The 42961-nt window shown below is 70.5% G+C and carries 36 protein-coding genes and 1 pseudogene; 10 read left to right on the top strand and 27 right to left on the bottom strand.

The window, feature by feature from the left end; all coding sequences use genetic code 11:
• Positions 1-118: 118 nt before the first annotated feature.
• The 3 genes from ispG to dxr form a co-directional block, all read right to left on the bottom strand.
• Positions 119-1276, bottom strand: a complete 1158-nt coding sequence (gene ispG, locus AC07DS_RS33670) for a flavodoxin-dependent (E)-4-hydroxy-3-methylbut-2-enyl-diphosphate synthase (RefSeq protein ID WP_479151475.1) — start codon at positions 1274-1276, stop codon at positions 119-121.
• A gap of 169 nt (positions 1277-1445) precedes the next feature.
• On the bottom strand, positions 1446-2750 hold the full coding sequence (locus tag AC07DS_RS33665) for a M50 family metallopeptidase (protein WP_336115988.1): 1305 nt from the start codon (positions 2748-2750) through the stop codon (positions 1446-1448).
• On the bottom strand, positions 2747-4012 hold the full coding sequence (gene dxr, locus AC07DS_RS33660; protein WP_479151474.1) for a 1-deoxy-D-xylulose-5-phosphate reductoisomerase: 1266 nt from the start codon (positions 4010-4012) through the stop codon (positions 2747-2749). The genes AC07DS_RS33665 and dxr overlap by 4 nt, the downstream gene beginning before the upstream one ends.
• A 199-nt stretch (positions 4013-4211) precedes the next feature.
• On the opposite strand from dxr, the gene AC07DS_RS33655 reads away from it, so the two are divergent.
• The gene (locus tag AC07DS_RS33655; RefSeq protein WP_479151472.1) at positions 4212-4670 is read left to right on the top strand and encodes a lamin tail domain-containing protein; all 459 of its coding nucleotides are present in this window, start codon (positions 4212-4214) and stop codon (positions 4668-4670) included.
• Between the two features lie 14 nt (positions 4671-4684).
• On the opposite strand, the gene AC07DS_RS33650 is transcribed toward AC07DS_RS33655, so the two are convergent.
• The 9 genes from AC07DS_RS33650 to AC07DS_RS33610 form a co-directional block, all read right to left on the bottom strand.
• Positions 4685-6622, bottom strand: a complete 1938-nt coding sequence (locus tag AC07DS_RS33650) for an acyl-CoA dehydrogenase family protein (RefSeq protein WP_479151470.1) — start codon at positions 6620-6622, stop codon at positions 4685-4687.
• Between the two features lie 132 nt (positions 6623-6754).
• The gene (locus AC07DS_RS33645) at positions 6755-7564 is read right to left on the bottom strand and encodes a GH12 family glycosyl hydrolase domain-containing protein (protein ID WP_479151468.1); all 810 of its coding nucleotides are present in this window, start codon (positions 7562-7564) and stop codon (positions 6755-6757) included.
• 192 nt (positions 7565-7756) lie between these two features.
• Entirely contained in the window at positions 7757-8263 is a 507-nt protein-coding gene (locus AC07DS_RS33640) for a hypothetical protein (protein ID WP_479151467.1), read from the bottom strand.
• A gap of 31 nt (positions 8264-8294) precedes the next feature.
• A complete protein-coding gene (locus tag AC07DS_RS33635; RefSeq protein ID WP_479151465.1) occupies positions 8295-9083 on the bottom strand; it encodes an ArsR/SmtB family transcription factor in 789 nt (262 codons plus the stop codon).
• Positions 9084-9244: 161 nt separating this feature from the next.
• Positions 9245-9853, bottom strand: coding sequence for a type 1 glutamine amidotransferase family protein (locus AC07DS_RS33630; RefSeq protein WP_479151464.1), 609 nt, complete (start codon positions 9851-9853; stop codon positions 9245-9247).
• Positions 9854-10031: 178 nt separating this feature from the next.
• Complete coding sequence (locus tag AC07DS_RS33625; RefSeq protein ID WP_479151463.1) at positions 10032-11405, bottom strand: S53 family peptidase; 1374 nt, start codon at positions 11403-11405, stop codon at positions 10032-10034.
• A gap of 191 nt (positions 11406-11596) precedes the next feature.
• Positions 11597-13042: an aldehyde dehydrogenase family protein gene (locus tag AC07DS_RS33620; RefSeq protein ID WP_479151461.1), complete on the bottom strand. Its 1446-nt coding sequence runs from the start codon at positions 13040-13042 to the stop codon at positions 11597-11599.
• A gap of 186 nt (positions 13043-13228) precedes the next feature.
• The gene (locus AC07DS_RS33615) at positions 13229-14830 is read right to left on the bottom strand and encodes a PucR family transcriptional regulator (RefSeq protein WP_479151459.1); all 1602 of its coding nucleotides are present in this window, start codon (positions 14828-14830) and stop codon (positions 13229-13231) included.
• A 136-nt stretch (positions 14831-14966) separates the two neighbouring features.
• Positions 14967-17093 carry an ATP-binding protein gene (locus tag AC07DS_RS33610; protein ID WP_479151457.1) on the bottom strand — a complete coding sequence of 709 codons (2127 nt, stop codon included), beginning with the start codon at positions 17091-17093 and terminating at the stop codon, positions 14967-14969.
• A gap of 289 nt (positions 17094-17382) precedes the next feature.
• Between AC07DS_RS33610 and gabT the strand changes: the two genes are divergently transcribed.
• Complete coding sequence (gene gabT, locus AC07DS_RS33605) at positions 17383-18717, top strand: 4-aminobutyrate--2-oxoglutarate transaminase (protein WP_468816068.1); 1335 nt, start codon at positions 17383-17385, stop codon at positions 18715-18717.
• 389 nt (positions 18718-19106) lie between these two features.
• On the opposite strand, the gene AC07DS_RS33600 is transcribed toward gabT, so the two are convergent.
• Positions 19107-19319, bottom strand: a complete 213-nt coding sequence (locus AC07DS_RS33600) for a hypothetical protein (RefSeq protein ID WP_479151480.1) — start codon at positions 19317-19319, stop codon at positions 19107-19109.
• 69 nt (positions 19320-19388) lie between these two features.
• On the opposite strand from AC07DS_RS33600, the pseudogene AC07DS_RS33595 reads away from it, so the two are divergent.
• Positions 19389-19652, top strand: a pseudogene (locus tag AC07DS_RS33595) (phosphatase PAP2 family protein); the annotation flags it as partial.
• 52 nt (positions 19653-19704) lie between these two features.
• Here AC07DS_RS33595 and AC07DS_RS33590 read toward each other — a convergent pair.
• From AC07DS_RS33590 to AC07DS_RS33550, 9 genes are all read right to left on the bottom strand, one after another.
• Positions 19705-21528, bottom strand: a complete 1824-nt coding sequence (locus AC07DS_RS33590) for a chitinase (RefSeq protein WP_479151455.1) — start codon at positions 21526-21528, stop codon at positions 19705-19707.
• Positions 21529-21615: 87 nt separating this feature from the next.
• Positions 21616-22068 (bottom strand): bifunctional DNA primase/polymerase, encoded by a 453-nt coding sequence (locus AC07DS_RS33585; RefSeq protein ID WP_479151453.1) that lies wholly within the window; start codon positions 22066-22068, stop codon positions 21616-21618.
• 124 nt (positions 22069-22192) lie between these two features.
• Positions 22193-23110 carry a hypothetical protein gene (locus AC07DS_RS33580; RefSeq protein WP_479151451.1) on the bottom strand — a complete coding sequence of 306 codons (918 nt, stop codon included), beginning with the start codon at positions 23108-23110 and terminating at the stop codon, positions 22193-22195.
• A gap of 198 nt (positions 23111-23308) precedes the next feature.
• Positions 23309-24739, bottom strand: coding sequence for an NAD(P)/FAD-dependent oxidoreductase (locus AC07DS_RS33575; RefSeq protein WP_479151450.1), 1431 nt, complete (start codon positions 24737-24739; stop codon positions 23309-23311).
• 22 nt (positions 24740-24761) lie between these two features.
• The gene (locus AC07DS_RS33570) at positions 24762-25559 is read right to left on the bottom strand and encodes an ABC transporter permease (RefSeq protein ID WP_145885504.1); all 798 of its coding nucleotides are present in this window, start codon (positions 25557-25559) and stop codon (positions 24762-24764) included.
• Complete coding sequence (locus AC07DS_RS33565) at positions 25560-26489, bottom strand: ABC transporter permease (RefSeq protein WP_479151448.1); 930 nt, start codon at positions 26487-26489, stop codon at positions 25560-25562.
• A 2-nt stretch (positions 26490-26491) separates the two neighbouring features.
• Positions 26492-27646, bottom strand: coding sequence for an ABC transporter ATP-binding protein (locus AC07DS_RS33560; RefSeq protein ID WP_479151446.1), 1155 nt, complete (start codon positions 27644-27646; stop codon positions 26492-26494).
• A gap of 7 nt (positions 27647-27653) precedes the next feature.
• Positions 27654-28889 carry an ABC transporter substrate-binding protein gene (locus AC07DS_RS33555; RefSeq protein WP_479151444.1) on the bottom strand — a complete coding sequence of 412 codons (1236 nt, stop codon included), beginning with the start codon at positions 28887-28889 and terminating at the stop codon, positions 27654-27656.
• Positions 28890-28941: 52 nt separating this feature from the next.
• The gene (locus tag AC07DS_RS33550; RefSeq protein WP_479151442.1) at positions 28942-30477 is read right to left on the bottom strand and encodes a gamma-aminobutyraldehyde dehydrogenase; all 1536 of its coding nucleotides are present in this window, start codon (positions 30475-30477) and stop codon (positions 28942-28944) included.
• A gap of 209 nt (positions 30478-30686) precedes the next feature.
• On the opposite strand from AC07DS_RS33550, the gene AC07DS_RS33545 reads away from it, so the two are divergent.
• A complete protein-coding gene (locus AC07DS_RS33545) occupies positions 30687-31244 on the top strand; it encodes an NADAR family protein (protein ID WP_479151441.1) in 558 nt (185 codons plus the stop codon).
• Between the two features lie 58 nt (positions 31245-31302).
• Here AC07DS_RS33545 and AC07DS_RS33540 read toward each other — a convergent pair whose 3' ends face one another.
• On the bottom strand, positions 31303-31734 hold the full coding sequence (locus AC07DS_RS33540; RefSeq protein WP_479151439.1) for a DUF4190 domain-containing protein: 432 nt from the start codon (positions 31732-31734) through the stop codon (positions 31303-31305).
• Between the two features lie 644 nt (positions 31735-32378).
• Here AC07DS_RS33540 and AC07DS_RS33535 point away from each other — a divergent pair.
• Together AC07DS_RS33535 and AC07DS_RS33530 are read left to right on the top strand one after the other, a co-directional pair.
• Entirely contained in the window at positions 32379-33500 is a 1122-nt protein-coding gene (locus AC07DS_RS33535) for an adenosine deaminase (RefSeq protein WP_479151437.1), read from the top strand.
• 42 nt (positions 33501-33542) lie between these two features.
• Positions 33543-34244, top strand: coding sequence for a glycerophosphodiester phosphodiesterase (locus AC07DS_RS33530; protein WP_479151435.1), 702 nt, complete (start codon positions 33543-33545; stop codon positions 34242-34244).
• A gap of 9 nt (positions 34245-34253) precedes the next feature.
• On the opposite strand, the gene AC07DS_RS33525 is transcribed toward AC07DS_RS33530, so the two are convergent.
• The gene (locus AC07DS_RS33525; RefSeq protein ID WP_479151434.1) at positions 34254-35837 is read right to left on the bottom strand and encodes a fibronectin type III domain-containing protein; all 1584 of its coding nucleotides are present in this window, start codon (positions 35835-35837) and stop codon (positions 34254-34256) included.
• Between the two features lie 387 nt (positions 35838-36224).
• Here AC07DS_RS33525 and AC07DS_RS33520 point away from each other — a divergent pair, with 387 nt between their 5' ends.
• Positions 36225-36743, top strand: a complete 519-nt coding sequence (locus AC07DS_RS33520; protein WP_479151432.1) for a hypothetical protein — start codon at positions 36225-36227, stop codon at positions 36741-36743.
• Positions 36744-37033: 290 nt separating this feature from the next.
• Positions 37034-38248 carry a serine hydrolase domain-containing protein gene (locus AC07DS_RS33515; RefSeq protein WP_479151431.1) on the top strand — a complete coding sequence of 405 codons (1215 nt, stop codon included), beginning with the start codon at positions 37034-37036 and terminating at the stop codon, positions 38246-38248.
• Here the strand turns inward: AC07DS_RS33515 and AC07DS_RS33510 are convergent.
• Positions 38208-38717: a hypothetical protein gene (locus tag AC07DS_RS33510; protein WP_479151429.1), complete on the bottom strand. Its 510-nt coding sequence runs from the start codon at positions 38715-38717 to the stop codon at positions 38208-38210. The genes AC07DS_RS33515 and AC07DS_RS33510 overlap by 41 nt on opposite strands.
• A gap of 343 nt (positions 38718-39060) precedes the next feature.
• On the opposite strand from AC07DS_RS33510, the gene AC07DS_RS33505 reads away from it, so the two are divergent.
• Entirely contained in the window at positions 39061-39522 is a 462-nt protein-coding gene (locus tag AC07DS_RS33505; RefSeq protein ID WP_479151427.1) for a Crp/Fnr family transcriptional regulator, read from the top strand.
• Positions 39523-39552: 30 nt separating this feature from the next.
• Here the strand turns inward: AC07DS_RS33505 and AC07DS_RS33500 are convergent, their stop codons facing one another.
• Positions 39553-40227: a CBS domain-containing protein gene (locus tag AC07DS_RS33500; RefSeq protein WP_479151425.1), complete on the bottom strand. Its 675-nt coding sequence runs from the start codon at positions 40225-40227 to the stop codon at positions 39553-39555.
• A 125-nt stretch (positions 40228-40352) separates the two neighbouring features.
• On the bottom strand, positions 40353-42071 hold the full coding sequence (locus AC07DS_RS33495) for a sensor histidine kinase (RefSeq protein WP_479151423.1): 1719 nt from the start codon (positions 42069-42071) through the stop codon (positions 40353-40355).
• A 288-nt stretch (positions 42072-42359) separates the two neighbouring features.
• Here AC07DS_RS33495 and AC07DS_RS33490 point away from each other — a divergent pair, with 288 nt between their 5' ends.
• Complete coding sequence (locus tag AC07DS_RS33490; protein WP_479151421.1) at positions 42360-42818, top strand: pyridoxamine 5'-phosphate oxidase family protein; 459 nt, start codon at positions 42360-42362, stop codon at positions 42816-42818.
• Positions 42819-42961 lie beyond the last annotated feature (143 nt).

Here is a 42961-nt window from a genome sequence, read left to right as displayed (position 1 = left end):
CCACCCCCCCCCCCCTCTCCCCCTCCCCCCCCCCCCCCCCCCCCCCCCCCCCCCCCCCCCCCCCCGCCCGCCCCCCCCCCCCCCCGGCCCCCCCCCCCCCCCCCGAAGCGGTGTCGCGTCAGCCCGCGACCGAGACGGACGGCTCGCCGGAGGCGATGCCCTCGGCCTCCATCTTCTCGGCGAGCTTCATGGCCTCCTCGATGAGGGTCTCCACGATCTTGGACTCGGGGACGGTCTTGATGACCTCGCCCTTGACGAAGATCTGGCCCTTGCCGTTGCCGGAGGCGACGCCGAGGTCTGCCTCGCGGGCCTCGCCGGGGCCGTTGACGACACAGCCCATGACGGCGACGCGCAGCGGGACCTCCATGCCGGTCAGGCCGGCGGTGACCTCTTCGGCGAGCTTGTAGACGTCGACCTGGGCGCGGCCGCAGGACGGGCAGGAGACGATCTCCAGACCGCGCTGCTTGAGGTTCAGGGACTCCAGGATCTGGAGGCCGACCTTGACCTCCTCGGCCGGAGGCGCGGAGAGGGACACCCGGATGGTGTCGCCGATGCCCTGGCTGAGCAGCGCGCCGAAGGCGACCGCGGACTTGATCGTGCCCTGGAAGGCGGGGCCGGCCTCGGTGACGCCCAGGTGGAGCGGGTAGTCGCACTGCTCGGCGAGCTGACGGTAGGCCTCGATCATCACGACGGGGTCGTTGTGCTTGACCGAGATCTTGATGTCGCGGAAGTCGTGCTCCTCGAAGAGGGAGGCCTCCCACAGGGCGCTCTCGACCAGGGCCTCGGGGGTCGCCCTGCCGTACTTCTGGAGCAGGCGGCGGTCCAGGGAACCGGCGTTGACGCCGATCCGGATCGGGGTGCCGTGCTCCTTGGCGGCCTTCGCGATCTCCCTGACCTTGTCGTCGAACTGCTTGATGTTGCCGGGGTTGACGCGGACGGCGGCGCAGCCGGCCTCGATGGCCGCGAAGACGTACTTCGGCTGGAAGTGGATGTCGGCGATGACCGGGATCTGCGACTTGCGGGCGATGGTCGCGAGGGCGTCGGCGTCGTCCTGCGTCGGGCAGGCGACGCGCACGATCTGGCAGCCGGACGCGGTCAGCTCGGCGATCTGCTGGAGCGTCGCGCCGATGTCGGACGTACGGGTCGTGGTCATCGACTGGACCGAGACGGGCGCGTCCCCGCCGACCGCCACGGATCCGACCTGGATCTGCCGGCTCTTCCGGCGCTCTGCGAGCTTGGTCGGAACGGACGGCATGCCGAGAGAAATCGCAGTCATCTGCTGTGCAACCCCAAGTCGTGGATCAAGATCCGGTCCCGTGAACGGCGGGCTCCAGGCTTCGAGATTACGGCACCGCCCCCGGGCCGGGCACATCCCACCCGGCAAACCCACTCAATGGAAGGCGGCCCGGAGCACCAGGCCCCGGGCCGCCTCGAACGTCGGATGGCTACGAGATTTTCACGGGGTTAACCACGTCCGCGATCAGCACCAGGATGGTGAAGCAGACGAAGATCCCGGCCACCACGTACGCCACCGGCATCAGCGTGGCCACGTCGAACGGACCGGGGTCCGGCCGGCGCAGCACCCGGGCCACGTTCCTCCTGAGCGACTCCCACAGGGCGCCCGCGATGTGCCCGCCGTCGAGCGGGAGCAGCGGGAGCATGTTGAACAGGAACAGGGAGAGGTTGAACCCGGCGACCACGAAGAGGGCCATGGCCAGCTGCTGCGAGGCCGGGATGTCCAGGGTGGCGATCTCACCGGTGACCCGGGCCGCGCCGACGATGCCCATCGGGGAGTCCGGCTCGCGCGGGCCGTTGCCGAAGGCGGCGTCCCACAGGGCCGGGATCTTGCCGGGCAGGGCGACGAGGGAGTCGACGGCGTCGCCGACCCGGTCGGTCATCCAGGTCACGGACTGGCCGAAGTCCTGCTTGACGACACCGTGGGCCGCACTGAAGCCGAGGAAGCCCGCCTTCACGTACTTGCCCTGCACATACGTGCCGCTGGAGTCCTTCTTGGCGACCTGGTTGGTGGCGATCTTCGCGTGCAGGGTCAGCTCCTGGCCCTTGCGGTCGACGACGATCGCGACGTTCTTGCCCGCGCTCTCCCGGATCAGGTCCGAGAGGGTGTTCCAGTCCTTGGTCGGCACGCCGCCGAACGAGACGATCTTGTCGCCCGCCTTCATGCCGGCGTCCGCGGCCGGGGAGGCCGGGTCGGACTTCTTGCAGGTGTCGCGGTGCTGGCTCTGCGCGATGACGCAGGGCGAGACGGACTCGACGCTGGTGGTCTCCTGCTGGATGCCGAAGCCCATCAGCACGGTCAGGAACAGGGCGACCGCGAGGATCAGGTTCATGAACGGGCCCGCGAACATGACGATGACGCGCTTCCACGGCTTGCGCGTGTAGAACATGCGCGTCTCGTCACCCGGCTTGAGCTCCTCGAAGGCCGCCGAACGGGCGTCCTCGATCATGCCGCGCCACGGGGAGGTGGAGCGGGCGGAGACCCGGCCGGCCTCGTCGGGCGGGAACATGCCGATCATGCGGATGTAGCCGCCGAGCGGGATGGCCTTGATGCCGTACTCGGTGTCGCCCTTCGTGCGCGACCAGATGGTCGGGCCGAAGCCGACCATGTACTGCGGGACGCGGATGCCGAAGAGCTTGGCCGTGGACAGGTGCCCCAGCTCGTGCCAGGCGATCGAGACGAGCAGGCCGACCGCGAAGACCACTATGCCGAGGATGAACATCAAGGTCGTCATGCACGCGCCTCCGCGGTCCGGTCTGTCAGTTCGCGCGCCCGGGCCCGTGCCCAGGTCTCCGCTTCGAGGACGTCCGACACGGTGAGTGAGGTTCCCGTGACCGGGGTGCCGTGCTCCTCGACCACCCGGGTGACGGTCTCCATGATGCCGTTGAAGGGCAGTGCGCCGGTGCGGAACGCCTCGACGCACTCCTCGTTGGCCGCATTGAACACCGCCGGGGCCGTCCCCGCGAGCTGCCCCACGTGCCGGGCGAGGTTCACCGAGGGGAAGGCCTCGTTGTCCAGCGGGAAGAACTCCCAGGTGGAGGCCTTGCTCCAGTCGAAGGCGGGCGCCGCGTCGGGAACGCGTTCGGGCCAGCCCAGACCGATGGCGATCGGCCCTCGCATGTCGGGGGGCGTCGCCTGGGCGATCGTGGATCCGTCGGTGAACTCGACCATCGAGTGAACATACGACTGGGGATGCACGACGACCTCAATGCGGTCGAAGGGAATGTCGTAGAGCAGGTGCGCCTCGATGACCTCCAGGCCCTTGTTGACGAGGGTCGCGGAGTTGATCGTGATCACCGGGCCCATGGCCCAGGTGGGGTGTGCGAGGGCGTCCTCGACGGTGACGTCCGCCAGCTCGGCCCTGGTGCGGCCGCGGAAGGGACCGCCGGAGGCGGTGACGACCAGCTTGCGCACGTCGGCGCGGGTGCCGGAGGCGAGCGACTGGAAGAGCGCGGCGTGCTCGGAGTCGACCGGGATGATCTGTCCGGGCTTGGCGAGCGCCTTGACCAGCGGGCCGCCGACGATCAGCGACTCCTTGTTGGCGAGCGCGAGGGTGCGGCCCGCCTCCAGGGCGGCCAGGGTGGGCGCGAGGCCGATGGACCCGGTGATGCCGTTGAGCACCGTGTGGCAGTCGGAGGCGGCGACCTGGGTGGCCGCGTCCGGTCCGGCGAGGATCTCGGGGAGCGGCTCCCCGGCGCCGTACCGCTCGGTCAGCGCCTCACGCAGAGCAGGTACGGCGCCCTCGCGGGCGACCGCCACGATCCGCACCCGCAGCCGGTGCGCCTGCTCGGCGAGCAGGGCCGTGCGGGCGCCGTTCGCGGAGAGGGCGGTGACCCGGAAGCGGTCGGGGTGGCGCAGCACGAGGTCGATGGCCTGGGTTCCGATGGACCCGGTGGAGCCGAGGATCACCACGTCCTTCGGGCCGTCTCCCGCGAGGGGGTCGTACACGAGGTGCGGGTCGGCGAGGGGTGCGGGACTGGCGGGACTGTCGGTCATCCCCCCATTGTGGCCGCTCGCCGCGGGCGGTCGGACAGGGCATCCCCCGGGCGGGTGCATCAACAGCTTTCATTGCCGGATGAGGCGATTTTCCGTTTGTGAAGTCGGAGTGAAGATCATGTGATAACACTTCAGTCGGGCCGGTCGTCAGCCGGTCCGGGTACGACTTCGCGGACGACATCCTTGGGGGGATCTCTTCATGCGTACTGTGCGCATACGCGCCGCCCTGCCCGCCCTCGCGGGCGCGGCCCTGCTCACCGGAACCCTGCTCAGCACCCCGGCCCAGGCGGCCGGCGGCGTGCACATCCACCATGTCTGGTTCGACAGCCCGGGCCGGGACGACCGCTCCAACACGAGCCTGAACGCCGAGTGGGTGCAGATCAAGAACAGCGGCGGCTCGGCGGTCTCGCTCAAGGGCTGGGTCCTGAAGGACGCCTCCAACCACAGGTACGTCTTGCCGGACGTCAGGATCGGCGCCGGGAAGTACATGAAGATCCACACCGGCAGCGGCTCGGACACCGCGTCGAACAAGTACCAGGGCCGCCGTGCCTACGTCTGGAACAACGACAAGGACACGGCCACGCTGACCAAGGCGAGCGGCACCAAGGTCGACTCCTGCTCCTGGACGACGCGGGATCCGAGCGACAAGTACTGCTGAGCTCCTACGGGCGGCTACCCGCCGTACGGGCGGCGCTCGTTCTCACGGGTGGACGGTCCGGGGGTCGCGTCGGCGATCCACGGGCCCTCGCCCGAGGGGTCGACGATCCCTTCCTCCAGCCACTCGTAGGCCCCGCCGAGCACGCCCTTGACCACCTTGCGGTCGAGGTCGTCGGTGTTGGCCCACAGCCGGTTGAAGAGTTCCTCGACACGGAGGCGGGACTGGCGGCAGAAGGCGTCGGCGAGCTGGTAGGCCTCGCGGCCGTGCTCGCCCTCGCCGCGCAGCCGCTCGGCGCGCACACAGGCCGCGCTCATCGCGAACAGCTCCGCGCCGATGTCCACGATCCTGCCGAGGAAGCCCTGCTTGGTCTCCATCCGGCCCTGCCAGCGGGACATGGCGTAGAAGGTGGACCGGGCCAGCTTGCGGGCGTGCCGCTCGACGTAGCGCAGATGGCCGGAGAGGTCCGTCTCGCGCTTGAACTCGTGGTACGAAGAGGGAAGTTGGCCGGGACCGGCGACCAGCTTCGGCAGCCACTTGGCATAGAAGACGCCCGCGTTGGCGCCCGCCCTCGCCTTGTCCGACAGGGACTTGTCGGGGTCGATGAGGTCGCCGGCCACCGAGAGGTGGGCGTCCACGGCCTCGCGGGCGATGAGCAGGTGCATGATCTCCGTCGAGCCCTCGAAGATCCGGTTGATGCGCAGGTCGCGCAGGATCTGCTCGGCCGGGACGGAGCGTTCGCCGCGCTCCTTGAGGGACTCGGCCGTCTCGTAGCCCCGGCCGCCGCGGATCTGGACCAGTTCGTCGGCCATCAGCCAGGCCATCTCGGAGCCGTAGAGCTTGGCGAGGGCGGCCTCGATGCGGATGTCGTTGCGGTCCTCGTCGGCCATCTGCGACGACAGGTCGAGGACGGCCTCCAGGGCGAAGGTCGTGGCCGCGATGAAGCTGATCTTGGAGCCGACGGCCTCGTGCAGCGCGACCGGCTTGCCCCACTGCTCGCGCTCGGCGGCCCATTCCCGGGCGATCTTCAGGCACCACTTGCCGGCGCCGGCGCACATCGCGGGCAGCGACAGCCGGCCGGTGTTGAGGGTGGTGAGCGCGATCTTCAGGCCCGCGCCCTCGGGGCCGATGCGGCTGGCGGCCGGGACCCGGACCTGGTGGAAGCGGGTGACGCCGTTCTCGATGCCGCGCAGCCCCATGAAGGCGTTGCGGTTCTCCACGGTGATGCCCTCGGCGGTGGCCTCCACCACGAAGGCGGTGATGCCGCCCTTGTGCCCCTCGGACTTCGGCACCCTCGCCATGACGACCAGCAGGTCGGCGACCACCCCGTTGGTGGTCCACAGTTTCACCCCGTCGAGGACGTAGTCGTCCCCGTCCGGCACGGCCGTCGTCGCGAGGCGGGCCGGGTCGGAGCCGACGTCCGGCTCGGTGAGCAGGAAGGCGGAGATGTCGGTGCGGGCGCAGCGGGGCAGGAAGGCGTCCTTCTGCTCCTGGGTGCCGAAGAGCTTCAGCGGCTGGGGTACGCCGATCGACTGGTGGGCGGAGAGCAGGGCGCCGACCGCGGGGCTCGCGGAGCCGACCAGGGCGAGGGCCTTGTTGTAGTACAGCTGGGTGAGACCGAGACCGCCGTACTTGGGGTCGATCTTCATGCCGAGCGCGCCGAGTTCCTTGAGGCCCGCGACGACCTCGTCGGGAATGCGTGCCTCGCGCTCGATGCGGGCCGAGTCGATGGTCGTCTCGCAGAAGACGCGCAGCTTGGCGAGGAATTCCTCGCCGCGGCGCACGCTCTCGGGTTCCGGGAGCGGATGGGGATGGATGAGGTCGAGCCGGAAGCGCCCGAGGAACAGTTCCTTGGCGAAGCTGGGCTTTCGCCAGTCCTGTTCCCGGGCGGCCTCCGCCACCTGGCGTGCCTCGCGCTCAGTGACGGTCTTGCGTTGGGTGGTGGGGGCGGACATGAGGCTCACCTCGCCGCAATAGGGATGTTGAGGACCGATCCTTACCGACCAGTGCTACTGGATCGTTGGTACCCGAATCCGGCCGACCCCACCAGTCCTCGCGCGCCGTTCGGCCGACGCCGGCGGACAGGTTCAGCCGATGTCGACCGAGTACGAACTCGTGTCCAGCCGCCCGGAGCCCTTGAACACCTCGGTTCCGGCCTCGATCCCGGAGACGTACTTGTCGTTGCTCAGCAGATTGCGCCGAACGAGTGCCTGGGTGAAGTCGTCCAGGTTCAGCGTCGCACCTGTGGTGCCGGTACGGCGGACGAAGGAGTACACCTTCCAGCCGATGTCGCCCTGGTAGATGTCCCACATGGCGCCGCCGAGGCTGACACTGCCGTACTTCGTGCCGAGCGGACCCGCGCCGCCCTGCCGGTCGAGCCAGATCATGACCTCGTCGGTGGGCTGGTCGGACCAGTCCGCGGTGCCCTTGGCGTGCAGCCACAGGTCGTAGGCGACGTTCATCGTTCCGGGGTTCGGGCTGAGCGCGAAGCTCCATTTGGCGGTGAGCTTCTTGCGGTCGCCGACCCGGACGGGCAGCCCGGTGCTCGCCCGGTCCGTCTTCCAGCCCCAGTGCCAGCCGAGGACCGTGCTGGCGTAGGACTTCACGTCGGAGTCCTTGCCCTTGCCGCTGCTGGCCCAGGTGTAGTCCGTGCCCCAGGAGATCGTCGAGCCGCTTCGGGAGTTGTCCCAGACGCACTGGGTGCCGGTGCCCTTGTCCTGGCCCCACAGGTTGTTGTTCACGTAGTACTTGCCGAGCGTGACGGTGTCGAAGGCCGTGCACTTCTTGCTCGACTCGCCGGCCTGCGCCACGGTGACGCCCGCGGCGGCGGCCAGGGCGACGGAGGCGGCGACGAGCGTCTTCGCCTTCTTCGACAGGCGCGGTCTGCGGTGTTGCATCGGGGGTCCTTCCGGGGGACGGTTCGTCTGCCGCCTCCCTGTGGTCGCCGGGCCGCCGAAAGGTTGCCGAGCCCTTGGCTCGGGAATTGACGCCTGCACCACCCTGGGCGCCGGAATCGTCACCGAGGGCGTGCACGACGCCCACCTCGGGCCGCACGGCCGCCGGGCGTCACCGCACGGCGGCCGTGCGGCCTAGGGCCCGTCCTGTCCGGCTCCGTCCGGCAGGAGAGCCAGGAGCTGCTTCGCGTGGCCGGGCAGTTCCACCTCCGCGAGGCCTGTGAGAAGGCCCTTGAGCGGCACGGGCTCATCGACCAGGAGTGTGCCGTCGGACAGGAGCAGGGTGGGCACCGGTGTGTCGAGTTCGGTCTCGCTCAGCATCGGTCCGCCGAGTGCGCACAGGGCGTCCGCCTGGATGCGGATGCGGTCCCGGAGTCCGGCGTTGCCGCCGGCGAGCGCGATGAGTCGGTCGAGGGTCCAGGCGTCCTGCGCGAGCCGGTTGTCGTACGTCGTCACCGCTCCCGAGGCGACCGAGGAGACGGCGGTGACGGTGGCGGCGCCGACGAGGGCGACGTGCGCCAGGATCTGGTCGGCGTTCCATTCGCCGGCCGGTGGGACGGGGTTCGCGTCGCCGGAGTCGGCCACCGTGGCGGCGGCGTCCAGCAGGGTGCGGTAGGCGTCCCGGAGCGGGGTGGTGTCCATGATGTCCTCTCCCTTGTGCCGACGTGTCGTCTCAGCTGTGCGCGCCGAACATCTCCCAGGGGGCCTGCGGGAGGATGTCGCCGGTCTCCAGCAGCGACTTGAGGTTCGCCAGCACCGCCGGCCATCCCCGCGAAATCCCCTTGAGCATCGCCTCGTTGGCGAGGTTCTCGTGCGTCACGGTGAGGCGGACGATGTCCTCGTGCGGCTCGACGAGGAAGGTGACAACCGACGGTTCCCTGGGCGGCACGGTGTCGGGGGCGTCCTCGAACGTGATGACCAGGCTCGTCGGGGGTTCGGCCTTGAGTACCCGACCGACGACGTCGACCTTGCCCGATCCGTCGACGCGCCGGTGCTCCCAGGACGAGCCCGGCTGCCAGTCCGAGACGTTGGCGTGGTCCCAGTAGCGCGCCGTCAGGTCCGCGTCCGTCAGGGCCTGCCACACCTGCTCGGCGCTCGCCCGGATGTAGGTGACGTAGACGTAGGTCGGTACGGATGTGGCTGCGTCGGTCATGGCGTACTCCTCTGCCTGGTTCTTGATGGCACTGATCGCTTGCAGGCGGGGCCTGTCGAACTCCGAGATCCAGCGCTCCTCGATCTCCTGGATGGGGGCCGGATTGAGGTAGTGGAGCCGTTCCCGCCCGCGCCGTACGACCGTCACGAGACCGGCCTGCCGGAGCAGGTCGAGATGCTGCGTCGCCGACTGCCGTGTCATGTCGAGGCGCTCGCACAGTTCACGCAGTGTCTGACCGTTCTGCTCCCGCAGGCGGTCGAGCAGGAGTCGTCGGGTGGGGTCGGCCAGTGCTCTGAAGACCGAATCCATCGCTCTCGCTTCTTGGCTCACGCTTCGATTATGCAGGTATCTGCCTGCATAATGTCAACGACGAGATCCGAGCCCAGGGCACGCCATATAACTGGAGCTGCTCTGACCTGCGGTGATGCCGTTCGGGGGCAGCCGGAGACCGACGCCGGCGCGCGGGGCCGTCAGCGCAGTGCGGCCTCGCCCGCCCGGACGGCGCGCAGGGCGCGCTCGACGGTCGCCCGGTTCTCGCCGACCGGCGCCACGTAGTCGACGACGTCGCGCGCCGCGTCCTCGCCGAGCGTTTTGGTGATCACCCACGTGGCGAGGTACTGCGACGCCAGGCAGCCGCCCGCCGTGGCGATGTTCCCCTCCGCATGGAACGGCGCGTCCAGCACGGTGACGTCGCAGGCCTCGACGAAGGGCCGGCTCGTGCGGTCCGTGCAGGCGGGCATGCCGGCCAGCAGGCCGAGCCGGGCGAGCACCAGCGCGCCGGAGCACTGCGCGCCGATCAGCTGTCGCGCGGGGTCGAGCGGCAGCCTGGAGATCAGCCGGTCGTCGGCGACCACGTCCCGCGTCCTCACGCCGCTTCCGATCAGCACGACGTCGGCCTCGGTGACGAACTCCATCGGGCGCTGCCCGGTCACCTCGACGCCGTTCATGGACGTCACCACCGGCGTCGGTGTCGTGATGAAGGCTTCCAGGCCGTCCTTGCGGCACCGGTTGATCAGCGCGGAGGCGATGAAGCTGTCGAGCTCGTTGAATCCGTCAAAGGTGACCACGGCTACCTGCATGGCGTCTCCTCGCAGCACGGCACGGAAGGCGCAGCCTCTCAGACGCACCGTCGCCGGGTCGCGGGCCAATCGGCGATCCGTGGCCCACGGACGGACGAACGGCCCGGGTGGAGAACCCGGGCCGTTCGCAAGGGCAGCAGATGCCCCGTTGTGGTGCGTCAGCTGTGGTGCTGATGCGTCAGCTGTGGTGGCTCGCCTCGGCGAGGGCGGTCACGAAGCGGAGGGCGTTCACGGTGCCCACGCCGGTGGCCATGTCGTAGCCCTTGACGGCCTTGTAGCCGGTGACACCCTCGTAGCTGTTGTCGGTGCCGTCGTTGACGTCGACGACGCCGGTGTTCCGGAGCTTGGCCAGCTTGTAGAGCGCCGCGTTGATGTTGCCGAGCCGGTGGCCCGCCGCCTGGTCGGCGAGCGCGACGATGCCCGAGAAGAGCGGGCTGGCCTCGCTGGTGCCGCCGGTGACGTCCCAGCCGGTGGCGGTCGGGTCGTAGCTGGAGTAGATCCAGGCGCCGCCGTTGACCGCGGCGGCCATCGACACGTCCGGGGTGCCGCGGCGGGTGCCGACGATGCCCTTCACGCCGTCCTGGAAGCCCGGGCGGGAGAAGACGTGCGACTGGCCGCCGCCGCCCGCGCCGTAGTCGTTGTAGACGCTGTCCGGCTTGACGCGGTCACCCTTGTCGTTCAGGTGGAGCTGGGTGCCGCCGATGGAGGTGACCAGCGGGTCCGAGGAGGGCCAGGAGTTGACCCGCTTGCTGTAGTAGTGCTTGCCGTCCGCCTTCATGTCGGTGGCACCGCCGTCACCGGACGAGGCGAGGACGGTCACGTGCTTGCGGTTCGCGTCCTGGAAGGCGTAGCGCAGCTTCTTGATGCTCGTGAAGTCGCCCCGGTCGAAGCCGGGGAACGTGTTCTCCGTGGCACCGAAGCTCTGGGTGATGACGTCGCCGACGCCCTGGTCGATCAGGTGCTTCTCGGCGGACATCATCTCCGGGAGACCGGTGGTGCCCTCGGTCTCGGAGACGGCCGTCTCCACCAGGACGATCTTGGCGCCGGGCGCCACCGCGTGGGCCATCTCGACGTCCAGCGTGGTCTCGCCGGCCCACCCGGTCATGTCGGAGTTCTTGGGGTCGAAGGCGGGCACGTGACCCCACTTGACGACCTTGACCTTGGTGCTCGGCAGACCGAACTGCCTGCTGTAGACGTCCAGGTCGTGCTGGACCGTCGGCGAGCCGAACGAGTCCACGATGACGATGGTGCGCCCCTTGCCCGTGATGCCCTTGCGGTACAGCGGGTTGAGGTTGTACGCGGTGCGGTACTGCAGCGGGTTGTAGCAGTTGATGTGCCACTTGGCCTGGCACTGCGCGCTCGGGAGCGGGCTGGCCACGCCATGGACCAGGGTGTGCCCTGCGATGGCCGGAACCGCCTTGGTGTGCGGTACGGCGGCGGGCGCGGCGGTGGTGACGCCGGCCTGCGAGGTGGTCGCCAGCGCGGCGGCGACGAGGGCAGCGGTGGCGGCCGCGGAAGTCGCGACGCCGCGCCCGGTACGGGCTATGTGCATGAATTCCCCTGAGTGGTCCGTGAGTCGGACGAAGTGGTCGACTCGCATCCCATCTAGTGAGTCATGCACAGAACAAGACTATTGAACGGACGATGCCGAATCCTTTACCCGGCTATAGGAACGGCAAAAGGAACGGCCGCAGCCCCCGCACAGTGGGCTGCGGCCGTTCCGTCCGACCTGTCCGTGGCAGGTCAGAGCGCGAGACCGGTGAGAACCAGAACGCGCTCGTATGTGTAGTCCTCCATCGCGAACTTCACGCCCTCGCGACCCACACCCGACTGCTTGGCGCCGCCGTAGGGCATCTGGTCGGCGCGGTAGGACGGGACGTCGCCGATGACCACACCGCCGACCTCCAGCGCCCGGTGGGCGCGGAAGGCGACCTGGAGGTCACGGGTGAACACGCCCGCCTGAAGGCCGTACTTGGAGGAGTTGACGGCGTCGAAGGCCGCGGCCTCGCCGTCCACCTTCTGCACGGTGAGGACCGGTCCGAAGACCTCCTCGCACGCGATCGTGGTGTCCGCCGGTACGTCGGTGAGGACGGTCGGCGCGTAGGAGGCGCCGTCGCGGTCGCCGCCCGTGAGGAGGGTGGCACCGGCCTCGACGGCCTCCTTCACCCAGGACTCCACGCGCTTGGCCGCGTCCTCGCTGACCAGCGGGCCGACGTCGGTCTTGTCGTCGGTCGGGGCACCGGTGACCTGGGCCTCGACGGCGGCGACGATGCGCGGCAGCAGACGGTCGTAGACGGAGGCGTCCGCGATCACGCGCTGCACGGAGATGCAGGACTGGCCGCCCTGGTAGTTCGAGAAGGTCGCGATGCGGGTCGCGGCCCAGTCGAGGTCGGCGTCGGAGGCGAAGTCGCCGAGGACGACCGCGGCACCGTTGCCGCCCAGCTCCAGGGTGCAGTGCTTGCGCGGCACCGAGTCCATGATCGCGTAGCCGACCTTCTCGGAACCGGTGAAGGAGATGACCGGCAGGCGCTCGTCCTGGACCAGAGCGGGCATCTTCTCGTTGGCGACCGGGAGGATCGACCAGGAGCCGGCGGGCAGCTCGGTCTCGGCGAGCAGGTCACCGATGATCAGGCCGGAGAGCGGGGTGGCCGGGGCCGGCTTGAGGATGATCGGGGCGCCGGCGGCGATCGCCGGGGCGACCTTGTGCGCGCACAGGTTCAGCGGGAAGTTGAACGGCGCGATACCGAGGACGACGCCCTTCGGGAAGCGGCGGGTGAGCGCCAGGCGGCCCTGGCCGCCGAGGTCGGTGTCGAGCCGCTGGGCCTCGCCGCCGTTGAACCGCCGGGCCTCCTCGGCCGCGAAGCGGAACACGGACACGGCACGGCCGACCTCGCCGCGCGCCCACTTGATCGGCTTGCCGTTCTCGGCGGAGATCAGCTGGGCGATCTCCTCGGTGCGCTCGACCAGACGCTTGCTGACGTGGTCGAGAGCGGCCGCCCGGACGTGCGCCGGGGTGGCGGCGAACTCGTCCCGCACGGCGTACGCGGCGGCCACGGCCTCCTCGACCTGGGCGTCGGTCGGCACGCTGACCTTGCCGACGAGACGGCCGTCCCACGGGGAGGTGACGTCGAAGGTGTCCTCGCCGGTGACCTGGCGGCCGGCGAGCCAGAAGGCGTGGGTGGAAGTCATCAGAGTCCCGGCCCTTCCGCGTTGGGGGTGTGCGTGTGCTTTCGTGGTCCACGGTAGGGCGGAGGCGGGCGGGGGTCGCTTGTCCGAGTCGTACTGATGGGGGTGGGCGATGCTCCGGTTTGGCGTGGTGGGTGCCGAGACTGCCCGCTCTTTCGCCCCTGCCAGGGGGCGGAGCCCCTGGTACGGCTACTCCGGTGACGTCGCCTTCAGAGCGAGCCACAGCTCCATCCGGACGTCCGGGTCGTCCAGAGAGCGCCCCAGGATCTCCTCGACCCTGCGCATCCGGTACCGCAGCGTATGCCGGTGCACCCCGAGATCCGCGGCCGCCGCGTCCCACTGGCCGTGCCGGGACAGCCACGCCCGCAGCGAGGCGACCAGATCCCCTCGCCCCGTGGCGTCGTGCTCGTGCAGCGCCCGCAGCAGCCCGTCGGCGAACGCCTTCACGGCGTCGTCGGCCAGCAGCGGCAGCACCGACCCCGCAGCCAGCTGCTCGTGCTCCACCAGCACCCGCCCCCGCCGCCGCGCGACGGACAGCGCCTGCTCGGCCTGCTTGTAGGCCGCCGCCGCCGCGATCGGCCCGACCGGGGCCGACAGCCCGACGACCAGCTCCACCTCGTCCCCGGCCGCCTGCTCGGGCACCGCCCGCCCGGCCTCCAGCGCCGCCGCGCACCCCGCGCAGGCGGCCACCGCCGCACCCCCGTCCGCGGCCAGCACCACCAGCCGCTCCCCCTCGGGCACGACCAGCACGGCCTCCCCGGCGCGCGCTGCCGCCGACTCCACGGCCTCCACGATCCCGCCCAGCGCGTCGGCGTCCGCCTCCGGGTGGGACCGAGCGGTCGTGCCGGACGCCGACTCGGCGACGATCACCCGGAAGGGTGCGTCGAGGAGCCCGCCGTACAGGTCACCGGCGACGGCCCGGGCATGGTCCGGCTCCCCGGCCAGCAGCATGCGCAGCACGGCCGCGCCGACCCGCTGCTCGGCCGCGTGCAGCGAGCGGGACCGTTCGGTGGTGAGGGTGAGCAGGGCGATCGCGGAGTGGACGGCGTACCGCTCGGCGGTGCCGAGGGCGGCGGCCGTGCCCACGGCGAGCGCGGCGCGCGGGCGCCGGCCCGTGCCCAGGGAGTGCAGCTCCACCCGGTCCTCGTTGTCGGGACCGCCGACCACCGAGGAGGCCGGGGCGGACCGCTCGCGCAGCCGCTCGACCTCCGCGGTGAGCCGGGCGGCCCGGCGGCCGGCCCACTCGGGTGCGGTGGCGACGACGGCGCCCGAGGCGTCGTACAGCGCCGCCCACCCGTCGACCTGCGTGGCGAGCGCGCCGAGCACCCCCTCGGGGCCGGCGTTCAGGGCCTGCTTGGTCAGCTCCCGCTGGGCGGCGAAGCCCGCCGTGACGGCCCGGTACTGGTCGGCGGCGATCGCGGCGGAGACGGCCTTGCTGATGGCGAGGAAGGGGGTGCGGCGCGGCACCTCAAGCAGCGGCAGCCCCTCCTCCTCGGCGGCGTCGACGAGGGCCTTGGGGATCTCGTCGTAGTTCACCCCGACCGCGAAGCCGAGCCCTACGACGCCCGCGTCCGCCAGCCGCTTCACATACCGCCGCATCGCCTCCGGATCCTCCGCGTCCAGCTTGAGCGCGGTGATCAGCAGCAGCTCGCCGCCCTCCATGTAGGGCACGGGGTCGGCCAGCTCGCTCACGTGCGCCCAGCGGACGGGCACGTCTAGCCGGTCCTCGCCCGCGCGGACGGTCAGTTTGAGCGCGGAGTGGTGGACGAGCGAGGCGAGCGTCGGGGGCATGAGGCCTTCAGGGAGGGGAGAACCGGGACGGACAGCGGGTGGGGAGATCCGGTGATCAGTGTGATCAATTGGCCGCCGCGTATGAACAGCCTATGCCGATTCTGCCGTACCGTACGGTCCCGGGTGTCCCCTTCCCTCAGCCCCGCAGGTCCACCAGCAACGGCGGAGCGTGCTCCCCCTGCACGGTGGTCAGCGACAGCACCGCATGCCCCGGCGGCACCCCGTGCGCCAGCTCGGAGGCCGACCAGCGCTCGCGCTCCACCTGGCGGACGGTGACGGCCCGGGCGGTGGGTGCCTGGCCGGTGATGACCCGGCGCAGCATGTGCACGGCCTTGCCTGCCGGGGTCTCGGCGATGATCTGCCGGTCGGTGACGTCCCGGGTCTCGGTCCACTCCTTGCCCCACACCTCGGCGAAGTCCTGCCCGTCCCAGGGGGTGAGCCCGGACAGCGCCATCCGGCAGCCGGTGGCACCGAGCAGCGGTCCGCGCAGCGGCCGGGGTACGTCGTCCAGGGTGCGCAGCGTCAGCACGGTGCCCGCGTGGGCGGAGCGCAGCCGCTGGATGCCGCGCACGGACTCCGGGGTGATCACACTGGAGGCGTCGTCCAGCAGAAGGCAGGCGAACAGCGAGCGGTCCTCCCGTACCGTCACGCTGGCCGTGAACTGGGCGAGGACCAGCCGGGCGAGGATCCGGGAGGCGTCGGCGTGCCCGCGCTGGGGCAGGTCGATACGGACCCGGACCGGGTGGTCGAGGGCCTTGAGGGAGAACGGCCGGGACTGCCCGGAGGTGTCGAAGAAGGGGGCGAAGGCGGGCCGGTCCAGCAGCGCGATCCGGTCGGCGAGCACCGCGCCGACATCGCCCGGGTGCGCCATCTGCCGCTCCCGCGCGTCCAGTTCCCTGAGCAGCGACTCCTGTCCGGTGTCGGTCAGCGCCTTGCGGAGCGCGGCGAGCGGTCCGGGCGTGCCGTCGAGGAGCTGGCGCAGCTCGGGGACGGAGGGGAAGCGGTCGTGGACGGCGCGGAAGGGGCCGAGCAACTGGGCGAGGACGGTGGTGGAGCGGCGGCTGTCGCCGCCTGGGTGCGGGTCGGCGAGATCGCCGACGAGGGCCTCGGCGAGTATGGCGGCGGCCTCGTCCGGGTCGGTCGTGCCGCCGTACAGGTCGAGGTCGTAGACGGACTCGGGGTGCCCGATCCGTACGACGACGTCGTACGCCTCGGTCGGGCCGAGTCCCGCGCCCGCCGCTCCGACGGCCACGACGGCGGCCCGTCCGGCGAGGGAGTGCAGGCACAGCGACTCGGCGAGCGGCCGGACGACCGCGCCGGTCTTGCCGGAGCCGGCCGGGCCGACGGCGAGCAGCGAGGTGCCGAGCAGCTCGGGGCCGAGGGCGAGTCCGGAGCCGCGGTAGTGGTACGGATTGCGGGGGTCGTCCGCGGTGGTGCCGAGCCGTACCTGCCCGGTGAGCAGGTCGTGCCGGGCCTGGCGGGCGGGCAGGTCACGCTCGCCGGAGGGGTGCAGACAGGCGGCCGAGCCGTCCTGGAGCACGGCGCCCGTGAAGGAGGCGAGCGTGTGCGTGCCGGACCGCACGCCCTGCCAGGCCCGGCTGATCCGGGCGTGGTCGACGTCCCGCATGAGCCCGGCCCTCGCCTCGGCGGCCAGCCGCTCGGCGGCCTTATGGGCTCCGGCGTGCCGCAGCTGGGGCCATTCGGCGGGGTCCTGCTCGGGAGCGGGCGCGGGTTCGGCGGCGGGCACGGCGGCCCGCCAGGCGGGCGGCCCGAACCGACGCCAGACCTCGCCCCAGCGGCCGAGGCGGCCGACGACGAGCATGATGCCCACCGCGATGAGGGTGTAGTACGAGTACCAGAGGAACGCGTTGCCGACCTGGTCGTTGCTCTGGCGCCAGGAGTCCGGGGTGAACAGTTCCAGGGGCAGCACCCACCAGCCCCCGAGGTAGCCGTTCCACAGCAGGGACCACACAAGCCAGCCCACGAGGAAGGCGATCAGTGCGCCGCTCAGCAGCTGCCGGGTCGGGATCCGCTCGGGCTCCTGTTCGGGCCGGGGCCGGTACCCGAACCGCCACACGCCCGGTGCCGCCTCCGGCCGGGACGCCCGCAGCCAGGCCAGGAAGGTTGAGCCGTCCGGCCTGGGCGGAACCCCGGGCGGCCCAGGGGGCATGGGCGGCACGGCGGAACCCTCCCGGGGCACCGCCGGGCGCGGCACAGGATTCGCATGCGTACCACGCACGTCCCGCGTCCCGTCGCTCTCCATCGCCCCTGCCCCCTGACCAGCCGTTCCGTCCACCATCAGCGAGCCAATCTAACGCCCCGACAAAGGGAGTTCACCGTTTACGCGGCCGAGAGGACGCAACCGGCCGGGCGCGCCCCTCCCCAGTGCTATGTCCACGACGGACAACCAATCTTCCAGACAACGCCCACATGGAGCATGCCCACCCTCCACTTCCGGCCCTAGCCTGCGAAGAAAGAGACAAGCGTCAGTAAAACGCACCGTCCGGTACCGCCCGGGAACACCCGGTACGCAAGATCATCAGGGAGCCCTCATGACCGCACTTCCGCAGGAGCGCCGCGTCGTCACCGCCATCCCCGGCCCGAAGTCGCAGGAGCTGCAGGCCCGCCGCCTCGCCGCGGTCGCGCAGGGCGTGGGCTCCGTGCTGCCCGTGTTCACGACGCGCGTGGACGGCGGCATCATCGAGGACGTCGACGGCAACCGTCTGATCGACTTCGGTTCCGGCATCGCCGTGACCTCGGTCGGCGGCTCCGCCGAGGCCGTCGTACGCCGCGCGAGCGCCCAGCTGGCCGACTTCACCCACACCTGTTTCATGGTCACGCCGTACGAGGGCTACGTGGCCGTCGCCGAGGCGCTGGCCGAGCTCACGCCGGGTGACCACGCCAAGAAGTCCGCGCTGTTCAACTCGGGCGCCGAGGCCGTCGAGAACGCCGTCAAGATCGCCCGCGCGTACACCAAGCGCCAGGCCGTCGTCGTCTTCGACCACGGCTACCACGGCCGTACCAACCTGACGATGGCGCTGACGGCCAAGAACATGCCGTACAAGCACGGCTTCGGCCCGTTCGCGCCCGAGGTCTACCGCGTCCCCGTCGCGTACGGCTACCGCTGGCTGACCGGCCCGGAGAACTGTGGCCCGGAGGCCGCGAAGCAGGCCATCGACCAGATCACCAAGCAGATCGGCGCCGACAACGTGGCCGCGATCATCATCGAGCCCGTGCTCGGTGAGGGCGGCTTCATCGAGCCGGCCAAGGGCTTCCTGCCCGCGATCAGCGAGTTCGCCAAGGACAACGGCATCGTCTTCGTCGCGGACGAGATCCAGTCCGGCTTCTGCCGCACCGGCCAGTGGTTCGCCTGCGAGGACGAGGGCATCGTCCCCGACCTGATCACCACGGCCAAGGGCATCGCCGGCGGTCTGCCGCTGGCCGCCGTCACGGGCCGCGCCGAGATCATGGACGCCGCGCACGCGGGCGGCCTCGGCGGCACCTACGGCGGCAACCCGGTGGCCTGCGCCGGTGCGCTCGGCGCCATCGAGACGATGAAGGAGCTGGACCTCAACGCCAAGGCGAAGAACATCGAGGCGATCATGAAGGCGCGCCTCACCGCCATGGCCGAGAAGTTCGACATCATCGGCGACATCCGTGGCCGTGGCGGCATGATCGCCATCGAGCTGGTCAAGGACCGCGCCACCAAGGAGCCGAACGCGGAGGCCACCGCCGCCCTCGCCAAGGCCTGCCACCAGGAGGGCCTGCTCGTCCTGACCTGTGGCACCTACGGCAACGTGCTGCGTTTCCTGCCCCCGCTGGTGATCGGCGAGGACCTCCTGAACGAGGGTCTCGACATCATCGAGCAGGCGTTCGCACGCATCTGAGCGGCTGTTTCGCTCCTCTGAAGGCCGGCCTGCGGCAGGCCGTGTGAAGAAGGTGTGCGAGGTGGATGGCGGGACGCGATTCCGTCTGCCCAAGCGCCCCGGGCTGCCGTAGGTTCTACCCAGATGAGAGATACACCCCGCCCACAGGGGACTGTGGGTGATTTCAGGCCGGGGCCTCCCCAGCTTCGACCTGGTCGTGCCCTCGCGCACACAACCGGGGCCTGACGGCTCCGGGATCTCCTCACCGATCGGACGGTCGCCGCCCCAAACCCCCCGGGGCGCGCGACGTCCCGATCCGGACGGCCGCCTCGGAACCACCCCCCCTGTTCCGGGGCGGCCGACCTCCTTCCTCCCCCGCCGGGTCTGAGAAGCTGGGCCGCGTGCCGATGTCACCGGATCCGCGCCCGAAGTACGCGCTCCTGGTCCTGCCCACGCTCCTGCTCGCCCTGATCACCTGGCAGGTCGTCACCCACGGACCGCTCCTGCGCCTCGACGCGCGGTTGAGCCGGCAACTCGTCCGTCCTGACCGGTTCTCCGAACTCCTCTCCGACCTCGGCAACGTCCAGGTCGCCGTCCCGGTGCTCGTCCTCGCCCTCGTGCACTCCGCCTGGCGCGGCCGCGCGGCAGGCACGGACGGCTGGTGGGTGCCGCCCGCCGCGGCAGCCGTACTGATGGCACTGGTCCCGGCGTTCGTCGTCCCGCTGAAGGACTGGACCGCCCGGCCGGGGACCCCGCTGATGCCCCCGGGGGTCGGCTACTTCCCCTCCGGTCATACGGCGACCGCGGCGATCGCGTACGGTTCCGCGACCCTGCTCGTGTTCCCCTGGCTGCGCTCGCCCGCCGCCCGCAGGGCGCTCGTCGGCGTCTGCGCCGCCCTCGTGCTCGGCGTCTCCTACGGCCTGGTCCGCCGGGGCTGGCACTGGCCGCTGGACGTGGTGGCCAGCTGGTGCCTGGGCACGGTGCTGCTGACCACCCTGTCCCTGGTGGTCAGCCGAAGTAGCCGTCGAAGTTCTTCTGGAACTCCCAGTTGGAGTAGCGGTCCCAGTTCACCGACCACGTCATCAGACCCCGAAGAGCGGGCCAGGTCCCGTGGGTCGGATACGAGCCGCAGTTCGTCTTCTTCGTCAGGCAGTCCAGGGTCTTGGTGACCTCGGACGGGGCCACGTACCCGTTGCCCGCGTTCGTCGACGCCGGCATGCCGATCGCCACCTGGTCCGGGCGCAGCGGCGGGAAGACGTTGTTCGCGTCGCCCGCGACCGGGAAGCCGGTGAGCAGCATGTCGGTCATGGCGATGTGGAAGTCGGCGCCGCCCATGGAGTGGTACTGGTTGTCGAGGCCCATGATCGGGCCCGAGTTGTAGTCCTGGACGTGCAGCAGGGTGAGGTCGTCGCGCAGGGCGTGGATGACCGGGAGGTACGCCCCGCAGCGCGGGTCCTGGCCGCCCCACTTGCCGGTGCCGTAGTACTGGTAGCCCATCTGGACGAAGAAGGTCTCCGGGGCCATCGTCAGCACGAACTTCGAGCCGTACCTGGCCTTCAGGGTCTTCAGGGCCGAGATGAGGTTGACGATCACGGGCGTGGTCGGGTTCCTGAAGTCCGTGTCGTTCGCGTTCAGGGACAGCGAGTGGCCCTCGAAGTCGATGTCCAGGCCGTCGAGGCCGTAGGTGTCGATGATGTTCGAGACCGAGGAGACGAAGGCGTCGCGGGCCGCCGTGGTCGTCAGCTGGACCTGGCCGTTCTGACCGCCGATGGAGATCAGCACCTTCTTGCCGGCCGCCTGCTTGGCCTTGATCGCCGCCTTGAAGTCGGCGTCGCTCTCGACGTTCGGGCACTCGGTGACCGGGCAGCGGTTGAAACGGATGTCACCGGAGGTGGCCGAGGTGGGCTCGCCGAAGGCCAGGTCGATGACGTCCCAGCTGTCGGGTACGTCGGCCATGCGGGTGTAGCCGGAGCCGTTGGCGAAACTGGCGTGCAGGTAGCCGACCAGGGCGTGGGCGGGCAGGTCGGTCGAGCCGCCGCCGGTGCCTGCCGTGGTCGTCGCGGTCACCGCGGCCGACCTGGCGGACTCGCCGGCGTCGTTGCTCGCGGCGACCTGGAAGCTGTACGCCGTCGAGGGCGCGAGCCCCGAGACGGTGGCCGAAGTGCCGCTCAGCGTCTGGACCTTGACCCCGTCCCGGTAGACCGCGTAACTCGTGGCGCCGGTCGCCGCCGACCAGGACAGGGCGATGGAGGAGGAGGTGACCGTGCCGGTTCTGAGGCCGGCCGGCGCGGCGGGCGGCTGTCCGGTGCTCCCGCCCGGGCCGACCAGGGAGATGTCGTCGGCGTAGTAGGCACCGGTGCCGTACCAGCCGTGTGTGTAGAGGGTGACCTTCGTCGTGGCGGCGCCGGTGGTGAAGGTGGTCGTCAGCTTCTGCCAGTCGGGGGCGGACTGGGTCCAGGTGGAGACATCGGTGGTGCCGGTGCCGTTCGCGCCGAGGTAGACGTAGGAGCCGCGGACGTAACCGGACAGCGTGTACTGGGAGTTGGGCTGGACGGTCACGGTCTGCGCGCACTGGGCGTTGTCGCTGCCGGCCGGGGTCGCCTGCAACGCGGAACTCCCGCTGTGCACCGGCGAGTTGATCGCCGCTCCGGCCGTGCAGGTCCAGCCGTCGAGGCCGGATTCGAAGCCGCCGTTCCTCGCGAGGTCCGCGTCGGCCGCACGGGCGGCCGACGAGAGCACGGTGATCCCTGGTACGGCCAGCAGCGCGGCCGTGAGCAGGGCGAGGACGGATCTGGGGTGTCTGGGTCGTCCGGTGCGTCGGGCGCGGTCCACAGGGGCCTCCGGCGAAGGGGGAGTTGGAGGGGGTGGAGCGCACTCAACTTGGTCCAGACCAATCGTCTTGTCAAGGTGTCCGGGGCGTCACCTCTCCTTCTCCCCGGCCAGTCCGGCCGCCGCCTCGTGCATCACCAGTTCCAGCAGCGCCGGGTCGGTCAGCAGGCCGGAGCCGTCCGGCGGCACCAGCCAGCGCACACCCCGCGACTCCCGGCCCGGGTACGGCACGACGATCCAGGTGCCGGCTCCGGCGGTACGGATGCCGGTACCCAGCCAGCGGGCCGCGGTGCCCGGCGGCACGAAGAAGCCGACCCGGTTGCCGTCGAAGTCGACCAGAACCGGCCCGGGCCGATCGAGCACCCGGGTGAGCACATCGAGCGTGGGACAGCCGAGTTCACCCGGCAGGATCAGCACGTCCCAGGCCTTGCCCGCGGGCAGCAGCGCGATCCCGAGAGGATTGCGCTCCCATTCCCAGCGGCAGGCCTCGGGGTCCGGTGCGACGGACACCAGCCACTCGACCGCCGTCTTCACCCCTGTCATGAAAGGGCCTCCCTCTTTCTCGCGGACGCGTTCGCGTCACGAGAGAGAGGGAGGCCTTGCGGCGGTCATTACGCGGATTCCGGCTCCACTTTGGAGTGACTCGGGTCACATTCCCCGCGGGGCGTCACCCACCGGCCGGGGCGACGTCACCGGCACCGGGGTCCTGCTGCGGCTGGTCCTGCGGGGCCTGGTCCTGCTGCGCCTGACCCTCCTCCCCCTGCCCCGGCTGCTGATCCTGCTGCGGTTGCTCGTCCGGCGCCTGGTCCTGCTTCGCCTGGTCCTGCTCGGCCTGACCGGGCTGCTGATCCTGCTGCGGTTGCTCGTCCGGCGCCTGGTCCTGCTTCGCCTGGTCCTGCTCGGCCTGACCGGGCTGCTGATCCTGCTGCGGCTGGTCATCCGGCGCCTGATCCTGCTTCGCCTGGTCCTGCTCGGCCTGACCGGGCTGCTGATCCTGCTGCGGCTGGTCATCCGGCGCCTGATCCTTCGGCGGTTCCTGCTGCGCCGGGTCGGGCTTGTCGGTGTCCTGCTTCTGGTCCTTCGCCTCGTCCTTCGTCTCGCCCTTCCGCTCGTCCGTCCGCTCGTCCTTGTTGTGCGACTCGGCCTTGTCCCAGTCCGACTTGGCGGGCTCCTTCTTCCAGTGGTCCTGGTCGTGCACGTCCCAGTGGTGGTCGTGGTGGTGGTGCCAGAAGTAGTGGAAGTTGTCGTAGGAGTCCCAGAAGTAGTACCGGTGATGCTCGACCAGCACGAAGAAGCAGTTGTGGTGGTCGTCCCAGTAGTACTTGTAGTTGTCGACCCAGCAGTAGAACTTGTGGTGCTTCTTCCAGTGGGACTTGTGGTGCTTGTCCCAGCAATAGATCTTGTGCCCGCCGTGCTCCTGCACGCCCTTGCTCCCCGTCGGCGCCTGCGGCATCGGGGCCGCCGTGGCCGTCGCGACGGGCAGGACGGCACCTCCGGCGACGGCCGCGGCCGAGGCGATCGCCGCCGCGAGGCCCATACGGCGCCTGGAACGGAAATCGTCGTTCTTGCGGGTGACGCGAGTCATGATTCTCTCCTGCTCCTGCTGGAAGGGGTTCGGCGCTTTCGCGGCGCACTTCCAGTAGGGCGGAACCGCCCGACGGGGTCATGCTCCGAAGATTCGGGACTTGACCGTGGAGCAAATCGGGCGTAAAAGGCGGAGCAGCAGTAAAGGCCCAGGTCGGTGACCTGGGCCTTTACTCATGAAAGGAGCGTCGGAAAGGGCTCAGCTGTCGAAGCCCAGGCCCAGCCGGTCCATCGCCCGCAGCCACAGGTTGCGGCGGCCGCCGTGCGCGTCCGCGCGGGCCAGCGACCACTTCGTCAGGGCGATACCGGTCCAGGCGAAGGGCTCCGGCGGGAACGGCAGCGGCTTCCTGCGGACCATCTCCAGCTCGGTCCGCTCGGTGCGCTCCCCGTCCAGCAGGTCCAGCATCACGTCGGCGCCGAAGCGGGTGGCGCCGACACCGAGGCCGGTGTAGCCCGCCGCGTACGCCACCTTCCCCTGGTGGGCCGTGCCGAAGAACGCCGAGAAGCGGGAGCAGGTGTCGATCGCGCCGCCCCAGGCGTGGGTGAAGCGGACGCCCTCCAGCTGCGGGAAGCAGGAGAAGAAGTGCCCCGCGAGCTTGGCGTACGTCTCCGGGCGGTCGTCGTACTCGGCGCGCACCCGGCCACCGTAGTGGTGGATCGCGTCGTAGCCGCCCCACAGGATCCGGTTGTCGGCGGACAGCCGGAAGTAGTGGAACTGGTTCGCCGAGTCCCCGAGGCCCTGGCGGTTCTTCCAGCCGATCGAGGCCAGCTGGTCCGCGCTCAGCGGCTCGGTCATCAGCGCGTAGTCGTAGACCGGGACGGTGTACGAGCGCACGCGCCGCAGCAGGCTCGGGAAGATGTTCGTGCCGAGCGCGACCCTGCGGGCCCGGACGGCGCCGTACGGCGTGCGTACGGCCATACCGGCGCCGTACGGCTTCAGGGAGAGGGCGGGCGTGTGCTCGTACACGCGCACCCCGAGCCTGACGCACGCCTCCTTCAGGCCCCAGGCCAGCTTGGCCGGGTGCAGCATCGCCACGCCCCGGCGGTCCCACAGGCCGGCCTCGAAGGTGGGCGAGTTCACCTGCTCGCGCACGGCGTCCGTGTCGAGGAACTCGATGCCGTCGGCGAGGCCCTTCTCCTCCAGCTGCCGGTGCCAGTCGCGCAGCTCCCAGGCCTGGTAGGTCTCGGTTGCCACGTCGATCTCACCGGTGCGCTCGAAGTCGCAGTCGATGCCGTGCCGGGCGACCGCCGCCTCGATCTCGTCGAGGTTGCGCCGGCCCAGCTCCTCCAGCCGGCCGATCTCGTCCGGCCAGCGGGCAAGGCCGTTGGGCAGGCCGTGCGTGAGGGAGGCGGCACAGAAGCCGCCGTTGCGGCCGGAGGCGGCCCAGCCCACCTCGCGGCCTTCCAGCAGCACCACTTCACGCTGCGGGTCGCGCTCCTTGGCGTTGAGCGCGGTCCACAGTCCGCTGTAGCCGCCGCCGACGACCAGCAGGTCGCAGTTCTCGGTGCCGGTGAGGGCGGGCTCGGCATGTGGCTTGCCGGGGTCTTCCAGCCAGTACGGGACCGGCTGGGCTTCGGAAAGAGAGGCGATCCAGTTGTCTTTACCACGACTCATGGCGCTTGGGGCCATGATTTCAACTCCCTACAGAGCGTTACGCCTTTTGCTTACGGCGGTTGGTGATGAGCATCGAGACCAGGACGAACAGCACGGCGACCAGGAACATGGCCGTACCGATGACGTTGATCTGAACGGGGGTTCCGCGCTGCGCCGAACCCCACACGAACATGGGGAAGGTGACGGTCGAGCCCGCGTTGAAATTGGTGATGATGAAATCGTCGAAGGAGAGCGCGAAGGACAGCAGCGCGCCCGCGGCGATTCCGGGTGCCGCGATCGGCAGCGTGACCCGCAGGAAGGTCTGCGCCGGGCCGGCGTACAGGTCCCGGGCGGCCTCCTCGAGACGCGGGTCCATCGACATGACGCGTGCCTTGACCGCGGTGACGACGAAGCTGAGGCAGAACATGATGTGCGCGATCAGGATCGTCATGAAGCCGAGCTGGGCGCCCATGTTGAGGAACAGGGTGAGCAGCGAGGCCGCCATGACGACCTCGGGCATCGCCATCGGCAGGAAGATCAGCGAGTTGACGGCGCCGCGGGCGCGGAAGCGGTAGCGGACCAGCGCGAAGGCGATCATCGTGCCGAGGACCGAGGCGCCGATGGTCGCCCAGACGGCGATCTGGAGGCTGATGGACAGCGAGCCGCACATGTCGGCGACGCCGCACGGGTCCTTCCAGGCGTCCGTGGAGAACTGCTGCCACTGGTAGTTGAAGCGCCCCTTCGGCTTATTGAAGGAGAACACCGTCACGATGATGTTCGGCAGCAGCAGATAGGAGAGCGTCAGCAGTCCCGCGATGACGACGAGATGGCGCTTGAGCCAGGTGACGAAGGGCATTTAGACCAGATCCTCCGTCCCGGACCGGCGGATGTAGACCGTGACCATGAGCAGGATCGCGGCCATGAGGATGAAGGACAGGGCGGCCGCCGTCGGATAGTCCAGGATGCGCAGGAACTGCGTCTGGATGACGTTGCCGATCATGCGGGTGTCGGTCGAGCCGAGGAGTTCGGCGTTGACGTAGTCACCGGCCGCCGGGATGAAGGTCAGCAGCGTGCCGGAGACCACGCCCGGCATCGACAGCGGGAAGGTCACCTTGCGGAAGGTGGTCCACGGCTTGGCGTACAGGTCGCCGGCCGCCTCGTGCAGCCGCCCGTCGATCCGCTCCAGCGAGGTGTAGAGCGGAAGGATCATGAACGGCAGGAAGTTGTACGTCAGACCGCACACCACCGCGAGTGGTGTGGCGAGGACGCGGTCGCCGGCCGTCCAGCCGAGGAAGTTGGTGAGGTCCAGGATGTGCAGCGAGTTCAGGGTGTGCACGACCGGGCCGTTGTCCGCGAGGATCGTCTTCCAGGCCAGGGTCCGGATCAGGAAGCTGGTGAAGAACGGCGCGATCACCAGGATCATGATCAGGTTGCGCCAGCGGCCCGCGCGGAAGGCGATCAGATACGCCAGCGGGTAGCCGAGCAGCAGGCACAGCACGGTCGCCGCGGCCGCGTAGGACACGGACCGCAGGAACTGCGGCCAGTACTCGGCCAGGGCGTCCCAGTAGGTCGCGACGTGCCAGGTGACCTTGTAGCCCTCCTCCAGGGAGCCCGTCTGCACGGACGTGGAGGCCTGGTAGATCATCGGCAGCGCGAAGAAGACGACCAGCCACAGGATGCCGGGGAGCAGCAGCCAGTACGGCGTGAACCGGCCGCGCTTGCGCGGGGCCCGCTTCGCCGTCTCGGCGGGAGCGAGAGGCGGGGGTGCCTCGGTGAGCGTCGACATGTCTACGCGGCCTCTTCCTCGACGGACTCCACGCCGGCGTCGATGTCCTGGGCCGCGTCGAGGCCGAAGGTGTGGGCCGGGCTCCAGTGCAGGACGACGTCGGCACCGGGCAGGAGCCGTCCGTCGCGCTCGACGTTCTGGACGTAGACCGCGAACTCGTCGCAGACCGGGGTGTCGATCACGTACTGCGTGGAGACGCCGATGAAGCTGGCGTCGGCGATCTTGCCGGTGATGCGGTTGCGGCCCTCGGGGATGGAACCGGCGTCGTCGGCGTGGGTGAGGGAGATCTTCTCGGGCCGGACTCCCACCAGCACCTTGCCGCCGGCCGTGGTCGGCGCCGAACATCGCGCCTCGGGCAGCACCAGCTTCCCGCCACCGGCCTTGAGGACGATGTCGTCCCCGCTCTTCGTGTCGACCTCGGCCTCGATCAGGTTGGAGGTGCCGAGGAAGTTGGCGACGAAGGTGGTCTGGGGGTTCTCGTAGAGATCGGCCGGCGAGCCGAGCTGCTCGACACGCCCCGCGTTCATCACGGCGACCGTGTCGGCCATGGTCATGGCCTCCTCCTGGTCGTGCGTGACGTGGACGAAGGTGATGCCGACCTCGGTCTGGATGCGCTTGAGCTCCAGCTGCATCTGGCGGCGCAGCTTGAGGTCGAGGGCGCCGAGCGGCTCGTCGAGGAGCAGCACCTTGGGGTGGTTGATGAGCGCCCGGGCGACCGCGACACGCTGCTGCTGGCCACCGGAGAGCTGGTGCGGCTTCTTGCGCGCCTGCTCGCCGAGCTGGACCAGCTCCAGCATCTCCTCCACCTGCTTCTTGACGCTCTTGACGCCGCGCCGGCGCAGACCGAAGGCGACGTTCTCGAAGATGTCGAGGTGCGGGAAGAGGGCGTAGGACTGGAAGACCGTGTTCACGGGCCGCTTGTACGGCGGCAGGTGGGTGACGTCCTGGTCGCCGAGGTGCACGGTGCCGCTGGTCGGCTCCTCCAGGCCCGCGATCATGCGCAGGGTGGTGGTCTTGCCGCAGCCGGAGGCACCGAGGAGGGCGAAGAAGGAGCCCTGCGGCACGGTCAGGTCCAGCGGGTGTACGGCGGTGAAGCCGTTGTCGTAGGTCTTGCCGATGCCGGTGAGGCGGACGTCGCCGCTGCTGTCTGTCGTCATGGTGTCGTCACGCCCCTGTGAGCTTCGCGAACTTCTGCTGGTAGGCCGTCTCTTCCTTCGAGCTCAGGGCGCGGAAGGCACGGGACTTGGCCTGCATGGCTTTGTCGGGAACGATCAGCGGATTGCTCGCCGCCGACTTGTCGATCTTGGCAAGGTAAGGCTTCACGTCCGCGACCGGACTGACGTAGTTGACGTAGGCGGAGAGTTCCGCGGCCGGCTGGGGCTCGTAGTAGAAGTCGATGAGCCGCTCGGCATTCGTCTTGTGGCGCGCCTTGTTCGGGATCAGCATGTTGTCGGTCGACGTCATGTAACCGCTGTCCGGGATGACGTAGGCGACGTCCGGGTTGTCGGCCTGGAGCTGCACGATGTCGCCACCCCAGGCGACACAGGCGGCCAGGTCGCCCTTGCTGAGGTCCGAGGTGTAGTCGTTGCCGGTGAACCGGCGGATCTGCCCCTTGTCGACGGCCTTCTGGAGGCGGGCGATCACCGCGTCATAGTCGTCGTCGGTGAACTTCCCCGGGTCGATCCCCATGTCGAGCATGGTCATGCCGACGGTGTCCCGCATCTCCGTCAGCAGACCGACCCGGCCCTTGAGCGCGGGGTTGTCCAGCAGATCGGAGACCGACTTCACCTCAACACCGTTGAGGGCCTTCTTGTTGAAGGCGACGACGGTCGAGATGCCCTGCCAGGGGTACGAGTAGGCGCGGCCCGGGTCCCAGTCGGGGCTGCGGAACTGGTCCGACAGGTTGGCGAAGGCGTGCGGCAGGTTGGCCGCGTCCAGTTTCTGGACGTAGCCGAGCCGGATCATGCGGGCGGCCAGCCAGTCGGTGAGGACGATCAGGTCACGGCCGGTGTCCTGGCCGGCGGCGAGCTGCGGCTGGATCTTGCCGAAGAACTCGTCGTTGTCGTTGATGTCCTCGGTGTACTTGACCGCGATGCCGGTCCGCTTGCGGAACTCGTCCAGCGTGGGGTGGGTCTTCCCGCTGTCGTCCACGTCGATGTACTCGGGCCAGTTGGAGAAGTTGACGATCTTCTCCTGGTCCGAGTGGTCGTCGGCGGAGACCCCGCCCTGGGACTTGCCGGCCGCGGGGATGCCGCAGGCGCTCAGCGCCCCGACGCCGCCCACCGCGAGCGCGCCGCCCAGGAACGACCGGCGGGCCAGGGCGGCCCGGCCGGAGCGGAGGCTGCGCCGGATGGCGGCCAATTCGACCGGGTTAGGGCGGTCGGGCTCGTACTGCCTCATGCGCTAGATGCCCTTTCGGGAAGCCGGCCGCGCCGAGCGGCCGGAGGTATGACTATCGGTCCCCGAAGATCGTGCGGTGCCAGTCCTTCCGCGCCACCGCCGTATTGTCGAACATTACGTGCTTGACCTGCGTGTACTCCTCGAACGAGTACGCCGACATGTCCTTGCCGAAGCCGGACGCCTTGTAGCCGCCGTGCGGCATCTCACTGATGATCGGAATGTGGTCGTTGATCCACACGCAGCCCGCCTCGATCTCGCGGGTGGCGCGGTTGGCCCGGTAGACGTTGCTGCTCCAGGCGGAGGCGGCGAGGCCGTACGGGGTGTCGTTGGCCAGCCGGATGCCCTCATCATCACTGTCGAACGGCAGAACGACCAATACCGGACCAAAGATCTCGGACTGGACGATCTCGCTGTCCTGAGCCGCGTCGGCGACGAGGGTGGGCCGATAGTAGGCGCCGTCCTCGAGGTCACCCTGCGGGGCCTCGCCCCCGGCCACCACGCGCGCGTAGGCGCGCGCCCGGTCCACGAAGCCGGCGACCCGGTCACGCTGGGTGTGCGAGATGAGGGGGCCGAGGTCGGTGCCGGGAGCGAACGGGTCCCCGAGCCGTACGGTCTCCATCAGCGCGGCCGTCTGCTCCACGAAGGCCTCGTAGAGCGGTCGCTGCACGTACGCGCGCGTGGCGGCCGTGCAGTCCTGCCCGGTGTTGATGAGCGAGCCCGCGACCGCGCCGTTGACGGCGGCCTCCAGGTCGGCGTCGTCGAAGACCACGAAGGGGGCCTTGCCGCCCAGCTCCAGGTGGAGGCGCTTGACGGTGGCGGTGGCGATCTCGGCGACCCGCTTGCCGACGGCGGTGGACCCGGTGAAGGAGGTCATCGCCACGTCGGGGTGCCCGACGAGGTGCTCACCGGCCTCCTTGCCGGCACCCGTGACGATGTTGATGACACCGTCCGGGATGCCCGCGTCGGTGGCGGCCTGGGCGAACATCAGCGAGGTCAGCGGGGTCAGCTCGGCGGGCTTGAGCACGATGGTGTTGCCCGCGGCGATCGCCGGAAGGATCTTCCAGGCGGCCATCTGGAGGGGGTAGTTCCAGGGCGCGATCGACCCGACGACACCGATGGGCTCGCGCCGGATGTACGACGTGTGGTCGCCCGAGTACTCACCGGCCGACTGGCCCTGCAGATGCCGGGCGGCGCCCGCGAAGAACGCGGTGTTGTCGATGGTCCCCGGTACGTCGAACTCGCGGGTCAGCTTCAGCGGCTTGCCGCACTGCAGGGACTCGGCACGGGCGAAGTCCTCGGCACGTTCGCCGAGCACGGCGGCGAAGCGGTGCAGCGCGTCCGAGCGCTCGCCCGGGGTGGTGGCGGCCCAGCCCGGGAACGCCTCGCGCGCCGCGGCCACGGCGGCGTCGACGTCGTCGGTGCCGGCCAGCTCGTAGGTGTACACCTCCGCGCCGGTGGCCGGGTCGACCACGGCGTGGGTACGGCCCGAGGTGCCCTTCGTCAGACGGCCCGCGATGAACTGCGCACCGTCCGCGAAACGCTCCTGGGCGGGGAATCGTTCCGGGGTGGCAATGCCCGGGTTGTGCATGTCGCTCTCCTCCGCCGTTCGCCCCGTCCCGGGGGGTGGGTGGCGTAGCTCCAGCTCGATTTGAGTGCCGATCCTGACAGAGCAATAGGACTCCAACAAGTGATTCCGTTGTTGCCTTTTGGTTACGCGACGGAATCTGTCGACCAGGTGTCGAGTCGGCACGGAAAACGGCGGACGGAGTGTCAGTGGTGCGTGCCACACTCGCGTGCATGGGAAAGATCGACGGGGTGGAAGCCCTGATCAGGGAAGTGAAGACAGGGGCCCGCATCAAGTACCTCCACTTCTGGGGGCACCGTCCGCGGCCGGACGGCCGGCTGGGGGCGAGCTGCCTCAGCCAGTGGTGGCCGTCACCCTTCGTGGTGGACGGTGTGCACTACGCGACGGCCGAGCACTGGATGATGGCCGGCAAGGCGCGGCTGTTCGGTGACCCGGAGGCAGAGCGCCGAGTGCTGGCCGCGGGTCATCCCGCCGGGGCCAAGAAGGCGGGACGGCTGGTGCGCGACTTCGACGACGCGATGTGGGAGCGGGAGCGCTTCCGGATCGTGGTCGAGGGCAGCGTCCACAAGTTCGGGTCGGACGAAGCCCTCCGGGCGTTCCTGCTGAACACCGGCGACCGCGTCCTGGTGGAGGCGAGCCCCGTCGACCGTATATGGGGCATCGGCCTCGCCGCGGACGACGAGGCGGCCTCGGACCCCGAGCGCTGGCAGGGACCGAACCTGCTGGGTTTCGCGCTGATGGAGGCGCGGGAGCGGCTGACCGGGGCGTGATCCTGCGGGGTCCCGGCGGGGGTGAGCGGGCCGGGGCGGCAGAGCGGTCGTCGGGCGGTCAGCTTTTGTAGACCGCGATGAAGAAGGCGAAGAGGCCCAGTACCAGGACGATGGCGGCGCCGCCGCAGATGATCCCGGCCAGGGCCACGCCCGGGTTGGTGGCCTCGCCCCGGCGGGCCTTGCCGCGGCCCAGGGCGCCGAGGATCACCGCCACGACACCCATCACCAGGGCCAGCGGCCAGGCGCAGAAACCGACCGTCGCCAGGATGCCCAGCACCAGGGACGCCGTACCCATGCCGTTGTTCGGCTGCGGCTGCAGCCCCGGCCAGCCGTAGCCGCCCGCCGCGGGGTAGGACGGGATGCCGGGTCCGCCGTAGCCGGGCTGCGGCTGCTGGGCCGGGTAGCCGTAGGGCACCTGTCCGGGGCCGTCGGGGGACATGGGCGGCGGGGGTACGGGGGCCGCCTCCTGGGGCTGGAGCGGGGATGCCATGGGCGGCCCGTACGGGCCGCCGGAGGCGGCCGGAGGGGCGTAGGGGGGCGCCGGACTGCCGGCAGCGGGCGGAGCGAAAGGGTTCGCCGGGGGTGCGAACGGGTTCGCGGCGGGTGCATACGAGTTCGTCGGCGCTGCACCGGGCGGCACGGCGGCCGGGGGTGCGAAGGGGTTCGCCGGGGCTTCGGCGGGCGGTGCGGAGGCCGCAGGGGCGTACGGGTCGGCCGGCCTGGCCCACGCCGGGGGGACCGATTCGGCAGGCGCGTCCGAGGTGGGGAGGGAGGCGATCGTCTGCTGGTCGTGGACCGACGGGTGCGGCGGCTGTGCCGGGGTTCCCGGCGCGCCGGACAAGACCGTGTCACCGGCTCCCTGCCCGCCGGCCGGAGACGTCCACGGATCCGCGCTCACGGACTGCGCCGCTCCCGGCTGTCCGTCGGCCGGCTCCGCTTCCGTGGGCCGCCCGGGCGCCTCTCGCTCCCCGCTCCCCTTGTCCAGGGAAACCCGGGGCGGCTCGGCTTCGTCCCCGGCGCCGTGCTCCCGCGGCGTCGGCTGTGGCACCTCGTCGGACATCGCTCAGGCCCCCCTGTGATCGTCGTCCCAACATGCTACGGCGCGGGTCCGGCCGCCGCGGGGCGGGGCCTACGATGATCCCGATTCATCGATCAGCCGATCACCCGCGCCCGGACGACGGACCTCGCTCCACGGGCGCCGTTCCCGGGGAGGAACCCTTGACCGACCGCGATCTGCACGCCTTCATCGCCGGACTGCCCAAGGCCGAACTGCACGTGCACCACGTCGGCTCCGCCTCCCCCCGTATCGTCTCGGAACTGGCCGCCCGCCACCCCGACTCCAAGGTCCCCACCGACCCCGAGGCGCTGGCCGACTACTTCACGTTCACGGACTTCGCGCACTTCATCGACGTGTACCTGTCCGTCGTGGACCTGATCCGCACCCCGGAGGACGTCCGGCTGCTGACCTTCGAGGTGGCCCGTGACCTGGCCCGCCAGCAGGTGCGCTACGCCGAGCTGACCATCACCCCGTTCTCCTCGACCCGGCGCGGCATCGACGAGCTTGCCTTCATGGCCGCGATCGAGGACGCGCGCAAGGCGGCCGAGGCCGAGTTCGGCACCGTGCTGCGCTGGTGCTTCGACATCCCGGGCGAGGCCGGTCTGCAGTCCGCCGAGGAGACCGCCCGCCTCGCCACCGACGACCGGATCCGCCCGGAGGGCCTGGTGTCGTTCGGGCTCGGCGGGCCCGAGATCGGTGTGCCCCGGCCGCAGTTCAAGCCGTACTTCGACCGGGCCATCGCCGCCGGCCTGCACTCCGTCCCGCACGCCGGGGAGACGACCGGCCCGGAGACGGTGTGGGACGCGCTCACCGAGCTGCGTGCCGAGCGGATCGGGCACGGCACCAGCTCGGCACAGGACCCCGAGCTGCTCGCCCACCTCGCCGAGCACCGCATCGCGCTGGAGGTCTGCCCGACCTCCAACATCGCCACCCGCGCGGTCCGCACCCTGGACGAGCACCCGATCAAGGAGTTCACCCGGGCCGGCGTGCTGGTCACGATCAACTCCGACGACCCGCCGATGTTCGGCACCGACCTCAACAACGAGTACGCGGTGGCCGCCCGCCTCCTCGACCTCGACGAGCGGGGCATCGCCGGCCTCGCCAAGAACGCCGTGGAGGCGTCCTTCCTCGACGCGGCGGGCAAGGACCGGATCGCGGCCGAGATCGACACGTACACCACCGCCTGGCTCGCCCCCTGACCCCTGCGCGGTGACCACCGCGCGATGGTCACAATGGGGGCCATGCAGACCGTGACCGCCGTGGCCCACCGCGGCGCCCCCTACCGCTTCCGTGAGAACACCCTCGACTCGCTGCGTTCCGCGCTCGGCCTGGGCGCGGACGCGGTCGAGATCGACGTACGCCTCACCCGCGACGGCGTCCCCGTGCTGCTGCACGACGAGACGCTGAAGCGGCTGTGGGAGCACGACCGGCCCCTGGGCTCGCTGTCGGCGGACGAGGTACGCGGGCTCACGGCGGCCGGGGTGCCGACGCTGGCGGAAGCACTGGCCGCGACCGGTGACAGCCGGGTGATGATGGACCTGTGCGGGCGGGTCGACCGCCGGACCGTGCGGCAGGTGATGGACGTGGTCCGGCAGAGCGGGGCGCGGGACCGCGTGTACTACTGCGCGCACGCCGAGGCCATGCTCGCCGTCCGTGCCGCCGACCCGGCCGCCGAGATCGCCCTGACCTGGACGACCCTGGCCCCGCCCCGGCCGGCACTGCTGGACGTGGTGCGCCCGCGGTGGCTCAACTACCGCTTCTCCCTGGTCGACCGGGGCCTCGCGGCCCGCGTCCACCGCGACGGATATCTGCTGTCCGTCTGGACCCCGGACACCCGCCGCTCCATGCGACGTCTCCTCGACCTGGGCGTCGACTCCATCACCACGAACCGCGTGGACACCCTGCACGCCCTGCGCGACGGCGGCCACGTACTCGAGCGCTGAGGAACAGGGCTACTGGGTGGAGAAGGGACTGATCCACCACCGTTCTCCCATCGATCGCTTCGGAGCGGTCGCGACCGCGGGCGCGGGCGCGGCGAGCGGCTTCGATCGGCGTGTGGTGTGCTTGCCGTCGGTGACGGCGATCGTGTACTGGTGGCGAGAGCCGCGGGTGACGGAGTCCGTGTACGTCATCTCCGGAAGGTTCCAGTCGACCGACCGCTTCTTCAGCGAAGCCACACGGACCCCGTCGCGATAGATCAGGTACGTCAGCTCCGCGTCGTCACGGTCCCAGGTGGCCTGCCAGGCGAGCGTGACCTTGCCGGCGCGTGAACTCTTGAGCGTGAGCTCGGGAGTTGCTTCGGGAGTGCTGTTCCCGGGGCCGGCCGAGAAGCGTGTCAGGCCCTGCTGGGCTCTGCCGTTGACCATGGTGAACTCGCCGCCCGCCCAGAGGATTCCCTTGGCCATCACCAGCGCTCTGGGGCCGATGGACTCCCCGAGTCCGTCGTCCGTGTCGGGGAACCAGTGCAGGATGCGTCTGTCCTTGACGGACTGGGCAAGGAAGTGCCGACGGCGTCCGTCGGGGAAGCCTCCCGGTGTTCGGACGCAGTTGTGGGCGTGGGATGCGCTGTAGAGCACACCGTGGTGCACGAGGACGGCCTGGGTGGCACCCTGGCAGAAGTCCTTCCACACCATCTTGCCCGCCTTGCCGCCGGCCAGGCGGCCGGCGATGCGACCGTCGAAGACGCCCGTCCCGTGCCCTTCGGCTCCGAGGTAGAAGTTGGTCTTGTCACGTGCCAGTGTCTTCACCGACACGTGCTTCGGGAGCCACCGCGAGAACGAGGTGACGGTCGCGCCGGTCGAGGGGTTCAGGGCGACCAGCTCCTGTTCCCGCGCGCCGTTGACCTGCTGGAAGTCGCCGCCGACGAGAACCTTGCCCTGATCGGGCGCGGCCAGGACGGCCCGCACCGGCTGGTCGATGTCCGCCCCGAAGGGAAGAAGGGCGCCCTTTGTGCTGAGCGCTGCGACGCTCTTCCTGGTCTGGCCGTTGACGGCCGTGAAGTCGCCACCCAGGTAGACCGTGGTGTCGGTGGTGTCAATGGCACGGACCGTCGCCGGCACCGCGGGGCGGAAGTCCTCACGCAGCGAGCAGCTGGCGGTGTTGAGCGCGACCGCGCTGGCCACTCCGGTGTTGTCGACCTTGCCGAACGATCCGCCGACGTACAGGACCTTGCCGTCGCGCGACGCCTTCAGCGCCCGTACGGTCCCTTCGGCCTCGGTGAAGGAGTGGGCGCACGGCAGCAGTTTGCCGGTGACGGCGTCGAACGCGGCGAAGTTCTTCCGGGCGACTTCCTTCTCACCGGGTTTCGCGCCCGGCGGGCGGACGCTGTCGAAGGTGCCGCCCACATACACGACACCGCGTGCGTACGCGAGCGACCAGACGATGCCGTCGGTCTGCCACGTCGCCAAAGGAGCGGCGGTCAAGGTCTTTTCGCCGGATGCCGGCGAACCATGAGCGGTCGCGGGCGGAGCGGCCGCGAGAAGGACCACGGTCGAGGCCGCGGTGACCAGCTTCGTCGTGCTTTTCCTCAGACGCATGGAACATCCCGGGGTGGAAGTGGGACACGGGTGGCCGAAAAAGGGAGAGGGTGACGAAAGTACCGCGAACTATATGGATTAGAGGCATTCCTGGTGCAGCTCCCGGGCCGGGACCGAACTCCGTATCACCCGTCGGCAGCATGCCCGGACGGCCCGCTTCACCTTTCCGGTCGTTTCATAGGACTCAAATGGCCTAGGAAAAGGAGTCGCAAAGCGTGCAGGCCACCGTGCCGTGGAAAGGTCGAGGGCGCCCCGCGGTGGACGAATGCCCATCGCTCGAAGCCCCGACAGGAAATGCCCGGGAGTTCGCGTGGGCGAGACCAGGTGCCGCCCGAGGCCTGGGACCACCAAGCACCAAAGCGACAAGGAGGAGTGCTCGTAATGCGAGTGACTACCCGTTCGAAGACACAGGTTTGGGGAGCGCGGCTCGCCTGCGCCGGCCTGACCACTGCGGTGGCTCTCGGCGTCGCCGTCAGCCCCGCGTCGGCCGCTCGGGAGCCGGGGCCGCCGAGCAACGAGGGCGTGCAGCCCGTCGAGTACGACCAGCACCCGACCTGCGAAGACATCCTGGGACCCGGCGCGTTCACGTTCGACTTCCAGCAGCAGCCCGTGAACGACGGGACCTTCACCTTCGACGCCCCGAACGACAACGGTTCGATCACCCTCGACGTTCACGGCCCCTCCACCGCTCAGCTGGTCGACTTCACGATCAACGGGCCGTACGCCGCCCGCGGGATCATCGTCGTAGGCGGGTCGAGCTCCAACTTCTACAGCTATGGCGCGCCTGACTTCCCCAACGGCATCAAGTCGGACGCCGACCTCCACGCGCCGGTCAAGAACAACCCGATCGGGTTCGACAACCCCACCCACCTCCACGTCTGCGGGATCCCCAGCAAGTACACCTGACAGAGGCACGGGCCGGCTGTACAGGACCGGCTCACAGGCGGAACGTCGTGACCACGCTCACGCACCGCCATCGCAAGTGAGATCGGGGCCCGGGAAACCGGGCCCCGCCCCCTTTCCGGACCGAATGCGGACGCCACACCTAGGGGCCATCCCGTACAACTGCCCTAATCCCTGCCCTGGTTGATGGGGGTTGTGTCAGGGACAGGGCCCCTCCCTGCAGACGATCCCGATCCTGACGCACCGGCCGAGGATGATCACGAAAGCCGACCTCATCCTCCCAAGGAGCCTCCATGCGTCTGCGCAGCCGCAGCACAGTCGTCGCCGCCTCCCTCGCCCTGGCCCTCGCCGCCGGCCCGCTGGTGGCACCGGCCTTCGCCGCGCCGGCCGCGGTGACCGCGGTGACCGCGGTGACCGCGGTGACCGCGCGAACGGCGAACACGGTCCCGGATCCCGGGGCCCTGCAGGCCGCGCTCGCCGGGCTGCCCAATGCCGACGCGACCGCCGCACTGGTCCGGGTCGGCGGCACCGACGGCACCTGGCGGGGCAGCGCGGGCGTGCACGATCTGGCGAGCGGGCGGGCGGCGGACCCGAACGCCCGGTTCCGGGCCGGTTCCACGACGAAGGTCGTGACGGCGGCGACCGTGCTGAAGCTGGCGGCCGAGGGCAGGGTCGACCTGGACACGCCCGTCCAGCACTACCTGCCCGGCCTGCTCACTCCGGCGTTCAAGCCCGTCTCCGTACGGCAGTTGCTGAACCACACCAGCGGCATCCGGGCGGGCGACGGCTGGGGAGACGACTTCGCGGACCAGTACGCCCACCGCTTCGACACGATCACCCCGGAACAGGTGGTGTCCTCGGCGGTGGCGAAGGGGCCGGAGTTCGACCCCGGTGACCGGCAGGACTACCTGAACATCAACTACACGATCCTCGGGATGCTGATCGAGAAGGTGACGGGGCACTCCTACGAGCACGAGGCGACCCGGCTGGTGCTCCGCCCGGCCGGCATGAGCCACACCGGTTTCCCCGGCTCCGACCCGGTGATCCACGGCCCGCACAACCACGGCTACCAGCTGGTGAAGAACGCCGACGGGACCACGCGGTTCGTGGACGTCACCGACTGGAACCAGGCGGACCGCTGGGCGGCGGGCGACATGATCTCCACGACCGCCGACCTGGAGCGGCTGATCACGGCACTGTTCCGGGGCCGGATCGTGCCCGGGCCACAGCTGCAGGAGATGTTCACGGTGCCGGCGAACATCCCCGGCGCCACCTACAGCGCCGGGCTGACACGGTTCGAGTACAAGGGAACGGTGTACTGGCTCAAGTCCGGTGCCCGCTACGGCTACAGCACGGCGATAGCCGCCACCCGGGACCTGAGCCGGACCCTCGTCTACTCGGTCGACTCCACGGACTCCAAGGGCGAGTCGGCGAACGCGGTCGCCCAGCGCATCGTCGCGGCCACCCTCAAGCAGCAGCCGGAGCGCTCAGCGCCTCCAGCCGCTTGATCTTCCGCCGCACGACGTACAGCGGGACGACTCCGAACACCCCGAACGACATGTCGATCAGCGACCACCAGAGGGGGATTCCCCGGATCGGTCCGCAGATCAGGGCGAGCGGGATGATCCCCGCGCAGGCGATCATCCCGAACTCCACGACCCAGATGTTGCGGACCGGGTCGCGGTACGGCCCGTAGAAGGCGACCGCGATGACGAGGTGCGCGAACGCCAGCCAGTCGGTGCCGTACAGCACGAAGGGGTACTTGGCGTCGACGGCGTCAAGCCCGTCCCGCACCCGCGAGATCCACTCCATGAGCCCCGGCAACAGCTCGGGCACGGACAGCGCCCGCAACCCGCTCTCCGTCCACCGGAGTTCATGCACCAGCGGAAAGGCGGTGGCCCCGCTGAGCACAAGACACACGACGAAGGTGACCAACCAGACGCGAATGCCCTTCAGCAGGGCGGCTCTGTCGCTCATGCCAGGAGCGTACGCCTGCATTTGAACACGTTCAAAACCACCCTCTGGGCAATTGACGATTCCGGACGTCGCGGCACTGGTGGACCGGGCGTTCCCGTGGTGTGCTGGAAGTGGCGGGAAGGACCCCTTGGAGACGCGGGGAAGCGGCTCGCGGCCGTGCACCGCGCAATCAGGATCCGCGAGAAGTGGATGGAGCCCTTCCCGCCCTTCACGGCGTCCCGCTCCCCGTCTCCCGGGGCCGCCGGGGTGGGCCGAAGGGCCCGGGCCGGGTCCGGGCGGCCCGTGGCGCGGGGCTCCGGGGTGGCAGAGGGTGGGGTCGGACGCCACGAAGGGAGCTCGTGCGATGACCTCGGCCACGACCACAATGAACGCGGCCCTCCCCGCCGAACACCGTGAACGGCTGATGCGGGTCGCCCGTGAGGTGTCCTTCGCGGCCGGGACGCGGCTGTTCGAGGAGGGCCGGCGCGCCGACCGCTTCAGGATCGTGCGGACCGGCAGCGTCGCGCTCGACCTGCGGGTGCCCGGCCGCCGTCCCGCCGTCATCGAGTCGGTCGGGCACGGCGAACCGGTCGGCTGGTCCTGGCATTTCCCGCCCTTCCTGTGGCATCTGGGCGCCGAGGCGACGAGCCCGGTGCGAGCCTGGGAGTTCGACGCCGAGACGGTCCGGGAGATGTGTGCCGCCGACTCCGGCTTCGGGCGGGCGATCGCGGTCTGGGTGGGCCGGGTGGTGGCTCGGCGCCTGCCCGCTTCCCGGGTCCGGCTGCTCGACCTCTACGCCCCGTACGGCAGTGGTGGCCCGGTGTGACTCCCGGCTCCGGGGCGCTCGCCCCGGCCTTCACCCCCTGCTGCCGCTGAAGCTGCTGTCGCTGAAGGCGGTCAGCGCACAGCGCACGTCGACCACACCCGGCACCGATCGCGCGAGCAGGGTCGCGATCGGTACGAGGACGGTGTCCTGGACCCGGCCGGTGAGCGTGACCACACCGTCGTGCACCTCGACCCGTACGGGCGCCGTCCGTGTGCCGAAGAGCCGGGTGACGACCTCACGGCCGACGTCCTCGGCTATGTCCTCGTCGTTCCGCAGGAACACCGTCAGCAGGTCGGAGCGGCTGACGATGCCCATGAGGGCGCCCGCGTCGTCGACCACCGGCAGCCGCTTGACCCTGCTGCGGGCCATGACGCGCGCGGCGTGGGCGAGGGTCGCGTCCGGCGCCACGGTCACGGCCGGGGCGGTCATCAGCTCCTGCGCCGTCACCCCGTCCGCCTTGCGCAGGTCGGCGGGGTGCCGCAGCTGTCCGTACCCGCCGGGTGCGCCCTCGCGGTACTCCTCCTTCGGCAGCAGGTCCGCCTCGGAGACCACGCCGACAACGCGTCCACCGCCGTCCAGCACCGGAAGGGCGCTCACGTGCCACTCCCGCATGGTCCGCGCGATCTCCTTGAAGGCCGCTCCCGTGCGCAGGGCGACGACCGTGCGGGTCATTACGTCGTTCACCACGGTCGGAGTGCCGTTCATGGCGTCCTCCAGGGTGCTCGGAGGCGGTCCGGGGGGACCCCCAAGGTGCCGCCGCGGGCCCGGCTGCCGCATGGGCCGGATGGCCCCACCCGGGGGCCCGATTCAGCGGGCCACGGGCCCGCCGCCTACCGGACCGGCAGCGGCACCCGCCACTCCAGTGTGGCGCCGCCGCCCCCGCTCCCGGACACGGCGAGGTGTCCGCCCAGCTGGTCCGCCCGCTCGGCCATGTTGCGCAGCCCGCTGCGGCGGCCGCCGGACGGGATGCCCACGCCGTTGTCCGCGATCGTCAGGAGCACCTCGTGGCCGTCGGTCCGCAGGACGACCTGGGCCCGGTCGGCGTGGGCGTGCCGGGCGATATTGGTGAGGGCCTCGGAGAGCACGGCCACGACATGGTCGGCAATCTCGCGCGGCACGTCGGTGTCCAGCAGCCCTTCCATACGCACGCTCGGCGCGAAGCCGAGCAGCGGGGCCGCCTCCCCCGCCGCGCGGACGACCCTGGCCCGCAGTCCGCTCCCGGCGCCGCCCTCGCGCGCCCGCAGCCCGAAGATCGTCGACCGGATGATCTTGATGGTCTCGTCGAGGTCGTCGACGGCCCGCAGAACCCGCTCGGAGGCTTCCGGGTGCTCGATGAAACGGCCCGCGCTCTGCAGTGTCATACCGGTGGCGAACAGTCGCTGGATGGCCAGGTCGTGCAGGTCACGGGCGATCCGGTCGCGGTCCTCCAGCACCGCGATCTGCTCGGCGTCCTGCCGCCGTTCGGCCAGCTCCATGGCGATCGCGGCCTGCGCGGCGAACCCCCGCAGCGTCTCGGTCTCGTTCTCCGAGAACACCGGGCGGCCGGCCTCGCGCACCAGCAGGACCACGCCCCGGGCACCGCCCTCCCCCGTGCCGATGGGGACGGCGACCGCGGGGCCGAGTCCGGTGAACCTCGGGGCTTCCCGGGAGAGCCGCGCGTCCTGGGTGATGTCGTCGGTCGCGACGGGCGCGAGGGCGGAGTACGCCAGCCCCATCAGGCTGTCGCGCAGCGGCAGCACCAGTCCCCGGTGCTCCTGCGCGTCCGCTCCGACGGCGATCTCCACGGCGAGCGACTCGGTGTCCTCCATCGGCAGCGCGACCGCCGCCAGGGCCGAGCCCGTGATCTCCCGGGCGCGCTCGGCGATCAGGTTCAGGGCCTCGGAGCGTCCGCTGCCCGACAGCAGGCTGTGCGTGATCTCCGCGTTCGCCCGCAGCCAGCGCTCCCGCAGCCGCGAGTCCTCGTACAGGCGCGCGTTGTCGATGGCCACGCCGGCCGCCACGGCCAGCGTCGACAGCACCGACTCGTCCTCCTCGTCGAACTCCGCGCCGCCCCGTTTCTCGGTCAGGTACAGGTTGCCGAACACCTGGTCGCGGACCCGGATCGGGACGCCGAGGAAGCTGTTCATCGGCGGGTGGTTCGGCGGGAAACCGTACGAGGCCGGGTGCTCGGACAGTTTCGCGAGCCGGAGCGGCTCCGGGTGCCGGATCAGTTCGCCGAGGATGCCGTGGCCCGCCGGATACGGCCCGATCTCGGCGATCTGCCGCTCGGTGACGCCCACCGTGCAGAACCGGGACAGCCGTGTGCCGTCCGGTCCGATGACGCCGAGGGCGGCGTACTCCGCGTCCACGAGCACCGCGGCCGCCTCCACGATGGAGTGCAGGGCCTGCTCCAGGTCCAGCTCCCGGCCGACGGCGAGCACCGCCTCCAGCAGGCTGTGCACCCGGTCCCGGGTGCCGCGGGCCGCGTCGATCCGGGCCTGCAGTTCCTCCAGCAGCTCGTCGAGCTTCAGCTGCGGCAGTCGTACACGGGGCCGGTCGGGGCTTGCCACCACGTTCCTCCAGGTCACCTGGGCGGGGACACCCGGACCCTCCGGGTCCCCACCACCGTATCCGCCATCGGCCGGTGCCTTCGGGCGACCTTGGCCGAAGGACCTACGGTCCCTGGACGGGGACCGATCGGCACTGGCCCGGCGGCGCCGCACGCGCGACAGTGGACACAGGAGCGGCACCGATCCCCCGCGGTGTCGCTCCGCACGCATCCCGTCCCGACGCCGTTGCCGAGGCGGAGGCGGAGGCCGATGAGAAGCGAACGACGCACCCCACGAAGAAGTCCCGCCATGATCACTGACAAGGATCCGGCGTCGCACCGGCGCGTCGATCTCGACCGTGCCGAGGCGCTGCGGCTGCTGGGCAGTGTGTCCCTGGGAAGGGTCGTCTTCACCCGTCAGGCCCTGCCCACCGTCCGCCCGGTCAACCACGTCCTGGACAACGGCGACATCGTCATCCGCACCCATGAGGGCGCGGCCCTGACCTCCCGGGCCCGGCAGGCCGAGGGCCCCGGAGTCGTCGTGGCCTACGAGGCCGACGCCATCGACCCGGACACCCACCTCGGCTGGAGCGTGGTGGTCACGGGATACGCGCAGGTGGTGACCGACGCGGACGAACTGGCCCGTATCCGGGGGCTGTTGCAGCCGTGGGCGGCCCTGCCGGGGATGGACCACGCGGTGCGGATCCACCCCGATCTGGTCACGGGCATCCTGCTGACCTCGCGGGGCAACGGGCCGGAGGGCGGCTGACCGCGCCGACCGCGCGGGAGCACGGCGGGGGGGGGGGGGGGGGGGGGGGGGGGGGGGGGGGGACCCCCCCCCCCCCCCCCCCCCCCCCCCGTCCGCGTGCTCGTCACCGGTCACGGCTGGCGGCGCGGATCCCGGTGGATCAG

The sequence above is a fragment of the Streptomyces sp. NPDC044064 genome (assembly GCF_056434245.1).
Note: the sequence above shows the minus strand (reverse complement) of the source record. Positions and strands in the feature narration are given on the sequence as shown.

Coding starts and splice junctions, on each gene's coding strand:
- ispG (WP_479151475.1), bottom strand. CDS start 1,276: ATGACTGCGATTTCTCTCGGCATGCCGTCCGTTCCGACCAAGCTCGCA.
- AC07DS_RS33665 (WP_336115988.1), bottom strand. CDS start 2,750: ATGACGACCTTGATGTTCATCCTCGGCATAGTGGTCTTCGCGGTCGGC.
- dxr (WP_479151474.1), bottom strand. CDS start 4,012: ATGACCGACAGTCCCGCCAGTCCCGCACCCCTCGCCGACCCGCACCTC.
- AC07DS_RS33655 (WP_479151472.1), top strand. CDS start 4,212: ATGCGTACTGTGCGCATACGCGCCGCCCTGCCCGCCCTCGCGGGCGCG.
- AC07DS_RS33650 (WP_479151470.1), bottom strand. CDS start 6,622: ATGTCCGCCCCCACCACCCAACGCAAGACCGTCACTGAGCGCGAGGCA.
- AC07DS_RS33645 (WP_479151468.1), bottom strand. CDS start 7,564: ATGCAACACCGCAGACCGCGCCTGTCGAAGAAGGCGAAGACGCTCGTC.
- AC07DS_RS33640 (WP_479151467.1), bottom strand. CDS start 8,263: ATGGACACCACCCCGCTCCGGGACGCCTACCGCACCCTGCTGGACGCC.
- AC07DS_RS33635 (WP_479151465.1), bottom strand. CDS start 9,083: ATGGATTCGGTCTTCAGAGCACTGGCCGACCCCACCCGACGACTCCTG.
- AC07DS_RS33630 (WP_479151464.1), bottom strand. CDS start 9,853: ATGCAGGTAGCCGTGGTCACCTTTGACGGATTCAACGAGCTCGACAGC.
- AC07DS_RS33625 (WP_479151463.1), bottom strand. CDS start 11,405: ATGCACATAGCCCGTACCGGGCGCGGCGTCGCGACTTCCGCGGCCGCC.
- AC07DS_RS33620 (WP_479151461.1), bottom strand. CDS start 13,042: ATGACTTCCACCCACGCCTTCTGGCTCGCCGGCCGCCAGGTCACCGGC.
- AC07DS_RS33615 (WP_479151459.1), bottom strand. CDS start 14,830: ATGCCCCCGACGCTCGCCTCGCTCGTCCACCACTCCGCGCTCAAACTG.
- AC07DS_RS33610 (WP_479151457.1), bottom strand. CDS start 17,093: ATGGAGAGCGACGGGACGCGGGACGTGCGTGGTACGCATGCGAATCCT.
- gabT (WP_468816068.1), top strand. CDS start 17,383: ATGACCGCACTTCCGCAGGAGCGCCGCGTCGTCACCGCCATCCCCGGC.
- AC07DS_RS33585 (WP_479151453.1), bottom strand. CDS start 22,068: ATGACAGGGGTGAAGACGGCGGTCGAGTGGCTGGTGTCCGTCGCACCG.
- AC07DS_RS33580 (WP_479151451.1), bottom strand. CDS start 23,110: ATGACTCGCGTCACCCGCAAGAACGACGATTTCCGTTCCAGGCGCCGT.
- AC07DS_RS33575 (WP_479151450.1), bottom strand. CDS start 24,739: ATGGCCCCAAGCGCCATGAGTCGTGGTAAAGACAACTGGATCGCCTCT.
- AC07DS_RS33570 (WP_145885504.1), bottom strand. CDS start 25,559: ATGCCCTTCGTCACCTGGCTCAAGCGCCATCTCGTCGTCATCGCGGGA.
- AC07DS_RS33565 (WP_479151448.1), bottom strand. CDS start 26,489: ATGTCGACGCTCACCGAGGCACCCCCGCCTCTCGCTCCCGCCGAGACG.
- AC07DS_RS33560 (WP_479151446.1), bottom strand. CDS start 27,646: ATGACGACAGACAGCAGCGGCGACGTCCGCCTCACCGGCATCGGCAAG.
- AC07DS_RS33555 (WP_479151444.1), bottom strand. CDS start 28,889: ATGAGGCAGTACGAGCCCGACCGCCCTAACCCGGTCGAATTGGCCGCC.
- AC07DS_RS33550 (WP_479151442.1), bottom strand. CDS start 30,477: ATGCACAACCCGGGCATTGCCACCCCGGAACGATTCCCCGCCCAGGAG.
- AC07DS_RS33545 (WP_479151441.1), top strand. CDS start 30,687: ATGGGAAAGATCGACGGGGTGGAAGCCCTGATCAGGGAAGTGAAGACA.
- AC07DS_RS33540 (WP_479151439.1), bottom strand. CDS start 31,734: ATGGCATCCCCGCTCCAGCCCCAGGAGGCGGCCCCCGTACCCCCGCCG.
- AC07DS_RS33535 (WP_479151437.1), top strand. CDS start 32,379: ATGATCCCGATTCATCGATCAGCCGATCACCCGCGCCCGGACGACGGA.
- AC07DS_RS33530 (WP_479151435.1), top strand. CDS start 33,543: ATGCAGACCGTGACCGCCGTGGCCCACCGCGGCGCCCCCTACCGCTTC.
- AC07DS_RS33525 (WP_479151434.1), bottom strand. CDS start 35,837: ATGCGTCTGAGGAAAAGCACGACGAAGCTGGTCACCGCGGCCTCGACC.
- AC07DS_RS33515 (WP_479151431.1), top strand. CDS start 37,034: ATGCGTCTGCGCAGCCGCAGCACAGTCGTCGCCGCCTCCCTCGCCCTG.
- AC07DS_RS33510 (WP_479151429.1), bottom strand. CDS start 38,717: ATGAGCGACAGAGCCGCCCTGCTGAAGGGCATTCGCGTCTGGTTGGTC.
- AC07DS_RS33505 (WP_479151427.1), top strand. CDS start 39,061: ATGACCTCGGCCACGACCACAATGAACGCGGCCCTCCCCGCCGAACAC.
- AC07DS_RS33500 (WP_479151425.1), bottom strand. CDS start 40,227: ATGAACGGCACTCCGACCGTGGTGAACGACGTAATGACCCGCACGGTC.
- AC07DS_RS33490 (WP_479151421.1), top strand. CDS start 42,360: ATGATCACTGACAAGGATCCGGCGTCGCACCGGCGCGTCGATCTCGAC.